This window comes from Amycolatopsis sp. NPDC114505 (assembly GCF_055633615.1).
On record NZ_JBVKDV010000005.1, the window covers coordinates 100,038 to 155,511 of the forward strand.

A 55,474-nucleotide genomic window follows, 5' to 3' on the forward strand; every position below is an offset into this window, starting at 1 on the left:
AGCCGCGTGACCGAGCCTCCGGGTCGAGCCGCGTGACCGAGCCTCCGGGTCGAGCCGCGTGACCGAGCCTCCGGGTCGAGCCGCGTGACCGAGCCTCCGGGTCGAGCCGCGTGACCGAGCCCCCAGCCCGAGCCTCCAGGCCGAGCCTCCAGGCCCGAGCCCCAGAACGCCCCCAAGCAGGGCCCGCCACCCTGGGGGCCACCCCTGTTCCAGCGTATCGCCGCACCCCGGCGAAAAGCCGAAAAACCGCAGCCCAGGCCCTGGTCTGTCCACATCAGGCCCGGGCTGTGGACAACTAGTGCCGAGCCTCCGCGTGGTCCCGCCGAGACCGGAGAAGCCCGGCCACCGACACCACCGCGATCCCGAGCCCGACGCCCGTGACGATCGAAGCCACCATGGTCGCCTCGCCCGTGACCAGGCCGAACGCCCCACCCAGGTACACCGGGATGCTCACCGCCACCGGCAGCCAGTTCCGCAGTGCGAACGCCCGGTCGGAGGCCAGCCACAGCACCAGCGTCACCGCCGCTCCGGTGATGACCGGGATCGCCCAGACCACCAGGCTCGTCACCGCGTCCATCCCGAGCGACTTGAACCACTCGAACGTCGCCTGGCCCATTCCGATGAACAGCACGACCAGCGCCACGCGGACGCCGGTGGCTCCCTGGCCCCGTCGGCTCGTCATGTTCCCTCCCGAGTTCGTCGTCACTCGTACCACGTTCGGGTGACGTCGGAGGTTGCCTCGGTGCGCCGGACGGTTCGCCACCGCGCGGCCGCGACCAGCAGGAAGATCACCAGTGGGACCGCCATGAAGACGAGCACGAACGTGTGACCCCGGGACGCCGACCCGGTGACCAGGCCGAACAGCCCGAGAACGGTGACCGGGGCGGCCGAGCCGAGCAGCGGGAGCTCCCGGAGGGCCGGCCGCTTCCCCGTCAACCGCCAGTACAGGAACCCGCCGGCCGGGGCGGTCAGGATGAGGGCCACCACCAGCACCACGGCCGTCCATTCGCCCACGCCGAGCGCGGTCAGCCAGTCGGCGCCGATCGGACCGAGCGTGAGGCTCGCCCACGTCGCGAGCGTCACCAAGGTGACCAGCCGGATCTCCGCGACCGTCTTCATGCGTCCCCCTCGAGAAGTCGTCGAGAGCACCACGCGCGAGCGGCCCGGACGGTTGCCATAAGCGCACCTGGTCGCCGATGTCAAGAAATCTCACCGGATTTCCCGAGATGCGGATGGCTATGCGCCCTAGTGGGTGACCGTGCGAACCTCGCCCCGATACCGACCCCGAAAGGCGATGCCGACGTGCGCACCCACCACAGAACCCGCTTCCTGGCCTCGGCGCTGGCCGCCCTGACCGCTGTGGGCGTGCTCGCGGGCTGTTCCCGCGCCGCGGAAAACACCGCCACCCCGGCCGCGAACGAGGGCAGCGCCGGCGAGGTGCGGCTCGGGTTCTTCCCGAACGTCACGCACGCGCCCGCGCTGATCGGCGTCAAAAAGGACTTCTTCAAGAAGGAGCTGGGCTCGACCAAGCTCACCACCCAGACGTTCAACGCGGGCCCCGAAGAGGTCAACGCGCTGCTGGGCAACTCCCTCGACATCGCCTTCATCGGCTCCGGCCCGGCGATCAACGCCTTCACCAAGTCCAAGGGCACCATCCAGCTGATCTCGGGCGCCGTCTCGGGCGGTGCGCAGCTGGTCGTCAAGCCGGACATCACCAGCGTCGACCAGCTCAAGGGCAAGACGATCGCCACGCCGCAGCTGGCCAACACCCAGGACGTCGCGCTCAAGAAGTTCCTGGCCGGCAAGCAGCTGACCGGCCAGGTCAAGATCACCAACCTGGACAACTCCAAGACGCTCGACGCCTTCAAGAAGGGCGAGCTCGACGGCGGCTGGCTGCCCGAGCCGTGGTCCTCGCGGCTGGTGCTCGACGCCGGCGCGAAGGTCCTGGTCGACGAGAAGACCCTGTGGCCGGGCGGCCGCTTCCCGACCACCGTCGTCATCGTGCGCAGCGAGTTCCTGCAGCAGCACCCGGACACCGTCAAGGCCGTCCTGAAGGGCCAGCTGGCCGCGATCGACTGGGCGAAGGCCAACCCGGCGGACGCGAAGACCGTCGTGAACGGCGCCCTCAAGGAGCTGGCCGGCAGCAGCCTGAGCCAGGGCGTCATCGACCGCGCGTTCTCCGGCATCGAGCTGACCACCGACCCGATCCCGGCCGAGTTCCCGCAGCTCGCGCAGGACTCGGTCACGGCGGGTGTGGTCAAGTCGGCGGTAGCGTTGAAGGGCTTCGCCGACTTCGGTCCGCTGAACGAGGTCCTCAAGGAGACGAACCAGCCCGCCGTGAACGCTCCCGAACTCGCCAAGTGATCTCGAGAGGCAGCCAGCGATGACCACGACCCTCCCGACCGGCCGGAGCAGCTTCACCGGCGCGACCGCGGTCCGGCTCGACGGCGTCCGCAAGACGTTCGGCCCGGCCGGGCGGGCGGTCGTCGCGCTCGACGGCGTCGACCTCACGGTCGCGCCCGGCGAGTTCGTCTGCCTGCTCGGCGCGTCCGGCTGCGGCAAGAGCACGCTGCTGAACCTGGTCGCGGGGCTCGACGCGCCGTCGGCGGGGGAGATCACGCTGAACACGTCGCGGCCCGCGGTCATGTTCCAGGAGGCCGCGCTGATGCCGTGGCTGACCGCGGCCCGCAACGTCGAGCTGCCGCTGCGCCTGGCCGGTTTCGGCCGTGCCGAGCGCCGCGAAAAGGCCGCCGAGCTGCTGGACCTGGTCCGGCTGACCGACGCGGGCGGCAAGCGGCCGCACGAGCTGTCCGGCGGGATGCGCCAGCGGGTCGCGCTGGCCCGCGCGCTGGCCGCGACCCTGCGCGTCGGCGGCGACCCGGAGCAGGCGCTGCTGCTGATGGACGAGCCGTTCGCCGCGCTCGACGCCATCACCCGCGACGTCCTGCAGGGCGAGCTGCTGCGCGTCTACCGCAGCACCGGCACGTCGGTGCTGTTCGTGACCCACGACGTGCGCGAGGCCGTCCGGCTCGGGCAGCGCGTCGTGCTGCTGTCGTCGCGGCCGGGCAAGGTCGTGCGCGAGTGGACGGACGTGCCGCTGGCCGACGCCGAGGAGCTCACCGAAGAGATCACCGCGCACCTGCGAGAGGTGATCAGCACCCATGCCGCAGCTTGACCAAGCCGGGGAGCCCGACCTCGACGCGGTCGGCGCCGGACTGGACTCGCTCGACGCCCCGGTCGGCGAGCGCCGCCCGAGCTTCTGGAAGCGGTTCGCCTGGGGTTTCCTGCCGCCGGCGGCCGCGCTCGTCCTCCTGATCGTCGTCTGGCAGGTCCTCTGGGCCGCGGCGTTCTGGTCGGAGGCGCAGCTGCCCGCGCCGCTCGCGGTGTGGGACGAGTTCTGGAGCCGCGTCGTCACCGGCGAGGTGTTCGGGTTCGTCTGGACGTCGGTCCACCGCGCCGCGCTCGGCTTTATCGCCGGCGTGCTCATCGGCACGCCGCTGGGCCTGGTCGTGGCGAAGGTCCGCGTGGTGCGCGCGGCGATCGGTCCGCTGCTGAGCGGGCTGCAGAGCCTGCCGTCGGTGGCCTGGGTGCCGGCCGCGATCCTCTGGTTCGGCATCAACGACGGCGCGATCTACTTCGTCGTGCTCCTGGGCTCGGTGCCGTCGATCGCGAACGGCCTGGTGTCCGGCATCGACCAGATCCCGCCGATCCTGCCGCGCGTCGGCCAGGTGATGGGCGCGAACCGGCTCTCCTCGGCCCGCCACATCCTGCTGCCGGCCGCGCTGCCGGGGTTCCTCGCCGGGCTCAAGCAGGGCTGGGCGTTCTCGTGGCGCTCGCTGATGGCGGCGGAGCTGATCGCGTTGTCGCCGCAGCTGGGTGTCGGGCTCGGCGCGTACCTCAACCAGGGCTCGTCGCTCAACAGCATCGAGACGGTGATCGCGGCGATCTTCCTGATCCTGCTGGTCGGCGTCGGGATCGAGCTGCTGGTGTTCCGCCCGCTGGAGCGCGCGGTGCTGCGGGCCCGCGGGCTGACCGCGTCGCTCTAGCCCTCGCCGATGTCGAAGCCGGGCTCCCGGCCTCGACGTACCCTTCGCAAGCGTCACTCGAGCGAAGGAGTTCCTGTGGTTGACGTGCTGTTGGAGGGGATCGCGTTCGGCGAGTCGCCGCGCTGGCACGACGGCCGGCTGTGGTTCGCCGACTGGGTGGCGCACGAAATCGTCGCGGTCACCCCGGCCGGACGCCGCGAGGTCGTGTTCCGCGCGGACTTCCCGACGATGCCGATGTGCTTCGACTTCCTCGACGGGCAGCCGCTGATCGTGTCCTCGTCGGACGGCCTCCTGCTGCGGCTCTCACCCGACGGCCTGACCACCCACGCCGACCTCGGCGGGAGCGGCTTCAACGAGATCGTCGTCGCGGGCGACGGCGGCTGCTACGTCAACGGCGGCGGGTTCGACCTGATGGCGGGCGAGGAGTACCGCCCGGGGTCGATCCGGCACGTCAGCCGGGCGGGCGTGGTCCGCGAAGTGGCGGACGGCATCGCCTTCGGCAACGGCATGGCCCTGACCCCGGACGGCGGGACGCTGATCGTCGCGGAGTCGTACGCGAACCGGCTGACGGCCTTTTCGGTGCTCCCGGACGGCGGGCTGACCGGCCGCCGGGTGTGGGCGGATCTCGGCAAAGGAGTCCCGGACGGCATCGCCCTCGACGCCTCGGGCGCGGTGTGGGTGTCCGACGTGCCGGGGCGCTCGTGCACCCGGGTCCGCGAGGGCGGGGAAGTCCTAGAGCTGCTGACGCTGGAACAGGGCTGTTTCGCGTGCGCGCTCAGCGAGGACACGCTCTACCTGGTGACGCAGGAGTGGCGCGGGCTGCAAGCAGTCGGGGAGGCGGAGCGGACCGGCCGGATCCTGACCCACCCGGTCCTCGCCGGCGCTCACTCCACCGCGACCTCGAGCGAAAGCTGCTGAAGCAGCTGCAGGACGTCGGGTCCGGGCTGGTCTTCTTCATAGGCTTCGACGACCTTGACGAACCCCAGCAGCAAACCACGCAGAACGGCCTCCTGACGGCGGGCCAGCTCGTCGACGGCCTGCTTGACGACGTCCTGGACCTCTTCGGCGTATTCCGGCGGCACGGCGGAGTCCGCGGTCAGCGTGAAGTCGAGGGCACCTTCGAGCAGTTCGGGATAGCCGCTCGAGCCGGGCTCGTCGCCTTCGCCCTGCAAGTTCAGGCGAAGCCGGTAGACCGACGCCAGCAGGCCGATTCCGGTCTGCACCAGGTCCGTGTCGTCCATGCCGAGAGCATGACACGCGATCCGCGGCCGCGCCGCTCGCCGGGACGACAGAAACCCCGGACGGAACCGCCCGGGGTTTCTGTGCGTGAGGCTCAGCGGCCGCGGCGGCCGCCCGCGCGAGTGCCGGACGAGAAGGCAGCCGCGCCGCCGGAGCCGCGGTTGCCCGCGGCCGAAGCGCCGGAACGGGCCGCGCCACCCGAGGCGGCCGGGGCACCGGAGCGTCGCGAACCACCCGAGGCGGCGGCACCGGAGCGTCGCGAACCGCCCGAAGCGGCACCCGACCTGCGGCTACCGGACTTCTCGGCGGCGGCCGAGCGGGCCTCCTGGCCGGCGGCGCGAGACCGCTGTCCGCCCCGGTTCTCCTTGGGCGTGGCGGGAGCGCCACGGCGACCGCGGCCACCGCCCGGCGCCGCGCCCGAAGCCGTGACCTTCTTCGGCCGGTTGTCCACCGGCGGGCGCTTCGGCGACGCCGTGAAGGAACGCTCACCCGGGGCCAGCTCCGCCAGCAGCGGGTGACCCGGGCCGAGCTGGGTCGTCGTCGGCTTGATGCCGGCCTTGCGCGTCAGGTCGCGCACGTCGCGGACCTGCGCGTCGGTCATCAGCGTCACGACCGTGCCCGACGCGCCCGCGCGCGCCGTGCGGCCCGAGCGGTGCAGGTACGCCTTGTGCTCGACCGGCGGGTCGGCGTGGATGACCAGGCGGACGTCGTCGACGTGGATGCCGCGGGCCGCGATGTCGGTCGCGACCAGCGTCTTCGCGGCGCCGGACGAGAACGCTTCGAGGTTGCGCGTGCGCGCGTTCTGGCCGAGGTTGCCGTGCAGCTCGACGGCCGGGACACCGGACGCCACGAGCTTGCGGGTCAGCGCCTTCGCGCGGCTCTTCGTCCGCGTGAAGACGAGCGTGCGGCCCGGCGCGGCGGTGAGGTCGACCAGCACCGGCAGCCGGTGGGTCTCCTCGAGGTGCAGGACGTGGTGCTCCATCGTCGACACCGGCGACTGCGCCGAGTCGACGCTGTGCGTGATCGGGTCGTTCATGAAGCGCTTGACCAGCACGTCGACGCCGTTGTCCAGGGTCGCGGAGAACAGCATCCGCTGCCCGCGCGAGGGCGTCTGGTCCATGATCCGCCGCACCTCGGGCAGGAAGCCCAGGTCGGCCATGTGGTCGGCCTCGTCGAGGACGGTGATCTCGATGGCGTCGAGCTTCACGTGCCCGGAGCGCATGTGGTCGGCGAGCCGGCCGGGGCAGGCGACGACGATGTCGATGCCGTCACGCAGCCGGGTGATCTGCGGGTTGGCCGAGACGCCGCCGAAGATGGTGGTCGTCTTCAGGCCCAGCGGCTTGGCCAGCGGCAGGATGGACGCCTCGATCTGCGTCGCGAGCTCACGGGTCGGCGCCAGGATGAGCGCGCGCGGACGGCCGGGCTTGCGCCGCGTCGGGCCCGCCGCGAGGCGGGCCAGCAGGGGCAGCACGAAGCCGTAGGTCTTGCCGGAGCCGGTCCGGCCGCGGCCGAGCACGTCGCGCCCGGCGAGGGTGTGCGGCAGGGTCGCCGCCTGGATGGGGAAGGGCGCGGTGACGCCCTGAGCGGCCAGCGAGTCCACGAGGGTGACGGGCAGGCCGAGTTCAGCGAAAGTCGTCATAAGTGCATGTGGGCGCAGGGGCGCCCTGGTCTCCGTTACCTGAGAAGGGTTGTCCTGCCCGGCGCAGACCGGTCAACGGCCGCGGCGCGTGGTAGTCGACAACAGCAGCGGGCCGAGGCAGAACTGAGCGGCCCGCATGATCAGTGTACCAATGAGGGTGACGTGGCCCCAGTGAGATTGCCCGCACCTAGGGGTCTTGCTAAGTTACCGGTCGGTAATCGAGGAGGAGCGTCCATGCTGCTGAACCCGCACGAGTACGACCCGAGCCACTTCGACGCGGAAACGCGCCGGTTGCTCCGGGCCACCATCGACTGGTTCGAGCAGCGCGGCAAGGCGAAGCTGGCCGAGGACTACCACGCCCGCACCTTCTACTCGGACTTCCTCGAGTTCGCGGGCAAGGAAGGCCTGTTCTCGACCTTCCTGACGCCGTCCGCGAACGCCGGTGGCAACCCGGACAAGCGCTGGGACACCGCCCGCGTCGCCGCGCTGTCGGAAATCCTCGGCTTCTACGGCCTGAACTACTGGTACCCGTGGCAGGTCACGATCCTCGGCCTCGGTCCGGTGTGGCAGAGCGGCAACTCCGCGGCGCGTGAGCGCGCGGCGGCGGCGCTGGACGCCGGCGGCGTCGGCGCCTTCGGACTGTCCGAAAAGGACCACGGCGCCGACATCTACTCGTCCGACCTGGTGCTGACCAAGGACGGCGACGGCTACCGCGCCACCGGCTCGAAGTACTACATCGGCAACGGCAACTGCGCGCGCACGGTGTCGGTCTTCGGCCGCATCGACGGCGTCGAGGGCGCGGACCAGTACGTCTTCTTCTACGCCGACTCCGAGCACCCGAACTATCACGTGGTCAAGAACGTGGTGCCGTCGCAGATGTACGTCGCCGAGTTCCGGCTCGAGGACTACCCGGTGACCGCCGACGACATCCTGCACGTCGGCGCCGAAGCCTTCAGCGCCGCGCTGAACACCGTCAACATCGGCAAGTTCAACCTCTGCTTCGGCGGCATCGGCATGGCGACGCACTCGCTGTACGAAGCCATCACGCACGCGCACAACCGCGTCCTTTACGGCAAGCCCGTCACGAACTTCCCGCACGTCCGCCGCGAGTTCGTCGAGGCGTACGCGCGGCTGACCGCGATGAAGCTGTTCTCCGACCGCGCCGTCGACTACTTCCGCAGCGCTCACGCCGAAGACCGCCGCTACCTGCTCTTCAACCCGATCACCAAGATGAAGGTGACCACCGAGGCGCAGAAGGTGATCGGCCTGGTCGCCGACGTCGTGGCGGCCAAGGGCTTCGAGGCGGACACCTACCTCGCGATGTCGAAGAACGACATCGACGGCCTGCCCAAGCTCGAAGGCACGGTGGCGGTGAACCTCGCGCTGATCGCGAAGTTCATGCCCGCGTACCTCTTCGCGCCGCAGGAGTACGCGCCGGTCGGCACCCGCACCGACGCCGCGGACGACGAGTTCCTCTTCCGCCAGGGCCCGGCGCGCGGCCTGTCGAAGGTCCGTTTCCACGACTGGAAGACCGCCTACGCCGGCGCCGCGCACATCCCGAACGTCGCGCTGTTCACCGAGCAGGCCGGGTACCTGGTCAAGCTGCTGACGGAGGCCACGCCGGACGAGGCCCAGCAGGCCGACCTCGACTTCGGGCTCGCGCTGACCGAGCTGTTCACGCTGATCGTGTACGGCCAGCTGGTCCTGGAGCAGGCCGAGATCACCGGCCTCGACACCGAGGTCGTCGACCAGATCTTCGCCGTGCTGGTGCAGGACTTCAGCGCCGCGGCCGTGGACCTGAACGGCAAGGCGAGTTCCACCGAGGCCCAGCAGGCGATCGCGCTGGCCGCGCTGCGCAAGCCGGTGGTGGACGCCGAGCGCTTCGAGAACGTCTGGACGAGGGTCCGCGAGCTTTCCGGGGTCTACGCTATGCACCCGTGATGGCCAGGAAGTACCAGCTCGGCGTGACGCGCAAGGCCGCGAACGTCGTCGTGACGGCGTTGCTGGAGCGCGGGATCCCGGTCAACGGGCGCACCGGCTACCTGCTGACCACGCGAGGACGCAAGAGCGGAGTGGACCGGACCACTCCGGTCAACGTCCTCGAGGTCGGCGGTGACCGCTGGCTCGTCTCGCCGTACGGGCAGGTCGGCTGGGTGCATAACCTGCGCGCCGACGCCACCGCCCGGCTGCGGCGCGGCCGCACGCGCGAGACGTGGTCCGTAGAAGAGGCCGACGCCGCGGCGGCCGGGCCGGTGCTGCGCGCGTACGTCCGCAAGATCCCCGTGACGGCGCCGTTCTTCGACGCGAAGCTCACCGACCCCGCCGAGGCCTTCGCCGCGGAAGCCGATCGACACCCGGTCTTCCGGTTGGCAAGATCGCGAGGGTGAACCGAGAGCGGGCGGCCGAGCTGATCTGGGACGCGTGGCAGACCGGGAAGCGCCTCGACGGCCTTCCCGACGACGCCCGCCCGCGCGACCTCGCCGAGGGCATGGCCGCGCAGGCGGCGCTCGCCGAGCTGGCCGGGCCGGTGTCCGGCTGGAAGATCGCCGCGACCACCGCGTACGCCCGGCAGTACCTCGACGTCCCCGGCCCGCTGCCGGGCGTGATGTTCGAGCGCTACCGCCACGCCGAGGGCGAGCCGGTGCCGGCCGACACGATGACCATGGGCGTCGCCGAGCCCGAGTTCGCGTTCCGGCTCAAGGCCGATCCGGGGCTGTCGCCGTCGCTGACCGCGGTTCTCGACGCCGTCGACACGATGTTCCTCGCGCTCGAGATGCCGGACAGCCGCTACACCGACCACCAGCACGCGGGCGGGCCGCAGCTGCTCGCCGACGTCGCGTGCGCGGGCCGGTTCGTCGAGGGGCGGGCGGTGCCGGGCTGGCGCGACCTCGACCTGCCGCGCAGCCCGGTGGTCCTCCACGCGGACGGCGAGGAGTTCTCCCGCGGCAGCGGAAGCCTGGTGCTGGGCGACCCGCGGCTGGCTCTGCACTGGCTGGCGATGGAGCTGCCCCGCCACGGCCTCGCGTTGCGCCCCGGCGACATCGTGACGACGGGGACGGCGACCCCGCCGTGCCCGATCCACGCGGGCGGCCACGTGGGGGCGGACTTCGGCCCGCTGGGCGGCGTCGAGGTGCGGTTCGCCGGGGTAGAGTAGTTCGTCGCGTTGGCGAGCGCGGCAGGCCACGGCACCCCGACCGGCTGACCCCCGCCGAGTGGCGGGTGGTCGACGCGGTCCGCCACGGCCTGACCAACGGCGAGATCGCCCGGCGGCGCGGCACCAGCCGGGACGCGGTCAAGTTCCACGTCGGCAACGCGGTCCGCAAGCTCGGCCTGTCCGGGCGGGCGGAGCTCCGAGCGTGGCGCGGCGCCCCGGCGGGCAGTGCGCTCACGGGCCGGGTTTCGGAGGAGGCACCGATGCTGGGACCGATCGGGCAGGTTTCGCGGACGGTGGCGGACCTCGACCGCGCGAAGGCGTTCTACGGCGAGGTACTGGGCCTCACGCATCTCTACACGTTCGGGGACTTGGCGTTCTTCGACTGCGACGGCACCCGCCTGTTCCTGACGGCGGGCGAGCCACGCGGAGCGGAGTCGGTGCTGTACTTCAGCGTCCCGGACATCAACGCGGCTTACGACACGCTGCGCTCGCGAGGTGTCGAGTTCGTGGGGGCACCGCACCTGATCTTCCGCCACGAGTCCGGGGTGGAGGAGTGGATGGCGTTCTTCACCGACCCGGACGGCTACACGACCGCGATCATGAGTCAGGTTCGTTAGAGTGATCGGGTGCTGACGTTCCGTGCCGGGTTCTTGGTGGTGGCCGGAGTGGTGACGGCGCTCGACGCGGGATTCTGGTGGTTCGCGCAGGCCCAGCACCAGACGAACGCCCGGACCGGCTTCCTGGTGGCGTTCGTGCTGCTGCTGGCGCTGCTCGCGGTGTCGGCGGGTCTGGTCCGGTGGGAGGTGGCGGCCCCGCTGGGAGCGGCTTCGACGTCGGGCTTGTTCTTCGTGGGCGCGGCGGCGATCTTCAGCGTGGGATTCGGGTTCCTGCTGGCGGCGGTGGTGGAGGCGGCGCTGGTCCGCAGGCTGGTCGTCGACGCGTCCCCGGAGGGCTGGCACGGCGGAAACTGGCTGATCAGCTCGGCGGCCGCGGTGGTCCCGGTGGTGCTGTTCGTGGTGGGCCTGGTCGCGATGCGCTAATCGCAGAGGACCCTTTGCAGAGGACTCTCTGCGGTGTAGCTTGGCTGTCATGACCGAGTCGTCACGACCGATCGACGCGCGGATGCTCCGGGCGCTGGCCCACCCGCTGCGGATGCGCATGCTCGACTTGCTGCAGGCGGACGGCCCCGCCACCGCGACCGGGCTCGGGAGGCGGGTCGGCGAAAGTTCCGGGACCACCAGCTGGCACCTCCGCCTGCTGGCCGAGGCCGGTCTGGTGGTGGAGGACACCGAGCGCGGGAACAAGCGCGAACGCTGGTGGCGCTCCGCCCAGGAGACAACCCGGATGCGGGCGGCCGACTTCATCGACGACCCGGACCTCGCCGGTCCGTTGGACATGTTCCTGCGGTCCGTGATCGAGCAGCGCTACCAGGCGGAGTCACGGTTCCTGAGCGAACTGCCGCGGTGGACGGAGCAGTGGTACGACAAGGCGGTTTTCGGCGACGCGAGGTTGTCCCTGACACCCGAGGAGACGGCCGCGATGAGCGCCGAGATCGACGAGGTGATCACCCGCTACCGCCGGGACGCGCGACCGGGCGACCACAACGTGATCGCGCACTGGTCGGCGTTCCCCTGGCAGGCACAACCGGAGGAATCCGACCCATCGAAGTCCGACTGAGGGGGACGAACGTGGTGCACTTCCTGATGGCGGAAGACCTGGTCCGCGAGCGAGAGACCGAGCTGAGACGGGTCGCGGCCAGGGTGACCGGCCAAGCCGAAACCCGGCGGCAACGCCTCGGCTGGCTCCTCGTCGAAGCGGGCCTGAGGCTGGTGGCGAGCCGGCGCCACTCTCGGGCTGGGTTCCGGTTAGGTCGCCGATCGAGGCTCACTTCACCCTTGGCGGAGCGGTACGGGCAGTTCGGGTGAGGCCGCGAACGATCGTCCTGCCACGGAACCAGGGGATCGCGGCAATCGACGCCGTCCCGCCGCAAGGGGTGATCGCCGTCGCCCGGATCGATGGTGCCGCCGCCGGGAGCGAGGACGAGCTGTTCGGCCAGTTCTCGGACGCGCTGCGCTTCCCGGCCTACTTCGGCTGGAACTGGGCCGGCGGATCCTCCTCGGAATCCTCGGGCGGGCCGCGCGGGAGTGGGCGAACCCGCTGGGCCGGCCGCGCAACGCCGGGATCCCGTTCCAGACGGTCCTCCTCGCCGCGGAAGCCGACGTCGAAACGCTGCGGGCCGAGCTGCGCGGCTAGAACGGGAAAAGGCCCTCCCGGACCGCGCTTCCGGGAGGGCCTTCTTCACCGCACGGTCACGGCAGGCCCGCGAGCCCGGCCGACACCGTGTTGGCGAACGCGTACCCGTTCGACGCGTCCCAGTTGATCGACCACGTCATCGCGCCGCGGATCGTCGGGTACGTCGTCGACGGCTTGAAGCTGCCGCATGAGGTTCCGCGGGCCAGGCAGTTCAGCGCCGACACCGTGTTCGCCGGGGCCTGGTACCCACCGCCCGCCGCCTGTGACGAGGCCGGGAGGCCGAGGCCCACCTGGTCCGCGCGCAGGCCGCCCTGGAGCTGGATGCAGGCCAGCGCCGTCAGGAAGTCGACCGTGCCCTGGGCGTACACGCTGCCGTTGCAGCCGAGCATCGTGCCGGAGTTGTAGTACTGCATGTTGACGACCGTCAGGATGTCCTTGATGCCCAGCGCCAGCTGGAAGTAGCCACCCTGCGTGGACTGCATGTCGATCGTCTGCGGCGCCATCGTGATGACCTTGCCGCCGCCGTTGTAGATGCTGCGCAGCGCCTGGCCCATGTACGTCGCGTTGATGCCGTTCTCGAGGTCGATGTCGACGCCGTCGAAGCCGTAGTTCGAGATCAGCGACTTGATGCTGTTCGCGAAGTTGTTCGCCGACGAAGAGTCGCTCACGCTGATCGTGCCGTTCTGGCCGCCGACCGAGATGATGACCCGCTGGCCGCGCGCCTGGACAGTCTTGATGTCGGCCTTGAACTGCGCGTCCGTGTAGCCGCCGAGCTGCGACGACAGGCCCGAGTCGAGCGTGAAGCTCACCGCGCCCGGCGTGCCCGTGGCGTCCGCGAACGACACCGCGATGATGTTGTACTTCGTCGGGACGTCGGCCAGCTTCAGCGCCTTGGCGCCGTTGTAGAAGTTCTGCCAGTAGCCGGTCAGGACGTGCTTCGGCAGGTCACCCTGGGTGGGCGGCGGCGTGGTCGTCGTCGGCGGGGTCGTGGTGGTGGGCGGGGTCGTCGGCGTGGTGGGGGTGGTCGGCGTCGTCGGCGGCGGGGTGCCCGGGCCGTCGAGGCTGACGTCGTCGGCGTAGTACGTCGGCTGGCCGTACCAGCCGTGCAGGTACACCGTCAGCGACGTGCTCGAGCCGGTCGTGAAGCTCAGCGACAGCTGCTGGTAGCCGCTGGTGCCCGGCGTCCACGTGCTGGACGTCGCCGAGCCGGAAACGCCCAGGTAGACGTAGCTGCCCTGGACCCACGCCGACAGCTTGTACGCCGTGTTCGCCGAGACGGTGAGCGTCTGCGAGCACTGCGCGTTGTCCGACGACGTCGGCGTCACGTTCAGGGCGCGGCTCCCGCTGTGGACCGGGCTGCTCACCGCGGTCGGCGGGGAGGTGCACGTCCAGCCCGAGGTGCCGGCTTCGAAGCCGGGGTTGGCCAGGATGTTCGCCGCCGAGGCGTTGCCGGCGAGGACGAATGTCACGCCGAGACTCAGCGCGACCACGGAAAGTAATGAAAGCAGGGCTAGACGAACCTTGGGGACCACGAGCGACCTCCACGAAGGCGGTGAGGCAGGTCACCACAAAATGGACTAGACCAATATGATTGTCAAGGAGCCCCATCCGAAAGTCGGGGCAGCGGAAACGGCAGAATGCGAGAATCGGAACCCCGAAGGCGAAGCAGGAGCGTGTAGCAGTGAGCGTGTCGGTCGAGCAGAAGATCGCCGAAGAACTGGGCGTGCGCGAAGGACAGGTCAAGTCCGCCGTCGACCTGCTCGACGGCGGCTCGACCGTGCCTTTCATCGCGCGGTACCGCAAGGAAGTCACCGGGATGCTCGACGACGCGCAGCTGCGCACGCTCGAGGAGCGGCTGCGCTACCTGCGGGAACTCGACGAGCGCCGCCTCGCGGTGCTCGAATCCATCCGGAGCCAGGGCAAGCTGGACGAGGCCCTCGAAGCCTCGATCCTCGCCGCGGACACCAAGTCGCGCCTGGAGGACATCTACCTCCCGTACAAGCCGAAGCGCCGCACGAAGGCCATGATCGCGCGTGAAGCGGGGCTCGAGCCGCTGGCCGACGGCCTGCTCAACGACCCGACCACGGACCCGCAGGCCGCGGCCGCGGTGTTCGTCGACGCGGACAAGGGCGTCGCGGACGCGCAGGCGGCCCTCGACGGCGCCCGCTCGATCCTCGTCGAGCGCTTCGCCGAGGACGCCGATCTCATCGGTGACCTGCGCGAGAAGATGTGGGGCCAGGGTCACCTGGTCGCCAAGGTCCGCTCGGGCAAGGAGGAGGAAGGCGCGAAGTTCTCCGACTACTTCGACTTCTCCGAGCCCTACACCAAGCTCCCCTCGCACCGGATCCTCGCGATGCTGCGCGGCGAGAAGGAGGAGGTCCTCGACCTCACGATGTCGCCGGACGAGCCCACCGACGAGCCGCAGGTCGGGCCGACCGACTACGAGGCGCGCATCGCCGCCAAGTTCGGCATCGCCCAGCAGGGGCGCCCGGGTGACAAGTGGCTCGGCGACACCGTGCGCTGGGCGTGGCGCACCAAGATCCTCCTGCACCTGGGCATCGACCTGCGGATGCGGCTGCGCCAGGCGGCCGAGGACGACGCCGTGCGCGTGTTCGCGGCCAACCTGCGCGACCTGCTGCTGGCCGCGCCGGCCGGCACCCGCGCCACGATGGGCCTCGACCCGGGCTTCCGCACCGGCGTCAAGGTGGCCGTCGTGGACGCGACCGGCAAGGTCGTCGACACCCACGTCATCTACCCGCACCAGCCGGCTAACAAGTGGGACCAGTCGATCGCGGAGCTGGCGGCGCTGTCGGCCCGGCACAAGGTCGACCTGATCTCGATCGGCAACGGCACGGCGTCGCGCGAGACCGACAAGCTCGCGCAGGAGCTGATCAAGAAGCACCCTGAGCTGAAGCTCACGAAGGCGATCGTGTCCGAGGCGGGCGCCTCGGTGTACTCGGCGTCGGCGTTCGCTTCGGCGGAGCTGCCGGACATGGACGTCTCGCTGCGCGGCGCGGTCTCGATCGCCCGCCGGCTGCAGGACCCGCTGGCCGAGCTGGTGAAGATCGACCCGAAGTCGATCGGCGTGGGGCAGTACCAGCACGACCTGTCCGAGGTGTCGCTGTCGCGTTCGCTCGACGCGGTGGTCGAGGACTGCGTGAACGCGGTCGGCGTCGACGTCAACACGGCGTCCGCGCCCCTGCTGACCCGCGTCTCGGGCATCACGACGGGGCTGGCGGAGAACATCGTTTCGCACCGTGACTCGAACGGGCCGTTCCGCTCCCGCACGGCGCTGAAGGAGGTCGCGCGGCTCGGCCCGAAGGCGTTCGAGCAGTGCGCGGGCTTCCTGCGCATCCCGGACGGCGACGACCCGCTCGACTCGTCGTCGGTGCACCCGGAGGCGTACCCGGTGGTCCGGCGGATCCTGACGAAGACGGGCACGGACCTGCGGTCGCTGATCGGCAACACGCGGACGCTGTCGTCGCTCAAGCCCGCCGAGTTCGTGGACGAGACGTTCGGTCTCCCGACGGTGACGGACATCCTGGCCGAGCTGGACAAGCCGGGCCGCGACCCGCGGCCGGCGTTCAAGACGGCTACTTTCGCCGAGGGTGTCGACAAGATCGGTGATCTGAAGCCGGGGATGCGGCTCGAGGGTGTCGTGACGAACGTGGCGGCGTTCGGGGCGTTCATCGACGTCGGAGTGCACCAGGACGGGCTGGCGCACGTTTCGGCGCTGTCGAAGAATTTCGTGAAGGATCCGCGCGAGGTCGTGAAGCCCGGGGACATCGTGAAGGTGAAGGTTCTCGAGGTCGATGTGCCGCGGAAGCGGATTTCGCTGACGCTGCGGCTGGATGACGAGCCGGGTGCACCCTCGTCGCGCGGCGGCGGTGGCGGTGGTCGTGACCGGGGTCAGGGCGGCGGCGGTGGCGGTCAGCAGCGCCGTGGTGGTTCGGGTGGCGGCGGTCAGCGCGGTGGTGGCGGTGGTCAGCGCGGCGGCTCCGGGTCCGGATCCGGGTCGAGCGGCTCCATGGCGGACGCGCTTCGGCGGGCCGGGTTCGGCAAGTAGGGCCTCGATTTGCCCACAGGCCGGCGGAGTTGTGGACAACTCCGCCGGCCTGTGGCCTTTCCACCGGTTTCGTCAGCGGGCGGCGATAGACTGGAGCCGGGCACGCCCCCCTGGGGTGTGGCGGGGGCGCGTCCGGTCGCGGCGAGGTCGGGGTTGGTGCCTGCCCGACAGCCGCCCGACCGGCTCTGCCCTCCGTGGGACGTCCGGGGAGCGGTAGGCCGACCCGTTGCCGGACAGGACGCGCTCGACGATCACGCCCGGATCGGCGAACGAGGCGACGGCTCGACGCAGCATTCAGGCGGACCGCCGCGAAGCGTCCGTCGGAGGTCTTGACGCAGTAGCCCTGGCCGGCCGCCAGATCAGGGGAGCCTCACCGTCGCGCTCCAGCCGATGTAGCCGAAGTCGCGACCGTTGAAGCTCAGGTCGTTTTTGCCGGTGAAGGAGCCGGTGGTGCCCCCTTGCGGATCCGACGCGGGGCTGTCGACATCTACCGCGATGCCCCTCGTGCCGCACGGTCCCCCCGGTCTGGGCCGCGGTGGGGGAGGCTCCCGGTGGCCGGCGGGGAAGTCTGTTGCTTCAGGCTGCTGATCTCCTGCTGGGCCTAGGTCAGCTGGTTGCCCCGGTCGGCTCCGCGAGGCCCGGGCGTCGTCGGGTGGGTGACGGTCACTTCCGGTCTCATCGGGAACCGGCTCCGGCCGGTTCACCTGCCCAGAGTCACCCGAAGCGAGCGAACTGCTACACCGGCGTGATCGGCAGCCGCAGGGCTCCCGGGGCCTCCGACGGCACCGCCGGGTTCGATGGCGCCACCGCCGCCACTCGCTGATACGGCGTACCCAACGTCGGCCGCGGGTCCGCCTCGCCGCGATTCGGCCAGAACGCCATCGCCCGCTCGGCCTGTGCCGTGATCGTCAACGACGGGTTCACCCCCAGGTTCGCCGAGATCGCCGACCCGTCCACCACGTGCAGCCCCGGGTACCCGTACAACCGCTGGTAAGGATCGACGACCCCCGTGTCGGCCGAGTCCCCGATCGCGCAGCCGCCGATGAAATGGCCCGTGATCGGGATGTTCGCCATGTCCGTCCACGCGCCCTGGGGCAGCCCGCCGATCTTCGCGGCCACCCGGCGCGTCACCTCGTGCCCCGCCGGGATCCAGGACGGCGAAGGCGCTCCGGAACCCTGGCGAGTTGTCATCCGGCGGCCGAACAGACCCCGCTTTGTGTACGTCGTCACGGAGTTGTCCAAAGTCTGCATCACCAGCAGCCCGATCATCCGCTCCGACCAGTGCCGCGGGTTGTGGATCCGCAGCAGCTGACCACGCTGCCGCCACAGCTCGCGCAACCCCAGCACCCAACGGCGGCGCCCGGGTGAACCGTCCACCAGGACCGTTGCCATCAGGCCCATCACGTTGCTGCCGCGCCCGTAGCGCACCGGCTCCACGTGCGTCACCTCGTCCGGGTGGATCGACGACGTGATCGCCACGCCGCGCGTGTAGTCCGTGTCCGGGCGCAGCGACCTCGCCGCCAGCACCGCCTCCGAGTTCGTCCGGGCCAGCAGACCCAGTCGTGGGGAAAGCGAAGGCAAAACACCGGTGTCGCGCATGCGGTGCAACAACCGCTGCGTCCCCAGTGCAGCCGCCGAGAACACCACCTGCGACGCCGTGAACGTCCGGCGGGACCGGCGGCCGGTGCGTCGCGTGTCCACCGCGTACCCGCCGGGGATCGGCCGGACCGACACCGCGGTCGTCAGCGGGTGCACCCGGGCGCCCGCCTGCTCGGCCAGGTACAGGTAGTTCTTGACCGTCGTGTTCTTCGCCCCGACCCGGCAGCCGGTCATGCATTCGCCGCACAACGTGCACGAGGAACGCAACGGGCCCGCGCCGCCGAAGAACGGGTCCACTCCGGACTGTCCGAAGTAGACGCCGACCGGTGTGCGGCGGTACGTGTGGCCGATACCCATGTCCTCGGCGACGTCCTGGAGCACGCGGTCCGCGGCCGTCGTCGCCGGGTTCTCGACCACGCCGAGCATCCGCTTCGCCTGGTCGTAGTACGGCGAAAGCTCGTCCTTCCAGTCGGTGATGTGCGCCCACTGGGGATCGGCGTAGAACTTGTCCGGCGGTTCGTACAACGTGTTCGCGTACACCAGCGAGCCGCCGCCGACGCCGGAGCCGCTCATCACGAACGTGTTCTTCAGCAGTGTCAGCCGCTGGATGCCGAAACACCCGAGCGCGGGCGCCCACAGGTACTTCCGCAGCCGCCACGACGTCTTCGCGAACTCGTCGTCGGCGAACCGGCGGCCGGTCTCCAGCACACCGACGCGGTAGCCCTTCTCGTTCAGCCGCAGCGCCGTGACGCTCCCGCCGAAGCCCGAACCGATCACCAGGACGTCGTAGTCCATCACGCCACCACCTGGTAGTCGCCCACGTCCAGCCGCCGGGTCCGGCGGTCGTACTCGGTGACCAGGCCCGGCCAGTTGGTCGTCACGCGGCCGTCGGCCTGCCGGTACCAGCTCGTGCACGCGCTCCACACGCTGTGACCCAGCCGCCGCTGCACCTCCCGGTCGTAGCGCTCCTCGACCTCCGGCTTGACGTCCACATAGGACACCCCGGGTCGAGCGAGCTGCTCGACCGCCTGGCGGATGTAGCGCGCCTGCCGTTCGATCATGTAGATGATGGACCCGGCGCCCAGGTTGGTGTTGGGACCGTAGACGCAGAACATGTTCGGGAACCCGGGCACGGTGATGCCCAGGTACGCCCGCGCGCCGCCGGCCCAGGCGTCCCGCAGTGACTTCCCGCCGAGGCCGAGCACCTTCAGCCGGCCGAGGAAGTCCGTCGCGGCGAACCCGGTGCCGTACACCAGGACGTCCGCCTCGAGCTCGGTCCCGTCTTCGACGCGCACGCCGCGGGGCGTGATCGACGAGATCCGCCGCGTCTCGACGTCGACGTTCGGCTGCGCCAGCGCGGGCAGGTACTCGTTGGTGAACAGGATCCGCTTGCAGCCCAGGGGATAGGCCGGCTTCAGCTTCGCGCGCAGCTCGGGGTCCTTGACGTGGCGACGCCGCAGCTGCGCCGTCCGCAGCTCGAACACCTTCGCCAGCAGGGGGTGCTTCGTCATCGCGTACGTCGCGTATTCGGCGAGCAGGAAGATCCGCAGCCGGCCGAGCAGCTGCGTGGGCGGCAGGTGCTCGAACAGCCAGTGCTGCCACCGCCGGTAGGTCGGGTCGGACTTCGCCATGACGTACGGCGGCGTGCGCTGGAAGACCGTGACGTGCTTCGCCCGCTTGCGCAGCTCGGGCACGAACTGGACGGCGCTGGCCCCGGTCCCGATGACGGCGACGCGCTTGCCGGCCAGGTCGGCGTCGTGGTCCCAGCGCGCCGAGTGGAAGGCGTCGCCGCCGAAGCTCTCCCGCCCCGGGATGTCCGGCAGCACCGGCCGCGACAGCTGGCCGACGGCGGGGACGAAAACGTTTGCCTCGTACGTTTCACCGCTGCGCGTCTCGACGCTCCAGACGCCGCGCGCCTCGTCGAACGCGGCCCCGGTGACCTCGGTTCGGTAGCGGATGTGCGGCTCGAGCCCGTACTTGGCGATGACGTTCCGCAGGTAGCCCAGGATGTCCGGCTGGTGCGAGAACCGCTTCGGCCAGCGCGGGTTCGGCTCGAACGAGAACGAGTAGAGCGGCGACGGGATGTCGCACGCGGCGCCGGGGTAGGTGTTGTCCCGCCAGACGCCGCCGGGCCCCTCCGCGCTCTCGAGGATCGTGAAGTCCGTGAACCCGGCGCGCTTCAGCTCGATCGCCGTACCGATGCCGCCGAAGCCGGTGCCCACGATCAGCACCGACGGCCCCTTCGCCGAACTACTCATGCGAAAAAGCTACGCAGCCGAGGCCTGTGACAACAGGCCACGAACGGTCACCCGATCGAGAATTCCGGCCAGCTCTCACTCTGGTGGGTTGATGCGCACCTCCTGACCCTCCGCGGCCGGCTCCGCCCAGGTCAGCAGCCGCTCGGCCGCGCTCTCCAACGCCGCGAGGTCGCGCTTCGGCAGCTTCTCGAACAGCGACAGCTCCAGCACCGCGGCCTTGCGCTCCCAAAAGCCCCGGACGTACCCGCCGACCAGTAGCGTGCCCTTGACCAGGCCGTTCTGGGTGATGACGCGCTTGCAGCAGTCGTCGGAGATCACCCGGGTGCGGTCCGCGTACGACAGGATCGTCTGGTCGAACGGACCCAGCAGCCGGGGCGGCGCCGGGACGTCTTCGTCCGGCACAGTCAGCTCCGGCAGGTCCAGCAGCTCGCGCCCGTCCTCGTCGCGGTACCGCCGGAGGTCCATCGAAGCCGCCACCTCGCCCAGCCGGGTGATGCCCGCCCACGTCTGGACATCGGCCACCGTCGCCGGGCCGAACGCGCGCAGGTAGCGCGAGATCAGCGAAGCGGGCGAAGGCGGAGGTAGCGACGCGCCCACCCACTGGTCGAGACACGCGTACGTCGTCTGCCCGGCCTTGCCCCAGATCGCCCGCGGCGGAGTCTGGACCAGCGGCAACCGCCCCCGGGCCAGGTGCGTCAGGGAGGCCGCGGGGACGTCCCAGCGCCGCGCCAGCTCGGCACCCAGCGCTGTGCTGGACAACGCCGAAGCGGCCAGTAGCTCACGCGCCGCCGAGGCGACGACGTCGTGATCCAGGCCGGCCAGCGCCTTCGCGTGCAGCGTGTTCGTCTTGAGATCGCGGTCGTACAGCACCTGGACCACCGGCCGCCACGCCAGCGCGTCCGCCGCCGTCACCAGGTGGACCGTGCCGCGCATCAGCGCGATCCGGACCACCTGCCTGCTCTCCAGCAGCGAGGCCAGGTCCGCGGGCCGGAAGCCGTGCAGCCGCGCCCACAGCGCGTAGTACGGCGGGAACGGCGCCTGCGCCTGGAGGCCCGCGAGGTGCTCGACGGCGTCGAGCGCGGACATCTTCGCGCGGCGAAGCAGCAGCTGGCGCTCCAGCGTCGCCCGGTTCAGTGCCTGTCGGCTCACCGTCGTGGTCACCGGGCCACCCTAGCGAGCGGCACCGACAGTTCCGGGTCCATAATCCGGCCATGGCCGAGCTCGCCGCGCCCGCCGTCGGGGACTGGGACTTCCCGCGCGGCACCGCGAGCATCGAGCTGATGACCCGGTTCGCCGCCGACCGCGGCCTGCCCGCCGAAAAGCTGCTCGCCGCGACGACGCTCTCGCCGGAGCTCCTCGCCGACCCGTCGGTGCAGGTCGACGCGCGTCAGGAGCTGGCCGTCGTCCGCGCGCTGGCCGAGCTGGACGGCTCGGACGCGACGGCCATGGAGCTCGGGCGCCGCTACCGCGTCACCACCTTCGGCATCTTCGGGTTCGCCTGCATCAGCAGCCCGACGCTGCGGGACGCGATCCTGTTCTCCCTGCGCTACTTCGACCTCAGCTTCGCCTTCTGCATCCCGCACGTCGAGCTGGAGCGCGACCGCCTGACGCTGGAGCTGGACGACAGCCGCGTCCCCGCCGACGTCGCCCGGTTCCTCGTGCTGCGCGACCTGGCGGCGATCTTCTCGGTGATGCGCGACCTGCTGCCGGAGATCGCGCTGGACGACCTCTGCTTCCGCCACGAAGCGTCCACAGTGGACGGATACGGGACGACGTTCGGCGTGCTGCCGCGGTTCGGCGCCGACGCCTGCCGCGCGACGCTCGACGCCGCGCTGCTGATGCTGCCGCTGCCGCAGGCCAACGAGCAGACCGTCGCCCTGTGCGCCGCGCAGTGCGAAGCGCTGGTCGCGCGCAAACGCCGGCGTTCGGGCATCTCCCAGCAGGTCCGGGAGCGGCTGGTCCGGCTCGGCGGCGTCGACGCGGGGATGGACGAGATCGCCCGCCAGCTGACGCTCAGCACGCGCACGCTGCGGCGGCGGCTGACCGAGTCCGGCACCAGCTACCGCGCGCTGGTCGACGAAGTCCGCCAGACGCTGGCCGAGGAGCTGCTCGACACCGGCGTCCTGTCGGTCGAGGACGTCGCGTACCGGCTCGGGTACGCGGAGGCGTCGAGCTTCATCTACGCGTTCAAGCGCTGGACCGGGATGACGCCGGCGGCGTTCGCCCGGCGCTTCCGGGCCGCTCGGCAAGCACCGCCGGGTAGGTGAGCTTCAGCAGGTTGAGGATCGAATCGGTGAGAAAGGTGCGCAGGGCGGCGCGGTCGAGCGTGCCGCGGATCAGCCATTCGCGCGACGCGGCCCGCAGCAGGCCGCCGAACGACCGGATCATCGCGCGCAGCTCCTCCCGGCCGTCGGTGACGTCGGTCATCAGCGCGGCTTCCAGCACCCGGTCGGCGGCGATCTCGTCGGCCTCGAGCATGATCCGCTCGATCTCGGGGTCGCGGCCCGCGGACTCGGGGCCGATCACCGTCAGCCAGGCGTCGCGGTTGCGGTCCACGACGTCGATCCACCGTTCGACGCCGATCGCCAGCCGCTCCTCCATCGTGGTGTCCGGCAGCGCTTCGGTGACCGGCGCCGGCACGATCATCAGCTGGCGCACCACTTCCAGGTACAGCTCGCGCTTGCCGCCGAAGTAGTGGTTGATGAGCGGGCGCGCCACCCCGGCCGCCTCGGCGATGTCCGAAGTGGACACCGAGGCGTAGCTGCCCGCGCCGAACAGGTGCCGGGCGGCGGCGAGGATCTCCGCACGCCGTTCGGCCGGTTCGAGGCGGCGTCGCCGCGGCCGGGTCCCACTGGTCACCCGCTCAGCCTCGCGGGGGAGCGGCACGCTGTCAACAAGTAGTTGACCTGTCGTCAAAAGAGTGACTCCGGTGGCGGGCAACGGGTGTTTCGCGCCAACCTTTGTCGTTACGCAACCGGAACAACCGGCCGGTAACTTCCCGGCGCCCGGATGCGACGAGACGGCAGGGACCCGCGACCGGGGGCAGGAGCAGATGAGCGAAGAAGACGCGCCGATCCGGCCGGCCGGACGCTGGGTGAGCGTCCGCCTGCAGCATCGTCACGTCAGTTTCGACGACGGCTTCGAAGCGGACGAGCCGCTCCCCGACGGCGACTGCGCGGACGAGGAGTCGTTGTCGTACTCGGGAATCGTGATCACGGGCTACGACGAGGGGTCGAAGGTTTCCGAGCGCTGGATCCCGCTGGGCGTCGACCCGTCCGAAGCGGACGACGAGCAGCTGATCGAGCAGCTGCGCGAAGCCCTTCTCTGGCAAGCGGGGCGGCCGCCCCAGGTCGCCGAGGACTGACGCTACGACGTGGTGCGCAGGCCCTCGAAAGCCACCTTGCACACCGCGTCCGCCACCTCCGTCGCCGACGATCCGCGGCGCGGCTTGTACCACTCGATCAGCGAGTTCACCATGCCGAAGATCAGCCGCGCCGTCACCGCCGGGTCGACGTCGGGGCGGATGTCGCCCTCGGCTTCCGCCTGCTTCACCAGGTCCGTCACCAGCAGGTCGAACTCGCGCCGGCGGGTCAACGCCGCGCGCTCCACCTTCGTGTTGCCGCGCACCCTCAGCAGCAGCGTCACGAACGGCAGCCGGTCGGCCAGCACCAGCACGCTGCCGCGCACCAGGTGCTCCAGCCGGTCGATCGCGCGGCCGTCGAGGCGGTCCGTCGAGGCCGCCACCTCGAACAGTCCGTCCAGCGCCCGGTCGACCGCCAGCCGCAGCAGTTCCTCCTTGCTGGGCACGTGGTGGTAGATCGCCGACTTCGTGATGCCGAGCTTGCGGGACAGGTCCTCCATGCTCGTGCCGTCGTAGCCGCGCTCGTTGAAGAGCTTCACCGCCACCTGCAGCAGTGATTCGAGGTCGTAGCCGGGCCGCCCGCGCCGGGGCGCCGTCACGGCTTCTCCCGCTGGTCGACGATGCGCCGCATCTTGCCCATCGACCGCTCCAGCGTGTCCGGGTCGACGACGTCCACCGACACCGTCACCCCGACGCCGTCCTTCACGCCCGAGATCAGCGCGGCGGCGGCCTGCTCCCGCGAAGCAGCCGAAGCGTCGTGACGCGCCTCGACCAGCACCGTCAGGTGGTCGAGGCGCCCGCGCGTCGACCGGACGAGCTGGAAGTGCGGGCTCAGCGATTCCGTGCGCAGCACGATTTCCTCGATCTGCGTGGGGAAGACGTTGACGCCGCGGAGGATGATCAGATCGTCCGTGCGGCCGGTGACCTTGTCCATCCGGCGGAACGCCGGGCGCGCGGTCCCCGGCGACAGCGCCGTGAGGTCGCGGGTGCGGTAGCGGATGATCGGCAGCGCCTGCTTCGTCAGGGACGTGAACAGCAGCTCACCGGTTTCCCCGCTGCCCAGGACCTCTTCGGAGTACGGGTCGATCACCTCGGGGAAGAAGTGGTCCTCCCAGATGTGCAGGCCGTCCTTCGTCTCGACGCACTCCTGCGCGACGCCCGGGCCCATCACCTCGGACAGCCCGTAGATGTCGACGGCGTCGATCGCGAACCGCTCTTCGATCTCGGTGCGCATCTGCTCGGTCCACGGCTCGGCGCCGAAGATGCCCACCTTGAGCGAGCTGGCCCGCGGGTCGACGCCCTGGCGCTCGAACTCGTCGAGCAGCGTCAGCATGTACGACGGCGTGACCATGATGATCTCGGGCTGGAAGTCGGTGATGAGCTGCACCTGGCGGGCCGTCATGCCGCCCGACGCGGGGATCACCGTGCAGCCCAGCTTTTCGGCGCCGTAGTGCGCGCCGAGACCGCCGGTGAACAGGCCGTAGCCGTACGCGTTGTGCAGCTTGTGGCCCGGACGGCCGCCGGCGGCGTGGATCGACCGGGCCATCACCGTCGCCCAGGTGTCGATGTCCTGCTCGGTGTAGCCGACGACGGTGGCCTTGCCGGTGGTGCCGCTGGAGGCGTGGATGCGCCGCACCTGGTCCTGCGGCACGGCGAACATCCCGAACGGGTAGTTCTCCCGCAGGTCCTGCTTCGTCGTGAACGGGAACTTCGCCAGGTCGGCGAGCTCCTTGCAGTCGTCGGGGTGGACGCCGGCCGCGTCGAACTTCTTCGTGTACGCGGGCACGTTCGCGTAGGCGTGCCTGAGCGTCCACTGCAGACGCTCCAGCTGCAGGGCGGCCAGCTCGTCCGCGCCGATGTTCGCCTCGATCATGGTCAGTCCCGTTTCGCGGAGAGGACGCGGCTGCGGCCGCGGAATTCGGCGACGACCTCGGGCCCGCCGGGGGTCTCCCGGTGCACGGTGACGTCGTAGATGCCGTTGCGGCCGTAGCGGGTGCGCTCGGTGGCCGTGGCGACGAGGTGGTCCCCGAGCCGGCCGGCCGCGACGAACGAGATTTCGGCGCCGGCGGCGACCGTCACCGGCCCGTGGGTGTTGCAGGCGCAGGCGAAGGCGGTGTCGGCGAGCAGGAAGACGTAGCCGCCGTGCGCGATGTCGTGGCCGTTGACCATCGCGCCGGTGATCGTCATCGTCGCGACGGCCCGCCCGTCACCCGCTTCGACCAGCTCGATGCCCAGCGCGCGTGAGGCCTCGTCAGCGGCGAACATCGTGTGGGCGGCGTTGGTCATGGACCCTCCGTGCCTGACTTACCGAATGGACGGTCACCTGGCGGTGTCGCTCAGTAAAGGCAGTGGCCGGGGCCGTGTCAAGCGTCCGCCCCTTCCGATCCCGGGGCGCAGCGGCTACCATGCAATTACTGAACGTCCGGTAGGTAATTCGGTGGAGGTCGGGACCTGATGGCAGTGCTGCGCAGCTACGTCTCCGGGGAGTGGCACACGGCGGACGACGGCGTCCCGTTGCACGACGCGGCCACGGGCGAGGAGGTCGCCCGGATCTCGTCGGCGGGCGTCGACTTCGCGGGCGCGCTGGAGTACGGCCGCCGGGTCGGCGGCCCGGCTCTGCGGGAGCTGACGTTCCACCAGCGTGCGGCCCTGCTGAAGGCGCTGGCCTCGCACCTGCGTGAGCACCGCGAGGAGCTGTACGCACTCTCCGCGCGCACCGGCGCGACGCTGGGTGACTCGAAGTTCGACATCGACGGCGGCATCGGCGTCCTGTTCAGCTACGGCTCGAAGGGCAAGCGCGAGCTGCCGAACGACACCGTCTACGTCGAGGGCGCCGTCGAGCCGCTGAGCAAGGGCGGCACGTTCGTCGCCCAGCACATCGCGACGCCGCTGCGGGGCGTCGCCGTCCAGATCAACGCGTTCAACTTCCCGGTCTGGGGTCCGCTGGAGAAGTTCGCGCCCGCGTTCCTCGCCGGGGTGCCGAGCCTGGTCAAGCCGGCCAGCTCGACGGCGTACCTGACCGCGCGGCTGGTCGAGCTGATCATCGAGTCCGGGATCCTGCCGGAGGGCTCGCTGCAGTTCGTCGCCGGCAGCGTCGGCGACCTCCTCGACCACGTGACCGCGCAGGACCTGGTGTCGTTCACCGGCTCGGCGTCGACCGCCCAGAAGCTGCGGGCGCACCCGGCGATCATCCGCAACGCCGTCCGGTTCAACGCCGAGGCCGACTCGCTGAACTGCTCGATCCTCGGCCCGGACGCCGTCAAGGGCACCACCGAGTTCGACCTGTTCGTCAAGCAGCTGACCAGCGAGATGACGGTCAAGGCGGGCCAGAAGTGCACCGCCATCCGCCGCGCGTTCGTCCCGGCTTCGCTGCTCGACGACGTCGCCGAAGCTGCTTCGGCGCGCCTCGCGAAGGTCACCGTCGGCAACCCGACCGCCGAGGGCGTCCGGATGGGCGCGCTGGCCAGCCTGGAGCAGCGCGAGGAGGTCCGGCGGTCGCTCAAGGCGCTGCTGGACGCCGGCAGCGTCGTGTTCGGCGACCCCGAGCAGGTCGACGTGGTCGACGCCGACGCCGAGCGCGGCGCGTTCATCTCCCCGGTGCTGCTCAAGGCCGACCCGGAGCGCTCGGAGCCGCACGAGGTCGAGGCGTTCGGCCCGGTCTCGACGCTGATGCCCTACACGTCCACCGAGCAGGTCGTCGACTTCGCGGCGCGCGGCGGCGGCAGCCTGGCCGGGTCCGTGGTCTCCGCGGACAAGGAGTTCGTGCGCGACGTCGTCCTCGGCGCGGCGCCGTTCCACGGCCGTCTGCTGGTGCTGGACGCCGACGACGCGAAGGAGTCCACCGGGCACGGTTCGCCGATGCCGCAGCTGGTCCACGGCGGCCCCGGCCGCGCGGGCGGCGGCGAGGAGATGGGCGGCATCCGCGGCGTGCTGCACCACATGCAGCGCACCGCCGTCCAGGGCTCGCCCGCCGTGCTCAGCGCCGTGACCGGCCGCTGGGTGACCGGCGCGCCGCGCACCGAGGGCGACGTCCACCCGTTCCGGAAGTCCCTGGCGGAGCTGAAGATCGGCGACTCGGTGGTCGCCGGGCCGCGCACGGTCAGCCAGGAGGACGTCGACCACTTCGCCGAGTTCACCGGCGACACGTTCTACGCCCACACCGACCCCGAGGCCGCGGCCGCGAACCCGCTGTTCGGCGGGATCGTCGCGCACGGCTACCTGGTCGTCTCGTTCGCCGCGGGTCTGTTCGTCTCGCCCGAGCCGGGCCCGGTGCTGGCCAACTACGGCCTCGAAAACCTGCGGTTCCTCACCCCGGTCAAGGTCGGCGACTCGCTGACCGTGACGCTCACCGCCAAGCAGATCACCCCGCGGATCGACCAGGAGTACGGCGAGGTCCGCTGGGACGCCGACGTCACCAACGCCGACGGCGAGTCCGTCGCGAAGTACGACGTCCTGACCCTCGTGTCGAAGGAGCAGCCGTGACCGCTGTCGCTTCCCTTGAGGAGCAGTTCGAGGCCGTCATCGAGCGTGACCAGCGCATCGAGCCGCGCGACTGGGTGCCCGAGGGCTACCGCAAGACGATGATCCGGCAGATCGCGCAGCACGCGCACTCGGAGATCATCGGCATGCAGCCGGAGGGCAACTGGATCACGCGGGCGCCGTCGTTGCGGCGCAAGGCGATCCTGCTCGCCAAGGTGCAGGACGAAGCCGGCCACGGTCTCTACCTGTACTCGGCGGCGGCGACGCTGGGCGCCGACCGCGCGGATCTGACCGACAAGCTGATCACCGGCAAGCAGAAGTACTCGTCGATCTTCAACTACCCGACGCTGACCTTCGCCGACGTCGGCGTGATCGGCTGGCTGGTCGACGGCGCGGCGATCTGCAACCAGGTCCCGCTGTGCCGCTCGTCCTACGGGCCGTACGCGCGGGCGATGATCCGGATCTGCAAGGAAGAGTCCTTCCACCAGCGGCAGGGCTACGAGCTGCTGATGACGATGATGCGCGGGACCCAGCAGCAGCGGGACATGGTCCAGGAGGCCGTCAACCGCTGGTGGTGGCCGTCACTGATGATGTTCGGCCCGCCGGACGCCGACTCGCCGAACACCGCGCAGTCGATGGCGTGGAAGGTCAAGCGCCACACCAACGACGAGCTGCGGCAGCGCTTCGTCGACATGTCGGTGCCGCAGGCGGCCGCGCTCGGCGTCACGTTCCCGGATCCTTCGCTGAAGTGGAACGCCGAACGCGAGCACTACGACTTCGGTGCCGTGGACTGGGACGAGTTCAAGAACGTGTTGAAGGGCAACGGCCCGTGCAACGCGTCGCGCATCGCCCACCGGCGCCGCGCGCACGACGACGGCGCGTGGGTCCGGGAAGCCGCGGTGGCGCACGCCGAGAAGAAGGGTTCGCGATGAAGCACGACTGGCCGTTGTACGAGGTGTTCGTCCGGGGCAAGCGCGGGCTGAACCACGTGCACGTCGGCTCGCTGCACGCGGCCGACGACGAGATGGCGCTGCACCACGCGCGTGACCTCTACACGCGGCGCAACGAAGGCGTGTCGATCTGGGTCGTGCGCGCGTCGGACATCACGGCGTCGTCGCCGGACGAGAAGGACCCGTTCTTCGCGCCGAGCGGCGACAAGGTGTACCGGCACCCGACGTTCTACGACATCCCCGAGGAGGTGCCGCACATATGAGTTTCGACAACGTCTACGAGTCGCTGACCGAGGAGAACGACGCCCGCTGGGCGTTCGGCACCGGCTTCGAGGACCCGCTGTCCGGTGTGGACACCTCGGTTCCGTCCGGTGTGGACGGTGCTCAGCTCGCGGCGTACTGCCTGATGCTGGGCGACGACGCGCTGATCTTCTCCCACCGGCTCCAGGAGTGGTGCACCAACGCGCCCGAGCTGGAGGACGAGGTCGCGATCGCGAACATCGGCCTCGACCTGCTCGGCCAGGCGCGGCTGCTGCTGGCGCGCGCCGGCAAGGCCGACGGCTCGTCGCGCACGGAGGACTCGTTCGCCTTCGACCGCGTGGAAAACGAGTTCCGCAACGTCCGGCTCGCGGAGCTGGGCGGCGGCCACTTCGGGCACCTGATCGCGCGGCTGTTCGTGTTTTCGACGTGGCGGCTGGCTTTGCTGCAGCGACTGGTGACGTCGGTGGACCCGGTGCTGGCCGCGATCGCGGACAAGGGCGTCAAGGAGGTGACCTACCACCGCGACTACGCGGCGCAGTGGCTGGTCCGCCTCGGCGACGGGACCGAGCTGTCGCACGAGCGGATGCAGGAGGGACTCGACGCCGTCTGGCCGTACGTGGGGGAGCTGTTCCGCACGCATGCCTGGGAACTCGTCGATGCCGCCTCGCTGCGGCCGGAGTTCGATGCGGTGCTGGACCAGGCCCTTTCGGCGGCAACGTTGGTGCGGCCGTCTTCGGGCGAGCTCGCCGGCGTGTCCGGACGGACGGGCCGCGACGGCGTCCACACCGAGCAGATGGGGTTCCTGCTGGCGGAGCTGCAGAGCGTGGCCCGGGCGATGCCGGGCGCGCAATGGTGACCGCCGAGGCCGTCGCGGCCACGGTCACCGACCCCGAGCTGCCGATGCTGACGCTGGCGGACCTGGGCGTGCTGCGCTCGGTGTCCGAGTCGGAAGGACGCGTCGTCGTCGCGATCACGCCGACGTACACGGGCTGCCCGGCGATGGACACGATGCGCGACGACTTGGAACACGCGCTGGTGTCGGCGGGCTTCGCCGACGTCGAGATCCGGACGCAGCTGTCTCCGGCGTGGACGTCGGACTGGATTTCGGCTGCGGGGCGTCGGAAGCTGGCGTCGGCTGGGATCGCCCCGCCGGGCGCGGCCCCGCGGCGGACGGGCCCGATCCCGCTGACGTTGTCGGCGCCGGTCTCGCGGGTCGTGTGCCCGCTGTGCGGGTCTTCGGACACCGAAGAGCAGTCCCGCTTCGGCGCGACGGCCTGCAAGGCGCTGCGGCGCTGCCGGTCGTGCGCCGAGCCGTTCGAGCACGTCAAGGAGATCTGAGGTGGCTTTTCACCCCTTGAAGGTCGCGGGTATCGCGCGTCTGTGCGACGACGCGGTCGCGGTGACGTTCGACGTGCCGGATTCTCTTGCGACGGAGTACGACTTCAAACCGGGCCAGTCGCTGACCCTGCGGCGTTCGATCGAGGGCCGCGACGAGCGCCGGTCGTACTCGATCTGCGCGGCGGCGGGTACGGCACCCCGGGTGGGCGTCCGCCTGGTCCCGGACGGCCTGTTCTCGTCGTGGCTGGTGAACGAGGTCCGCGCGGGCGACACGATCGAAGTGGCCACGCCGACCGGGTCGTTCACCCCGGATCTGGCGGCGGGCGGCCACCACGTCCTGATCGCGGCGGGTTCGGGCATCACGCCGGTGCTGTCGATCGTGTCGTCGCTGCTGGCGACCCCGGACGCGACGGCGACGGTGCTCTACGGAAACCGCCGCACGGACACGGTGATGTTCGCGGACGAGCTGGCGGACCTGAAGGACCGCGCGCCGTCCCGCCTGGAGCTGATCCACGTGCTGTCGCGCGAGCCGCGCGAGGCGGAGCTGTTCACGGGCCGCCTGGACGTCCCGAAGCTGCGTTCGCTGTTTTCCTCGCTGATCCCGGTGTACTCCGTGGACCATTGGTGGCTGTGCGGCCCGTTCGAGATGGTGACGGGCGCGCAGGAGCTGCTGGCTTCCCTGGACGTCCCGGCTTCGCGGGTCCACCAGGAGCTGTTCTACGTGGACACCCCACCGGACCCGGTCGCCCACCTGGACCCGGCGGTGGCGGGGGAGTCCTCGGAGGTTTCGGTGGTCCTGGACGGCCGTTCGTCGACGATGACGTTGCCGCGGTCGTCGTCGGTGCTGGACGGGGCCCAGAAGTTCCGGCCGGACCTGCCGTTCGCCTGCAAGGGCGGCGTGTGCGGCACGTGCCGGGCCCGGGTGACGGAGGGGAAGGTCGATCTCCGGCGGAACTTCGCGCTGGAGAAGGCGGAGGTCGACGCGGGCTTCGTGCTGACGTGCCAGTCGTACCCGGTCTCGGAGACGATCACGGTCGACTTCGACGCCTGAACCGGTTGTCCACAGGAGCGACCACTTGTGGACAGCCGGGCCGGCAAACGGCTTTGCCGCGGGTTCTGCGAGTCGCCGCCGATAGAATGGGCCAGGGGACGCCCCCTGGGAGTGGCGGGGGCGCGGTCAGCGGCCTCGACGGCGGCGCCGGCGTGGTTCTTCCGGCTCGGTGAGGCCCAGCATCTCCGCCGCCAGCTGCTGAGAGCTCGCGAACATCCCGCTCGGTGCCTCGCTCGCCCGCCTCAGCGCCGCCGGGCGGAGGCGGTTGTAGCCCCGGACCGTCACCGGCCTGCGCTGCCGCAGTTCGTATGCCTTCTCCTCCGCAAGCTCCGAAGCCAGCTCGCGGTCCACCAGGATCGTGCCCGGGCGGGCCACCGAGGTCAGGCGGGCCGCCAGGTTGACCACCGAGCCGTACACGTCGCCGAAGCGCGACAGGATCCGGCCCGACGCCATGCCCGCGCGGACCGCCGGCAGGCTCTCGTCCGCCGATGTGCGCTCCGTCAGTGCCAGGGCGATCTCCGCCGCGTCGACCGCCGCGTCCGCCACGAACAGGACCTCGTCGCCGATCATCTTCACCACGCGGCCGTGGTGCTCGGCGATCGTCTCCGTCGCCAGCAGCTCGAACGCGTCGAGGACCCGGCTGAGCTCTTCCTCGTCGATCTGGCGCGTCAGGCGCGTGTAGCCGACCATGTCGACGAACCCGACCACCTGGGTGCGCGCCTCCAGGCTCTCGTCCGGCGCCGCGAACGCCCGGCCGGCGTACGCCGCCAGGTGCCGGCGCCAGACGAAGTTCTGCACCCGCTCGAGCTCCGGCAGCAGCCGGTCGACCAGCCGGGCCACCTGACGCTCGCTGCGTCCCAGCTCCGGCTGCTCCTTGATCAGCTGCCAGAGCATGTCGACCTGCCACTCGGCCAACCGCGACAGGTGCTGGCCGAGCGCGCGCGTCACCGACACCTCGATGCTCGGGTCGATCAGCCCCGACTGGACCAGCTGGTCCGCCGTCCGCATCGCCTCGACGTCCGCGTCGGTGAAGACGACCTCGTCGTCGGGCACCGTCGCGAACCCCAGCGCGCGCCAAAGCCGGCGTGACCGCTCTTCGGGCACGCCGGCTTTTTCGGCCACTTCGAGCCGCGTGTACTTCCGCCTGCCGCCGAGCAGGACGCGTTCGAGCCGCTGCTGGAGCTCTTCGCTCGAATCGGTCACGAGCTCAGGTCGTGTGGACGATCAGCACGTCCACGCCGGACTTGCGCGCCACCTCCGACGGCACCGAGCCCAGGATCCGGCCGGCGATCGTGTTCAGCCCGCGGTTGCCGACCACCAGCAGGTCGGCCTCGCGTTCGTGCACGACCTTGCGCAGCGAGTCGACGGGGTCGCCCTTCACCGCGAGCGTGTCGATCTTCTCGGCCCCGGCGCGCACCGCGCGGTCGCGCGCCGACTGCAGCGTGTCCTCGGCCGGCGCCGACCCGACGACCTGGTACGCCTCGTCGCCGAGGACGTCCTGGGCCTTGTCGACGTCGGTCTTGCTGGCCGGGTAGAACGCACACGCGATGACGAGCGTGGCGCCCGCGTCGCCGGCCACCGCCGCCGCGCGGTCCACCGCGGCGAACGAGGACTCCGAGCCGTCCGTGCCCACCACCACGGTCCGATATGCCGCACCCATGCGCAAAACCTCCACGTGATCCCGCGTGAGCAGGGACGATAGCCGAGCGTGCCGGCTCGTCCGCGCCGTGTCGGGTGGAAGGTTACTCGCCAGTCGCTTTCCGCGCTCCGCTTGGCCGCGGAGTGGGTTTCGGAGCCGGCTTCGGGGTCGCCTTGGGGGCCTGCTGCGGCTTCGGGACGTCGGACGCCTTGATCCGGATGGTCTCCTCGACGTCACCCACCGGCGTCGTCTTCCCGGTGTCGGCGTCCGCCTTCAGGTCTTCGGCCTTCAGGTCCGCGGTGACGTCCGCGGGCACCTTGACGTCGTCGCCGAGGACGGTGTGGGCCTCGGCCAGCACCGCGCGCGCGGCGCGGACCTGCTCGGCCAGCCCGCCGCGCACCTTGCGCAGGCTGTCGACGCGCTCGTTGGCCTGGGTGATCCGCCGGTTCGACTCCTCGGTCGCCGTCGTCACGCGGCGCCGCGCCTCGTCGGCGGCCTCCGCGAGCCGGGCGTTCGCCTCGTTGATCGAGTCCTGACGGCGCTTGTTCGCGTCCGCGACCGACTCCCGCTGCCGGCGGTCGATCTCGGCCTTGGCGGTCGTCTCCTCGTCGAGGATCTTCGCGCGGATGTCGGCGGCGTCCTGCGTCGCTTCCTGGACGCGGCGCGCGGCCTCGGCCTTGCTCGCCGCCTCCTGCTCGGCCAGCACGCGCATCGCCTCGGTGCGGCGCGCGGCCATCGCGATCTCGAAGTCTTCTTCGACCTTCGTGCGACGGTCCGACGACTCGGTGTCGAGCTTCGTACGCTCGGCCTCGGCCTTGTCGGTGATCTCCTTGGCCTGCGCGCGGGCGTCCTCGAGCACCTTGCGGTGCTCCGCCTCCATCTCCTTGCGCCGCAGGTCGAGCTCGGTGAGCAGCTGCTCGTAGCGGGCACGCATGGCGCTCGCGTCCGTCTCGGCCTTGGCGCGGATGTGCCCGGCCTCGGCTTCGGCGCGGGCGCGCGTGTCGGCGGATTCGTCCTGCGCGAGGCGCAGCATCCGCTGAAGACGTTCGGAGAGGCCTTCGACGCTCGTCGGCGGCTGGGCGAGCCGGTCGACCTGCCCGCGCAGGTCCGCGATCTCCCCGCGCGCGATCTCCAGCTGCCGCGCCAGGTCGCCGGACTGCGCGATGGCCGCGTCCCGGTCGGCGGTGAGCATCTTGAGGTCGCCGTCCAGCCGCTCGAGGTGCTCGTCGACCTGCGCTCGGCTGTACCCGCGCTTCGCCACGTCGAAGCCGGCTCCCAGCGGCACAAGCTCCCGTTCATCGCCAAGGCTCATGCGCCTACCGTAGTCGCAGCCGGGTCACGGAAGGGTGAGCACCCGTGCGGTGCGCCGAACGTGCCCTGTGATGCGGCGAAGGGATCTTGCCGGATCCGGGCCCATCCCGGTGGATTCCGACGCCGGGAGCGGGAACCGCCCCCGGCGTCGTGGATCAGGCGCCGTCGATCGTGCGCTGTCGATCAGGCGCCGTGCATCAGGCGCCGCGGAACGCGTTGATCCCCTCGATGTGCTTCGCGCGCTTCTCCTCGTCGCGGACGCCGAGGCCTTCCTGCGGGGCGAGCGCGAGCACGCCGACCTTGCCTTGGTGGGCGTTGCGGTGGACGTCCAGCGCGGCCTGCCCGGTCTCTTCGAGCGGGTACGTCTTCGACAGCGTCGGGTGGATCAGGCCCTTCGAGATCAGCCGGTTCGCCTCCCAGGACTCGCGGTAGTTCGCGAAGTGGGAGCCGATGATCCGCTTCAGGTTCATCCACAGGTAGCGGTTGTCGTACTGGTGCATGTACCCGGAGGTCGACGCGCACGTGACGATCGTCCCGCCCTTGCGCGCGGCGTAGACGGACGCGCCGAACGTCTCCCGGCCCGGGTGCTCGAACACGATGTCCGGGTCGTCGCCGCCGGTCAGCTCGCGGATCTTCGCACCGAAGCGCTGCCACTCCTTCGGGTCCTGTTCGGTTTCGCTCTTCCAGAACCGGTAGGCCTCGGCGCTGCGGTCGATGATCAGCTCGGCGCCGAGCTTGCGGCAGATCGCCGCCTTCTCCGGGCTGGAGACGACGCACACCGGGATGGCGCCGCCGTTCAGCGCGTACTGCGTCGCGTAGGAGCCGAGGCCGCCCGAGGCGCCCCAGATCAGGACGACGTCGCCCTGCTTCATGTCCGCGCCGTTGCGCGAGACCAGCTGACGGTAGGCGGTGGAGTTGACCAGCCCGGGGGAGGCGGCCTCCTCCCAGGTCAGGTGGTCCGGCTTCGGCATCAGCTGGTTGGCCTTGACCAGCGCGATCTCGGCGAGGCCGCCGAAGTTCGTCTCGAAGCCCCAGATCCGCTGCTCGGTGTCGAGCATCGTGTCGTTGTGCCCGTCCGGGCTCTCGAGCTCGACGTTCAGGCAGTGCGCGACCACCTCGTCGCCCGGCTTCCAGTTGTGCACGCCGACACCGGTGCGCAGCACGACGCCGGACAGGTCGGACCCGACGACGTGGTAGGGCAGATCGTGCCGCTTGGCCAGCGGCGAGAGCTTCCCGTACTTCTTCAGGAACTTGAACGTGGGGATCGGTTCGAAGATCGACGTCCACACGGTGTTGTAGTTGATGGCGCTCGCCATCACGGCGACCAGCGCCTCGCCCGGGCCCAGCTCGGGCACGGGGACGTCGTCGAGGTGCAGCGACTTGCGCGGGTCCTTGTCCCGGCTCTCGAGGCCCTCGAACATGTCGACCTCGTCGGCCCGCACGGTCACCCCGCGGTAGCTCTCGGGCACGGGCAGGGAGCCGACCGCGGCGGACTCGCCGTTCAGGATGGCTTGCTGGATCTCGCCGAGCTGCGTCATCGGTTCCTCCGCGGAGATGGGGGTCAACGGCGTTGGCGGCAGAAATTACTCGCCGGTAACTCGCGCACACAACTGTACGAGACGGACAGCACGATTACACGTCGAACTGTGACCGACCAGTCTTGACCGGCTGGCCAGTCAAGCGGATCATCGGCCGTGGGAACACCCACCCGACCAGCAGTTTCACCGACGGAGGTGAGCACGAATGAGTGAAGTCTCTACGCGCGCATGGACCCGGCCCCACGATTGGGCCGAGGTCGTCATCGGGGTCGTCGCCGCTCTTTCACCCCTTTGGCTGAGCATGGACACGACCGCGATGTGGACGATGGTCGTCCTGGGCGCCTTGATCGCACTCGACGGACTGGTCTCCCTGGCCATGCCCGGCATGGTCTACGGCGAGGGCATCCAGATCGCACTCGGCGTGCTGCTCTTCATCGCGCCGTGGGTGATGGGGTACACCGAGTTCAACGGCGCGTCCTGGACGTCCTGGATCGCCGGGGTGCTGACGGTCATCGCCGGCGCGGCAGCGATGCCGGTCGCGAGCGCCGCGCACCGCACGGCAGGCCAGCACTGAGCGACCAGGAGGCACCCGCATGACCGAGGATTCGGCGAAGGAGCGCATTCTCCGCGCCGCCGAGGCGCTCTTCGCCGAGTCCGGCTTCGACGCCACCCCGACCTCTCGCATCGCCGAGCGGGCCGGGGTGCCGAAGGGGCTGGTGCACTACTACTTCCGGCACAAGGCGGACCTGCTCACCGCGCTCGTCGAGCGGCTGCCCGACGAGCGCATCGAGCCGGCCGTGGTCGTCGTCCCCGGCGACCTCGTGGGCAGCCTGCGCCGGCTCGTCCGCGAGCTCGACCACCGCTTCAGCCGGTCGCTCGGGCTCTCGCACCTGCTGTGGCGCGAGGCCGACACCCACCACGTCGTCCGCGACGCCCTCCACGAGCGCTTCCAGGTGCTCGTGCGCCAGGTCCGCGCGGTGATCCTGGCGGCGACGGGCGGCGGCGTCCCGGCGGCCGACATCGACCGCGCGTCGGGCCTGCTGGCCCGCGCGGTCAGCCACCGGCACGCCACGGCCCGCCACTCGGACGACGACCTGCCCGCCGAGTTCGACGGCGAACTGACGTTCATCGCCGACGCCCTCGTGTCGAAGACCTCGCCGGCTTAGCCCCTTTCTTGGCACGGACGTGCGGCTCCGGCGCGCGGAAGTCGTTACGCCGGAACGGGTCGGTGGTGCTCAGTGCGCGGCGCCGTCCTTGGCCGGCTCGACCAGCTCCACCAGGACGCCGCCCGCGTCCTTCGGGTGGATGAAGTTCACCCGGCTGTTCGACGTGCCGCGCTTGGCCGCGTCGTACAGCAGGCGCAGGCCCTGCTCGCGCAGTGCCGCCGACGCCGCGTCCACATCGGACACGCGGTACGCCAGCTGCTGCAACCCCGGGCCGCTCCTGGCCAGGAACTTGCCGATCGCCGAGTCGTCGCGCAGCGGGGCGAGCAGCTGGATCTGCGTCTCCGTGCCCGCCGTACCGGGCGCGCGCAGCATCGCCTCCCGCACTCCCTGCTCCTCGTTCACCTCCTCGTGCGCCACTTCCAGGCCGAAGTGCGTGCGGTGGAACTCGATGGCCGCGTCCAGGTCCGGGACCGCGATGCCGACGTGGTCGATGGCCGTCACGAACGGCCGCAGGGCGTCATCCATGGGGGCAGGATAGGGGGCGCCCGCCCGGCGTTCTCCCAGAATCGTCGCGTGCCCCGCCTCACACTGGCTCCATCAAGAAGCCCGCCCTCCGGGTATGGTCGGAAAAACTGCCCATGCGCCGAAGCTTGGAGGACGCCGTGTCCGGTTCCGTGATCCTGGGTGCCGCCCGTACACCGATCGGGCGCCTGCTCGGATCCCTCAAGGACTTCACGGGGGCACAGCTGGGCGGGGTCGCGATCAAGGCGGCCCTCGAACGCGCCGGGGTCTCGCCGGACGCGGTGCAGTACACGATCATGGGCCAGGTGCTGACGGCCGGCGCCGGCCAGATCCCGGCCCGCCAGGCCGCGGTCGCCGCGGGCATCCCGATGAGCGTGCCCGCCCTGACGATCAACAAGGTCTGCCTTTCGGGCCTCGACGCCATCGCGCTCGCCGACCAGCTGATCCGCGCCGGCGAGTTCGACATCGTCGTCGCCGGCGGCCAGGAGTCGATGACCCAGGCGCCGCACCTGCTGCCCAAGTCCCGCTCCGGCTTCAAGTACGGCGACACCACGCTCGTCGACCACATGGCCTACGACGGCCTCTTCTGCGCCTTCGACCAGGTGGCCATGGGCTCCTCGACGGAGAAGTACAACTCTCGCTACGGCCTCACCCGCGAGCAGCAGGACGCGTTCTCCGCCCGCTCGCACCAGCGCGCGGCCGAGGCGATCAAGAACGGCTGGTTCGCCGACGAGATCGCGCCGGTCTCCATCCCGCAGCGCAAGGGCGACCCGGTGGTCTTCGACACCGACGAAGGCGTCCGCGCCGACACCACCGCCGAAGGCCTCGCCAAGCTGCGCCCCGCCTTCGCCTCCGACGGCACCATCACCGCGGGCTCGGCCTCGCAGATCTCCGACGGCGCCGCCGCGGTCGTCGTGGCCAGCAAGGCGAAGGCCGAGGAGCTCGGTCTCACGGCGATCGCCGAGATCGGTGCGCACGGCGTCGTCGCCGGGCCGGACGCCAGCCTGCACGAGCAGCCGTCGAACGCGATCCTCGCCGCGCTGGCGAAGGCGAACCTCGGCGCCGACGCGCTCGACCTCGTCGAGATCAACGAGGCCTTCGCCGCGGTCGGGCTCGTCTCGACCGAGAAGCTCGGCCTCGACCCGGAGAAGGTCAACGTCAACGGCGGGGCCATCGCGCTCGGCCACCCGATCGGCGCCTCCGGGGCCCGGCTGGCCGTGCACCTGATCCACGAGCTGCGCCGCCGCGGTGGCGGGCTCGGCGCGGCCGCGCTGTGCGGTGGCGGCGGCCAGGGCGATGCCCTCCTGCTGCGGGTGCCGTCGGCGTAAGTGGCCGGTGCACTCGACCTCGACGACCTGGTCGGCCGCGCGCGGGACGGGCAGCCCCGTGCCGTCGCGCGGCTGCTGTCGCTCGTCGAGGACGCCCATCCCCGCGTCGCCGAGATCGCCCGGGCGCTGACCCCGCACACCGGGCGGGCCAGGGTCGTCGGGCTCACCGGACCACCGGGTGTCGGCAAGTCGACTTCGACGTCGGCCCTGCTCACCGCGTTGCGCGCGGCGGGCAAGCGGGTCGGGGTGCTCGCGATCGACCCGTCTTCGCCGTTTTCGGGCGGGGCGCTGCTCGGCGACCGGATCCGGATGACCGAGCACGCCACCGATCCCGGCGTGTTCATCCGTTCGATGGCCACGCGCGGGCACCTCGGCGGGCTGTCGTGGGCGACCCCGCAGGCGGTGCGCGTGCTCGACGCCGCCGGCTTCGACGTGGTGCTGATCGAGACGGTCGGCGTCGGACAGTCCGAAGTGGACGTCGTGAAGCTGGCCGACACCACGGTGGTGCTGCTCGCGCCGGGCATGGGCGACGGCATCCAGGCCGCGAAGGCCGGGGTGCTGGAGATCGCCGACGTCTTCGTCGTGAACAAGGCCGACCGCGAGGGCGCGGACGCGACGGTGCACGACCTCAAGCAGATGATCTCGCTGGCGCGCCGGGAGATCCGGGGCGCGAGCTGGCGCCAGCCGATCGTGCGGACGGTCGCGGCGAAGGGCGAGGGCATCGACGAAGTCGTGGCGGCGCTGGCCGCGCACCACGCCTGGCTGGTGGAGCACGACGAGCTGGCCCGGCGCCGGGTGGCGCGAGCCCGCGACGAGGTCGAGGCCATCGCCGTGCGCCGATTGCGGGCCGAGCTCGCGGACCTGCGGGGCGGGGGACGGCTGGCCGGGGTGGCTGAGCGCGTCGTCGCACGGGAGATCGATCCGTTCGCCGCCGCGGATGAGCTGATCGCGGACCTGCGGGAGTAGCGCGGCCCGGACCGCCGACGCGAGCCGCGTGAGCAGAAACCGTGCCACGGCAACGGGTCTTCGCCGGAATGTCATGACGCTCTCCCCTCGGGTGCGGCGGGTTTGCCGCGTGATGACCATCGTGCGCCGGGGGTCCGACAGTTTCGGGGGTTCCGGCGTCGAGGTTCACCCGACCGCGTGACGCGAGCGACTTTCGCCGGTTCTTGTTGTCGGTGCCGGGCCCTAGACTGCGGGGCGCTCCGGAACCGGGCGATCACTGGGAGGGCGTGCAGGATGAAGAAGACACTCGTCACGGCGCTGACGGTCGGCGCGTTGTTCGTGGCCGGCAACGGCGTCGCCACCGCGGCCGACGCGCCGCCGCCGAAGACGACGCACGGGCCTTGCCAGTACACCGAAACCCCCGACGAACCGGCTTCGCGGCCGGTGCCGCTGCCGCCCGACCCTCGGCACACGCCGAGCCACGGCAAGGTCGACGTCGCCGTCCCGACCAGCCAGGGCGCGCTGCCGCTGCGGCTCGACCGCGCGAAGGCGCCGTGCACCGTGCAGAGCTTCCTGCACCTGGCGAACCACCGGTTCTACGACCACACGGTGTGCCACCGGCTGACGTCCTACCCGACGTTGAAGGTCCTGCAGTGCGGCGACCCGAGCGCGACCGGCGAGGGCGGGCCGGGCTACAAGTACAAGGACGAGCTGCCGGTGGACCTGCCGCCGTCGCCGACCGACCCGACCGGCGCGCGCAAGGTCTACGCGCGCGGGTTGCTGGCGATGGCCAACGCGGGGCCGGACACGAACGGCTCGCAGTTCTTCGTCGTGTACGGCGATTCCGCGCTGCGGCCGAACTACACGGTGTTCGGCACGGTCGGGGCACAGGGGCTGAAGACTCTGGATCGAGTGGCCGCGGGCGGGATCGTGCCGACCGCGGACGACCCGGCGCCGGTCGACGGGACGCCCGCGCTGCGGACGGAACTGCTCCGCGTCCGGCCTGACTGCTGGTTCTGACGGTGAAGGCGGGCCACTCCCGGTTCGGGGGTGGCCCGCTCCGGGCATCTCGCGTGATTGAGGGGGCATCACGTGTGTCTGGGAAGGCATCACGCGTGATTGGAGGGGCATCACACGTTATTGGGTGGGTCTGGGGCGGGTTAGGACGTGATTTCCCAGAGGGCTTCTATCAGGGTCTGGGTTGCGCCGGCGAAGGCGTGTTTTGGGGTTGCCGCGTAGCCGACTATCAGGCCGCCGGGGCCGTTGGGGGTCATCCAGTAGTCCGTCAGGCCCTCTAAGCCGAGTGCGCGGCGGCTGCAGGCCGCCATGGCCGTCGCCTCGGACGGGCCGTCGGGCGGGAGCATCAGGAGCAAGTGCAGGCCCGCCGCGATGCCTTGGGGGCGGACCGAATCCGGGAGGGCAGCCATGAGACGCGCGCGGCGGGAACGGTACTCCGCCCGGCTGCGGCGGATGTGCTGGTCGTACGCGCCCGAGTCGATCAGCTCGGCCAGCGCCAGCTGTTTCAGCGTCGCCGGCCGGGAGCCGCTGCCGGCCATCGCCGCGCGGACCGGCTCCACCAGCGTCCGCGGCAGCACCAGCCACGCCAGCCGCAGGGCCGGCGCGAGGGTCTTGCTCGCCGTCCCCGCGTAGATCACGCGCTCCGGTGCCAGCGCCTGCAGCGCCCCGACCTGCTGGCGGTCGAAGCGGAACTCGCCGTCGTAGTCGTCCTCCAGCACGAACGCCCCCGAGCGGGCCAGCTCGGCGCGGCGGTGCGGCGCCAGCGTGACGCCGGTGGGGTACTGGTGCGCCGCCGTCACGACCACCGCCGGACTGTCCAAAGCGGACACGTCGAGGCCGTGCTCGTCCACCGGGACGCCGACGATCCGCTGGCCCTGCGCCGCCGCGATCGAGCGGTACATGTCCAACGAAGGGTTCTCGAACGCCATTTCGCCGACGCCGAGCGAGGAAAGGGTCCGGGACACGACGGCGATGGCGTGCGAATACCCGTGGCACACCACGATCCGCTCCGGGTCCGCGACCACGCCGCGGGCGCGGGCGAGGTAGCCGGCCAGGGTGTCCCGCAGTTCGGGCGCGCCCAGCTCCGACTCGTAGCCGAACGCCGACGCCGGGGTCCGCAGCAGGGCACGGCGGGTCGCGGTGATCCACGCCTGGCGGGGGAACGCCGTCAGGTCCGGGCGTCCAGGCCGCAGGTCCCAGCGCGGCGCCGGCTCGCGGGGCGCCGGCCGCGGCGCGGACTGGGGCAGCGAGCCCGCCGTCGCCACGCGGGTCGGCGCGCCCTGGGCCGTGCGCAGGTACCCCTCGGCGGCCAGGTCGGCGTACACCCGCGTGACCGTGCCGCGGGCGATACCCAGGTCGTGGGCCAGGGAACGGGTCGACGGCACCGCCGCGTCCGCCTGCCAGCGGCCCTCGCGGATGGCCGCGCGGATCGCGTCCGCGAGGCCGCCGCGGCCGGTCGAAGGGTCCCAGCCGAGGTGGACGTCGAGCCCGGAACTGGACCACGAATCCGTCATGTGACTGGACCATACCCGTGGACCAGTTCGGACTAGCGTGGATGGCATGACGAAGCGAATCGGACTCGGGCGCGCGCCCGAGATCTACCAGGCGATGGCGAACCTGCAGGCCGAGGTCGAGAAGGCCGCCGCGAACGCGGGCGTCGACCCGAAGCTCCTCGAACTGGTGAAGATGCGGGCCTCCCAGCTCAACGGCTGCGCGTACTGCCTCGACATGCACAGCCGTGACGCCCTCGAGCTGGGTGAGTCCGCCCGCCGGCTGTTCGTACTCGCAGGCTGGCGCGAGACCGACCTGTTCACCGAAGAGGAAGAGGCCGCCCTCGTCCTCACCGAGGCGATGACCAAGCTCTCGGCGACCCAGAGCGTGCCCGACGACGTCTACGAGCAGGCGACGAAGGTGCTCACCGAAGACCAGTACCGCGCGATCGCGTGGGAGATCATCGCGATCAACAGCTGGAACCGCATGGCCGTCACCTCCCACAGCCCGCTCCCGAAGCGCGACGCGTGAGCGCCGCCGGGCTCAAGGCGCTGCACGTTCCCGGCAAGCCGCTGGTGCTGCCGAACGCGTGGGACGCCGACACCGCGAGGCTCGTCGAGGCCGCCGGGTTCCCGGTCGTGGCGACCAGCTCGGTCGCCGTGGCGTCCGTGCTCGGCTTCCCCGACGGCGAGAAAGCCCCGGCCGACGAGATGTTCGCGGCGGCCAAACGCATCGCGACCGCCGTGCGCATCCCGGTGACCGTCGACGCCGAGTCGGGCTACGGCCTGTCCGGTGCCGAGCTGGCGGGACGGCTGCTCGACGCCGGCGCCGTCGGCTGCAACTTCGAGGACACCGACCACGCCACCGGCGACGTGCGGCCGGTCGCCGAGCAGGCGGAGCGGATCGCCGCCCTGCGTGAGGCGGCGGGTGACGGCCTGGTGATCAACGCCCGCGTCGACTCGTTCCGCGGCGTCGATCCGAAGGACCACCTGGCCGACGGCATCGCCCGGGCGAAGGCCTACTTCGAGGCGGGCGCCGACTGCGTCTACCCGATCCACCTGCGCACGCCCGAGGTGCTCGCGGCGTTCGTGCAGGGGGCCGGCGGCGCCGTCAACGCGCCCGCGTGGCCGGGCAGCCCGGGCCTGGACGGTCTCGCCGAACTGGGCGTGGCGCGGATCTCGCTCGGCGGCGGGCTCTGGCAGTACGCCCGCAAGCACCTCGAAGCGACTCTCGCGAGCGTCGCCGAGGGGAAGCTGCCTTACTGACCGTGGAATGGCCGAAGGCCGCCGCGAGGATTACTCACGACGGCCTTCGGTGTCTTCGGGGGGTTAGTGCGCGACGGCCTTCTCGGCGCCCGCACCGGTCAGGGAGCGGACCTCCATCTCGGCGTACTTCTTCTCGTCGTGCTCCTTGGACAGGATCGTGCCCAGCCAGCCCAGGATGAACGCGGCCGGGATCGAGACCAGGCCCGGGTTGCTCAGCGGGAACCAGGCGAAGTCCGCGGTCTTGATCATCGACGTGCTCTTGCCGGACACCGCCGGCGAGAACACGATCAGCACGATCGTGATGGCCAGTCCGCCGTAGATCGACCACAGCGCGCCCTGGGTGTTGAAGCGCTTCCAGAACAGCGAGTAGAGGATCGTCGGCAGGTTCGCCGACGCCGCCACCGCGAACGCGAGTGCCACGAGGAACGCGACGTTCTGCCCGTTGGCCAGGATGCCGCCGCCGATCGCGAGCGCGCCGATCACCACCGCGGTGATCCGGGCGACCTTGACCTCCGAGTTCGGCGACGTCTTGCCCCGCTTGATGACGTTCGCGTAGACGTCGTGCGCGAAGGACGCGGACGCCGTGATCGTCAGGCCGGCGACCACCGCGAGGATCGTGGCGAACGCGACCGCGGAGATCAGGCCCAGCAGCACCGGCCCGCCCAGTTCGAGCGCGAGCAGCGGCGCCGCGGAGTTGACCCCGCCGGGTGCCTTCTTGATCGTGTCCGGCCCGACCAGCGCACCGGCGCCGTAGCCGAGCACCAGCGTGAACAGGTAGAACACGCCGATCAGCACGATCGCCCAGACCACCGAGCGACGCGCGTCGCGGGCGGTCGGCACCGTGTAGAAGCGCATCAGGACGTGCGGAAGACCGGCCGTGCCCAGCACCAGCGCGATGCCGAGGGAGAAGAAGTCCAGCTTGGACGTTCCGGTGGCGCCGTACTGCTTGCCCGGGCCGAGCAGCGTCTCCCCGGCCTTGCCCGCCTTGTCGACGGCGGCCTGCAGCAGGCTGGAGAAGTTGAAGTTGTACTTGCCCAGCACCCACAGCGTGATCACGAGCGCGCCGACGATCAGCAGCGCGGCCTTGATGATCTGCACCCAGGTGGTGCCCTTCATGCCGCCGATGAGGACGTAGGCGATCATGATGATGCCGACCACGGCGATCACGATGGCCTGCGCGCCACCGCCTTCGACGCCGAGCAGCAGCGCGACGAGACCGCCGGCACCGGCCATCTGGGCCAGCAGGTAGAAGAAGGACACGATCAGCGTCGACGTCGCGGCCGCGGCCCGCACCGGGCGCTGCTTCATCCGGAACGCCAGCACGTCGCCCATCGTGAACTTGCCGGTGTTGCGCAGCAGTTCCGCGACCAGCAGCAGCGCGACGAGCCACGCGACCAGGAAGCCGATGGAGTAGAGGAAGCCGTCGTAGCCGTTGATGGCGATCGCGCCGGCGATGCCGAGGAACGACGCCGCCGACAGGTAGTCACCCGAGATCGCGATGCCGTTCTGGGGACCGGTGAAGGCGCGGCCGGCCGCGTAGTAGTCGGACGCGGTCTTGGTGTTGCGGCTGGCCCGGAACACGATCACCAGCGTGATGACCACGAACGCGGCGAAGATCAGGATGTTGAGGAGCGGGTTGCTGCCTTCCACTCCCGCGGCGATGTTCGTCATGCCTGCTCCTTCTGGGCGTCGCCTTCGATGTCCTCGCGGATCTTCTCCGCGACCGGGTCGAGCTTCCGGTTCGCGTACCGGACGTAGAGGCCGGTGATGACGAACGTCGAGACGAACTGGAGCAGGCCGAAGATCAGGCCGACGTTGATGTTGCCGAAGACCTTCGTGCTCATGAAGCCGTGCGCGTAGTCCGCGAGGAGCACGTACAGCAGGTACCAGACGAGGAACACCGCCGTCATCGGGAAGACGAACCGGCGCAGGCGGCTGCGCAGCTCACGGAACTCGGTACTTTCGTGCGCGCGTTCCCAGATGGTTTCTGACGTGTCCGGGGGCCCGCCGCCAGTGTCGGTCGTGCTCATCGCTGCTCCCTGCGACGTTGCGGAAAGTGACCTGCGACACCGTAGGGAGTTGTGAGTCTCGTGTGAAGATTCAGCGGTTCAACAGCCGGGCGAGACGACGAACGGTTGACGAACGGTCGCGCGGTCCGGCCGAACGGGGTTCGTCCAGATGCAGGCGCAGCATCGCGGCCGTCGACCAGGTGGGTGGCCTGCCCCTCAGGGAGACCAACGCCATTACGCCGAACGCCAGCGGTACCGACCAGGGTGCCGGTTGCTGCACCAAGATCGCCACCCAGCCGCGCAGCGGCGGCCCGGCGAGGGCGTACAGGATCGAGCCGGACGACGCGACGAGGCCGGTCAGCACGCCGGCGATCCCGCCGGCCGCGGTCAGCCGCGGCCACCAGATGCCGAGCACGAGCAGCGGGCAGAACGTCGACGCGGCCACGGTGAAGCCCCACGTGACGAGCACCCCGGCGTCGAGCTCGGCCGAACGCAGCGCCAGCAGCACCATCACGCCGGCGACGCCGAACACGGCGATCCGCAGCCGGCGCAGCCCGCCGGGGACGAGGTCGTGCGCGATCGCGCCGGACATCACCAGAAGCAGCCCGAGCGACGTCGCCAGGAAAGCCGCGAAGGCGCCCGCGGTCAGCAACGCCGTGAAGAGGCCGCCGGCCCAGCCACTGTCCACTTGGTACGGCAGCGCGACGACCACGGTGTCCGTGGCGCCGGAGAGGTAGAGCCCCGGCACGAGGACGCGGCCGAGAACGCCGTAGACGCCGGGGAAGAGGTAGAAGATCCCCAGCAGGGCCACGGTGATCGCGGCGGTGCGGCGCGCGGCGCGGCCGTCGGGGCTGGTGTGGAAGCGCATGAGCACGTGCGGCAGGCCCATCGTGCCGAGCATCGTCGCGATGAGCACCGCCCACGTCCCGAGCAGTGGGTAGCCCTGGTCGCCGAGGTCGAGCAGCGGGCGCTGCCAGTCGTGCCCGCCGAGCGGGGCGCCGCCGCGCACCGCGGGGACCGCCGTGCCTTCGCCGAACACGACCTCGTCCTGGCTGTGTGCGGTGAATTCGCCAGGGAGCAGGGTTTCCGCGACGCCGTTGCGCCGCACGGCGGTCGGCTCGCGGATCTCCATGGTGACGTCGACCTCGAACTTCACCGGTGTCTCGCGGGCGAAGTGGGTGAACTCGACGGGGTTCAGCGCGTCGGTCCGGTTGACCGCGCCGGCCTGCAGCACCAGCCAGATCGCCGGGATCAGGAACAGCAGCAGCTTCAGCACGAACTGGAACGCCTGCACGTACGTCGCCGCGCGCATCCCGCCCAGCGCGAGGGTGACGCTGACCGCGGCGCCGGCCAGCACCACGCCGACCCAGTACGGCGTGCCGCCGACCGCGGTGAGCACCAGCCCGGCGGTGCGGAACTGCGGGACGACGTAGATGGTGCCGATCACCAGGACGACGACCGCGGCCAGGCGGCGCAGCGCGGGGGAGTTGAGCCGGGCTTCGGCGAAGTCGGGGACGGTCAGCGCGCCCGAGCGCCGCATCGGCGCGGCGACCAGCACGAGCATCGCGATGTAGCCGGCGGTGAAGCCGACCGGGTACCAGAGCGCCCCGATGCCGTCCTTGACGACGAGCCCGGCGACGCCCAGAAATGAGGCCGCGGACAGGTATTCGCCCGAGACGGCGGCCGAGTTCACCAGCGGCGAGATCCGCCGGGAGGCGACGAGGAAGTCCGACGTCGTGCGCATGGCGGCGACCCCGCGGACGCCGATGAGCAGCGTCACGAGCACGACCGGCGCGACGGCGAGTGCGACGCCCACTAGCCGTCGTCCTCGAGGCGCTCGGCGCGGCGCAGCTGCCAGCGGGCCAGCAGGGCCATCGCCGGGTAGGGGAGGACCGCGATCATCAGCCAGGACACCGGGATTCCGAGCAGGCGCAGGGTGTCCAGGCCCGGGAAGATCGCGAAGAGGCCGGGCAGGCCGAGGAGGAGGGCGAACATGAGGACGAGCGCGGGGACGCCCCGGCGGCGCTGAGCGCGGTAGAGGGCGGTGGCGCGCTGGGTGTCGCCGACGGGGAGGCGGGTCTGCCGCCAGCGGTGCCGCGAGCGGCGGCGGGCGTGGGCGAGACGGGTCTGCGGGCTGGTGACGGCGACCCGGCGGATCTTGCTCATCGCGGGCCTGCCTGGCGGTGGGTGGCTTCGGGCTGGGCGCTCATCGCGGGCCCGCCGCGGAGTGGCTGCCTTCGGCGCGGGCGCTCATCGCTGGCCCGGCCCGAGCTGGCCGCGCTGGGCGGCTTCGAGCAACCTGTCCCGCAGGTCGCGCGCGTGGCGGCGGCTGACCGGGACGTCTCCCGCCTCGGTGTGCGCCAGCAGGCCGCCCGCCGAGTCGCTCCGCAGCTCCAGCACCGCCCCGACGGACAGCAGGAACCCGCGGTGCACCCGGCTGAACCCCGTTCCCTCCCAGTACTCCTCGAGCCGGGAGATCGGCATCCGCACCAGGTGGACGCCGGAGCGCGAGTGCAGCCGGACGTAGTCGCCGTGGGCCTCCACGAACAGCACGTCGTCGCGGCGGACGTACCTCGTGCGGCCGCCGGACTCGACCGGGAGTGCCGCCATCGCGTCCGGGGTCGAGCGCGATGACGGCGTCGCCATGCGCGTCACCTTCGCCAGCGCCGCGGAAAGCCGTTCCGCGCGGACCGGTTTCAGCAGGTAATCGACGGCGCCGATGCCGTACGCCGTCACCGCGTGGCCGTCGTGGGCCGTGACGAACACGATCACCGGCGGCTCGCTCAGCTTCGCCAGCAGCCCGGCCAGCTCGAGCCCGTCGAGGCCCGGCATCGAGATGTCGAGGAACACCGCGTCGAACCTGTCGGCCTGAAGCAGCCTCAACGCCTTCAGCGCGTCGGCCGCACCCACGACTTCGCCGACTTCGGGCGCTTCGCGCAGCATGCGGCACAACTCGTCCAGGGCCGGCGGCAGATCGTCGACGGCGAGCACGCGGAGCCCGGTCACGGCAGCACCCCCGGCTGGAACCGCGGCACCCGGACGACCACCCGGGTGCCCGCGCCGACCTCGGTTTCGACGGTCAGCCCGTACCAGGCGCCGTAGACGTCGCGCAGTCGTCTGTCCACATTGGCCAGTCCGAGACCGGCGGGGTCGTCCTCGCCGGTGCGCCCCGCCAGGATGTCCGCCGCGCGCTTCGGGTCCATGCCGACCCCGTCGTCCTCGACGAAGATCACGCAGTCGTTCCCTTCCGCCTGGCCGTGCACCTGGACCAGCCCGGTGCCCGACCGGGGCTCGATGCCGTGCCGGATCGCGTTCTCCACCAGCGGCTCCAGCACGAGGTAGGGCACCGCGACGGCGAGGATCTCCGGCGCGACCCGCACCTGGACGCGCAGCCGCTCGCCGAGCACCGCCCGCTGCAGCGCCAGGTACGTCTCGATCGCGCGGAACTCCTCGGCGACCACCGTGTACTCGCCGTGGCGCGCGAGGCTGTAGCGCGTGTAGTCGGCGAAGTCCAGCATCAGGTCGCGGGCGCGGTCGGGGTCCGAGCGCACCAGCGACGCGATGACGGTCAGCGCGTTGTAGACGAAGTGCGGGGACATCTCGGCCCGCAGCGCCCGCAGTTCGGCCTGTGCCGCCTGTTCCGCCGACGCCTCGAGCCGGCCGCGCTCGAGGGCTTGGACGACGAGGTCGGCGGCCTGGCCGGCGACGGCGTCCCGGACGTCGCCGACGACCAGCAGCGCCCCGGCCAGTTCGTCGCGGACGTGCAGCGGCAGCACGAGGACGTCGGGTGCTGAGCCGGGTTCCTCGGTGTGGAGGACGCCGTCGAGCACCGTCGCGACGACCGCGTCCGGCCCCGGCCGCCCCGACCAGAGCAGCGAGCCGGACAGGTCGGTGAGGCCGAGCCCGGGGAAGCCGAAGAGCCGCCGCAGGCTGTGGGCGGCGCGGCGGGCGCGGGTGCCGGACAGGCCGTCGCGCAGGTCGTCGGTGATCCGGCGGGCGGCGGCGAGCACCGGCAGCGGGTCGGCACGGGAGGCCGGACGCAGGTGCACGGTCATCGGGCCTCCCCTCGGCGGCGGTGTCCAGGGGACCAGATCCTACGGCTACGCGGGCCCGTCACGGTCGGCCAGCACCTGGGCGTGGCGGCGGTGACGGCGCCAGGTCCGGTAGTCGTCGAGCGCCGTGCCGCGGCCGCGCAGGAGGGCGTTCGCCGGGTACGGCCGGTCCGGCAGCGAGATCCAGCCGGTCGTGCGGGTCTCCTTGACCGCCACCGGCACCGGCCGGAACGTCGCCGGGTCGAGCGCCTCGCTGTGCCGGACGACCTCGTCGAAGAACCAGCCCGACGTGATCAGCGCCAGCACCCCGCGCGAGGACTTGAGCGCCTCCTTCAGCGGTGGGGCCTCCAGCAGCCGGAACGTCTGGTTGATCGCCGGCGCCGTGACGCCGAAGTCGTCGTAGGCGACCTCGCCCGCGTGCAGGGCCATGCGCAGCCGGATCCGGGCCTCGGCGTGGTGGGTCAGGTTGTGGCGGTGCAGCGCCACGGCGAGCGCGTTGGGCAGGTACTCGACGAAGGGCCCTTTGGGGATCTCCGCCGGGGCGAGGACGAAGACGCCGTCCCCGCAGTCCTCTCTCCGGCAGTTCAGCCACGGGAGGCCGGCGTCCTCGAAGGCCCGGAACAGCGCGCGGTACAGCCCTTTGCGCAACGCCAGGCGGTGTGGCGTCGTCCTGCGCTGGTCGCCGTAGCCCTCGACGTCCACGGCGAGGATCGTCCGATGTTCCGCCGGCCGCTCGTAGTTCATCGCACCCTCCCCGCGATCATGCATGTGCCGATGCATGTGCAGATGAGTGTGACGTGGAACACTCGGGGAAGGGAACCGGCTGTGCGGTGAACGGTGCCTGGGCCGCGGTGACCGGCAGTGAGCGATCGGCGTTCGTGAAATCGCCTGGTGAGCGGATTGACAAGCATCACCGGGGAAGCTGACGGACAGAACGTGAAAGCGGCGGAGCCGTGCCGGGTCGCGGCACGGCCCCGCCGCCGATCAGGGGGTCAGCAGGACTGCTTGTAGAAGTACTGCGAGTTGGCGTCCATGTCCGCCTTGGTGATCGAGTGCAGCTCCGCGGTCAGGTTCCGCGTCACCGGCTTGCCCTCGATGGCCGCCACGGCCTGCTGGACGCCCTGGGTGCCGATCGAGGCCGGGTCCTGGGCGATCAACGCCTGGTACTGGCCGTTCTTGAGGCCTTCGACCTCGGACGGGCTGGCGTCGAAGCCGATCAGGTTGACCGCGCCGACCTTGCCCGCGTTGCGCAGGCCGGTCGCCGCACCCTCACCGGTGTTGAGGTTGGTCGCGAAGACGCCGATCAGGTCCGGGGTCGACGACAGCGCCGCCGTCACCTTGGCCGCGGCCTGCTCGGGCTCGTTCTGGGTGAACTGCACGCCGATCGACTTCAGGGCCGGGGTGTTCTTCAGCTCGTCCTCGAAGCCCTTCACGCGGGCCGCCGTGGTGGAGGTGCCGGCGATCGTGTCGAGCACCAGCACCGAGCCGCTCTTGCCGTTCGCGAGCTTGGCCATCGTCTGCGCCGCGAGCTTGCCGCCCGCGGCGTTGTCGGAGGAGACCGACGACGCGGCCACGCTCGTGTCCTTCAGCGAGGTGTCGACCTCGACGATCTTCGTGCCGCGCGCCTTGACCTGCTGGATCGGCGCGAGCATCGCCGTGTCGTCGGTCGGGGCGATGAGCAGCGCCGCCGGCGGGTTCGAGCCGAGGGCGTTGACCAGCTGGGTCTGCAGCGGCGCGTCGAACTTCTGCGGCGCCTGCGTGGTCAGCTCGTAGCCGAGCTTCTTCGCCTCGGCCTGCGCGCCGCACTGCAGCGAGATGTAGAACGGCTCGGCCTGCACACCCGGGATCAGCGCCAGCTTCTTGCCGCCGACCGGCTGGGCGGCGTCACCCGACCCGGTCTGCCCGACCGTGCCGGACCCGCACGCGGTGAGCAGCGCGGCGGCCGAGGCCAGCGCGCCGACGGCCACGAAAGTCTTGGTGAGCTTCATAAGCACCTCTTTGTACTCGGGGGAACTCAGCTTTGTACTCGGGGGAACTCAGCGGGAGTTGCGGCGGCTGCGGCGCCGCTGGTCGAACCAGACCGCGGCGATCAGGACCCAGCTGACGATGAACATCTGCCAGAAGTCCTGGACGTGGATGATGTTGAAGCCCTTGCGCAGCACCGCGGGGATGAACACCCCGATCACCGTGCCCAGGATCGTGCCGACGCCGCCGAACAGGCTGGTCCCGCCCATCACGACCGCGGCGATGGCGTTGAGGTTGTCGGTGGTGTGCCCGGAGATGGTGGTCGAGTTGTAGTAGGCCAGCGAGAGGAACCCGGCGATCCCGGCCAGGAGACCCGTCAGCGTGTACACCTTCAGCAGGTGGGCGGTGACGCCGATGCCGACTCGCCGCGCGCCCTCGGCGTTGGAGCCCACCGCGAAGGTGTAGCGGCCGAACTTCGTCGTCCGCAGCAGCCAGGCCCCGATGACGGTGATCACGATCGCCACGATCACCAGGTTCGGCACCACGCCGAAGGAGGTGCCGTAGCCCAGCGTCTTCGTGAGCTCGGCCGGCACCGTGCGCAGGTCCGAACCGCCGTTGAGCAGGTAGGCGGTGGCCAGGGAAGCCCCCATGGTGCCGAGCGTGACGATCAGCGGCGGGAGCTTGGCCAGCGCGACCAGCGCGCCGTTGATCAGGCCCCAGATCGTGCCGGTGACCACGGCGACGACGAGGCCGACGACGATGACGCCCCAGCCCGCGTCGGACGCGTCGCCACCGGACAGCGCTTCCATCGTCTTGCCGCCGACCATCCCCGAGAGGATCAGCACCGAGCCGACCGAGAGGTCGATGCCCGAGGTGATGATCACGAACGTCATGCCGACGGAAAGGATGAGCAGGACCGAGGACTCGATGAACAGCGTCTGGAAGGTGAACAGCGTCGGGAACGTGTCCGGCGCGATCACGCTGAAGAGCACGACCAAGGCCAGCAGGACCAGCCCGATCCAGAACGTGTTGGCCTCCACCAGGCGCTTGCCCAGCGGCCGCTTGCCGAAACCCGCTTCGGGTGTTTCCTGGATGTCCTGGGTGGGTGCGCTCACGCGGCCTCCTCCTGCACGAGTGCCCCGGTCATCGCGGCGACGAGGTCCTCGAGCTTCGTGTCCGGCCCGGTGAACCGGGCGACGCGCTTGCCGAGCCGCAGCACCTCGACGCGGTCGGCGACCGACAGCACCTCGGGCATGTTGTGGCTGATCAGCACGACGGCGATGCCCTTGTCGCGCACCTTCTTGATGACGTCGAGCACGCGCTCGCGCTGCACGACCCCGAGCGCGGCGGTCGGCTCGTCCATGAACACGACCTTCGACGCCCACACGACCGAACGCGCGACCGCGACGCTCTGCCGCTGCCCGCCGGACAGCGAGCCGATCGGGACGTCGGTGCTCTGCAGCGTCACGCCGAGGCGCTGGAACTCCTCGACGGCCTGGCGCCGCATCTCGGCCTTGTCGATCATGCCGAGCTTGCCGAGGATGCCCTTGCGGTGGATTTCGCGGCCCAGGAACAGGTTCGCCGCCGGATCCAGCTCGGGAGCGACGGCCAGGTCCTGGTAGACGGTCTCGATGCCCAGCCGCCGCGCCGTGGTCGGCGAGTCGAAGTGCGCTTCCTTGCCGTCGAGGAGGATCGTTCCCGACGTCGGCTGTTCCGCGCCCGAGAGGCACTTGACCAAAGTGGACTTGCCGGCGCCGTTGTCGCCGATCAACGCCGTCACTTCGCCGGCGCGAGCCTGGAAAGCCGCCCCGCGCAAGGCTTCGACCGACCCGTAGTGCTTCGTCAGGTCGACCGCTTCCAGCAGGATTTCGCTCATCCGTGCCTCTCCTCCGGTGCCGGCGGCCGGCAGCGGATCACCGTCGCCGTGCCCGACAGCTCGGTCTGGCCGGCGTCGAACGGCACGACGTAGGTGTCGCCCTTCGTCAGCGCGTGCTCGCCGCCGTGCTCGGTGCGCAGGGTGCCTTCCCCGTCGAGGACGACGAGCACCGCGAACGACGGGTCCAATGACAACGTTGTCGTCTTGTCCGTACGCAGTTGCTCGGCTCGGAAGAACCGCTCCGATCCGCCGGCCAGCAGGTCGACGGTGGACGCGCTGTCGCCCGCGGTGCGCTTGATGATCGTGTCCAGCCGCCCGGCGTCCCAGCCGGAAGTGTCGAGCGCCTCGATGGCGGTGTCGAACCCGATTCCGAGGTGGCCCTTCTCCGGCGACGCGAGAAAGTCACGCCACTCGATGGTGAGCGAGAAGTCCGTCGGCTGCTGCAGCTCGACGACGAACACGCCCTCGCCGATCGCGTGCGGCAGCCCGGCCGGGATGTAGACGGTGTCGCCGGCGGTCACCGGGACGCTGTTCAGCGCGCCCAGCATCGACGGCACGTCCTGCTCGCGCGTCCACTCGGACACCGTCGCCTTGGACAGCGTCTCCTTGAAGCCGGGGTAGACGCGCGGGTCGTCGCCGTAGGTGCCGACCACGATCCACGCCTCGGTCTTGCCGAAGTGCGAGTCGAAGTGCTGCTTCGCGAAGGCGTCGTCGGGGTGGAAGTGGACGGGCAGCCGCTGGCCCGCGTCGAGCAGCTTGACCAGCAGCCCGGTCGACGTCCCGAGCGCCTCGACGTGCTTGGCGCCGAGCCAGCCGGCCGGGTTCGCGACGACGGCGTCGCGCAGCCAGTCGCCGCCGGGGAGCCGGGTCAGTCCGTTGGTGTCCTGGCCGAACATGGTGCTCACCGAGGCGACCCAGTCCTCCGGGCCGAACTTCTTTTCCGGCGACGCTCCGCGCAGTGCCGCGATGGCGTCGCCGCCGCGGTAGAACTGCGGCGGCTGGTTGGCGGGGAGCCGGATGGGTTCGAGGGTCACGGGGCGACCTCACCGGAGCCGCGGGCGACGAGATGCACAGGCAGGACGACCTTTCTGGGCGGGGACTGATCTCCTTGGACACGGGCGAAGAGCAGCTCGGCCGCGGCGTGGCCGAGCGCGCTCACGTCGTGCGCGACGACGGTGACCGGCGGGTCGAGCAGATCCGCCAGCTCGAAGTCGTCGAAGCCGACCATCGCCGGGCGCTGCTCGGCGTGGGCCAGCGCGCGCAGCACGTGCACGGCGACCCGGTTGTTGCCCGCGATCACCGCGGTGGCCGCGTCCGGGCCGTGCAGCAGGCGCTTCACGGCGTCGCCGATGTAGTCCTGGGTCGGCGTCCGCATGGAGACCAGGGACTCGTCGTAGGAGATCCCGTTGCGGACACAGCCTTCGCGGAACCCGCGCAGGCGCTCGGCCGCGGTGAAGATGTCCGGGCTGTCGCCGAGGAACGCGATCCGCCGGTGGCCGTGCTTCGCCAGGTGGGTGACGGCTTCGATGGTGCCGCCGAGGTTGTCGACCAGCACCGTGTCGGCGACGATGTCGCCCGCCGGGCGGTCGATGAACACCACCGGCGTGCCCGCGCGCATCTCCGGCACGAGATAGCCGTGCTGCAGGCCGGCCGGGA

The 55,474-nt window shown here is 70.9% G+C and carries 57 protein-coding genes (1 of these 57 running past the window's edge); 27 read left to right on the plus strand and 30 right to left on the minus strand.

All coding sequences use genetic code 11. The annotated features are described in order from the left end of the window. Positions 1–295: 295 nt before the first annotated feature. Both ACZ7OU_RS43300 and ACZ7OU_RS43305 read right to left on the minus strand, forming a co-directional pair. On the minus strand, positions 296–682 hold the full coding sequence (locus ACZ7OU_RS43300; protein WP_470245347.1) for a hypothetical protein: 387 nt from the start codon (positions 680–682) through the stop codon (positions 296–298). A 20-nt stretch (positions 683–702) separates the two neighbouring features. Further along, entirely contained in the window at positions 703–1,119 is a 417-nt protein-coding gene (locus ACZ7OU_RS43305; protein ID WP_470259743.1) for a hypothetical protein, read from the minus strand. Positions 1,120–1,302: 183 nt separating this feature from the next. Between ACZ7OU_RS43305 and ACZ7OU_RS43310 the strand changes: the two genes are divergently transcribed. The 4 genes from ACZ7OU_RS43310 (at position 1,303) to ACZ7OU_RS43325 (ending at position 4,964) form a co-directional block, all read left to right on the plus strand. Next, positions 1,303–2,364, plus strand: a complete 1,062-nt coding sequence (locus ACZ7OU_RS43310; RefSeq protein WP_470259744.1) for an ABC transporter substrate-binding protein — start codon at positions 1,303–1,305, stop codon at positions 2,362–2,364. 19 nt (positions 2,365–2,383) lie between these two features. After that, a complete protein-coding gene (locus tag ACZ7OU_RS43315) occupies positions 2,384–3,175 on the plus strand; it encodes an ABC transporter ATP-binding protein (RefSeq protein ID WP_470245344.1) in 792 nt (263 codons plus the stop codon). Then, complete coding sequence (locus tag ACZ7OU_RS43320; RefSeq protein ID WP_470259745.1) at positions 3,162–4,046, plus strand: ABC transporter permease; 885 nt, start codon at positions 3,162–3,164, stop codon at positions 4,044–4,046. The genes ACZ7OU_RS43315 and ACZ7OU_RS43320 overlap by 14 nt, the downstream gene beginning before the upstream one ends. A gap of 75 nt (positions 4,047–4,121) precedes the next feature. Continuing rightward, positions 4,122–4,964 carry an SMP-30/gluconolactonase/LRE family protein gene (locus tag ACZ7OU_RS43325; RefSeq protein ID WP_470259746.1) on the plus strand — a complete coding sequence of 281 codons (843 nt, stop codon included), beginning with the start codon at positions 4,122–4,124 and terminating at the stop codon, positions 4,962–4,964. On the opposite strand, the gene ACZ7OU_RS43330 is transcribed toward ACZ7OU_RS43325, so the two are convergent. Then, the gene (locus ACZ7OU_RS43330) at positions 4,931–5,287 is read right to left on the minus strand and encodes a hypothetical protein (protein ID WP_470245341.1); all 357 of its coding nucleotides are present in this window, start codon (positions 5,285–5,287) and stop codon (positions 4,931–4,933) included. The two genes, ACZ7OU_RS43325 and ACZ7OU_RS43330, sit on opposite strands and share 34 nt — an antisense overlap. Positions 5,288–5,379: 92 nt before the next feature. Beyond that, the gene (locus ACZ7OU_RS43335) at positions 5,380–6,924 is read right to left on the minus strand and encodes a DEAD/DEAH box helicase (protein ID WP_470259747.1); all 1,545 of its coding nucleotides are present in this window, start codon (positions 6,922–6,924) and stop codon (positions 5,380–5,382) included. A gap of 234 nt (positions 6,925–7,158) precedes the next feature. Here ACZ7OU_RS43335 and ACZ7OU_RS43340 point away from each other — a divergent pair, with 234 nt between their 5' ends. From ACZ7OU_RS43340 to ACZ7OU_RS43370, 7 genes are all read left to right on the plus strand, one after another. Further along, positions 7,159–8,865: an acyl-CoA dehydrogenase gene (locus ACZ7OU_RS43340; protein WP_470259748.1), complete on the plus strand. Its 1,707-nt coding sequence runs from the start codon at positions 7,159–7,161 to the stop codon at positions 8,863–8,865. After that, positions 8,865–9,311 (plus strand): nitroreductase family deazaflavin-dependent oxidoreductase, encoded by a 447-nt coding sequence (locus tag ACZ7OU_RS43345; RefSeq protein WP_470245338.1) that lies wholly within the window; start codon positions 8,865–8,867, stop codon positions 9,309–9,311. The genes ACZ7OU_RS43340 and ACZ7OU_RS43345 overlap by 1 nt, the downstream gene beginning before the upstream one ends. Continuing rightward, positions 9,308–10,078 carry a 2-keto-4-pentenoate hydratase gene (locus ACZ7OU_RS43350; RefSeq protein ID WP_470259749.1) on the plus strand — a complete coding sequence of 257 codons (771 nt, stop codon included), beginning with the start codon at positions 9,308–9,310 and terminating at the stop codon, positions 10,076–10,078. The genes ACZ7OU_RS43345 and ACZ7OU_RS43350 overlap by 4 nt, the downstream gene beginning before the upstream one ends. After that, positions 9,994–10,695, plus strand: coding sequence for a VOC family protein (locus ACZ7OU_RS43355; protein ID WP_470259750.1), 702 nt, complete (start codon positions 9,994–9,996; stop codon positions 10,693–10,695). Before ACZ7OU_RS43350 ends, ACZ7OU_RS43355 begins: the two co-directional genes overlap by 85 nt. A gap of 9 nt (positions 10,696–10,704) precedes the next feature. Then, positions 10,705–11,118, plus strand: coding sequence for a hypothetical protein (locus ACZ7OU_RS43360; protein ID WP_470259751.1), 414 nt, complete (start codon positions 10,705–10,707; stop codon positions 11,116–11,118). A gap of 49 nt (positions 11,119–11,167) precedes the next feature. Beyond that, a complete protein-coding gene (locus ACZ7OU_RS43365) occupies positions 11,168–11,755 on the plus strand; it encodes an ArsR/SmtB family transcription factor (RefSeq protein WP_470259752.1) in 588 nt (195 codons plus the stop codon). A 316-nt stretch (positions 11,756–12,071) separates the two neighbouring features. Next, entirely contained in the window at positions 12,072–12,458 is a 387-nt protein-coding gene (locus ACZ7OU_RS43370; protein ID WP_470260158.1) for a barstar family protein, read from the plus strand. Here the strand turns inward: ACZ7OU_RS43370 and ACZ7OU_RS43375 are convergent. After that, on the minus strand, positions 12,388–13,863 hold the full coding sequence (locus ACZ7OU_RS43375) for a chitinase (protein WP_470245331.1): 1,476 nt from the start codon (positions 13,861–13,863) through the stop codon (positions 12,388–12,390). The two genes, ACZ7OU_RS43370 and ACZ7OU_RS43375, sit on opposite strands and share 71 nt — an antisense overlap. A gap of 149 nt (positions 13,864–14,012) precedes the next feature. On the opposite strand from ACZ7OU_RS43375, the gene ACZ7OU_RS43380 reads away from it, so the two are divergent. Beyond that, positions 14,013–16,397: a Tex family protein gene (locus ACZ7OU_RS43380; RefSeq protein WP_470259753.1), complete on the plus strand. Its 2,385-nt coding sequence runs from the start codon at positions 14,013–14,015 to the stop codon at positions 16,395–16,397. A 735-nt stretch (positions 16,398–17,132) separates the two neighbouring features. Here the strand turns inward: ACZ7OU_RS43380 and ACZ7OU_RS43385 are convergent. The 3 genes from ACZ7OU_RS43385 to ACZ7OU_RS43395 form a co-directional block, all read right to left on the minus strand. Next, complete coding sequence (locus ACZ7OU_RS43385; RefSeq protein ID WP_470259754.1) at positions 17,133–18,791, minus strand: GMC oxidoreductase; 1,659 nt, start codon at positions 18,789–18,791, stop codon at positions 17,133–17,135. Then, complete coding sequence (locus tag ACZ7OU_RS43390) at positions 18,791–20,254, minus strand: flavin-containing monooxygenase (RefSeq protein WP_470259755.1); 1,464 nt, start codon at positions 20,252–20,254, stop codon at positions 18,791–18,793. Before ACZ7OU_RS43390 ends, ACZ7OU_RS43385 begins: the two co-directional genes overlap by 1 nt. A gap of 75 nt (positions 20,255–20,329) precedes the next feature. Then, positions 20,330–21,415, minus strand: coding sequence for a winged helix DNA-binding domain-containing protein (locus ACZ7OU_RS43395; RefSeq protein WP_470259756.1), 1,086 nt, complete (start codon positions 21,413–21,415; stop codon positions 20,330–20,332). A gap of 50 nt (positions 21,416–21,465) precedes the next feature. Between ACZ7OU_RS43395 and ACZ7OU_RS43400 the strand changes: the two genes are divergently transcribed. Then, the gene (locus tag ACZ7OU_RS43400) at positions 21,466–22,521 is read left to right on the plus strand and encodes an AraC family transcriptional regulator (RefSeq protein ID WP_470259757.1); all 1,056 of its coding nucleotides are present in this window, start codon (positions 21,466–21,468) and stop codon (positions 22,519–22,521) included. On the opposite strand, the gene ACZ7OU_RS43405 is transcribed toward ACZ7OU_RS43400, so the two are convergent. Beyond that, positions 22,442–23,113, minus strand: a complete 672-nt coding sequence (locus tag ACZ7OU_RS43405; protein ID WP_470259758.1) for a TetR/AcrR family transcriptional regulator — start codon at positions 23,111–23,113, stop codon at positions 22,442–22,444. The genes ACZ7OU_RS43400 and ACZ7OU_RS43405 overlap by 80 nt on opposite strands. 193 nt (positions 23,114–23,306) lie before the next feature. Between ACZ7OU_RS43405 and ACZ7OU_RS43410 the strand changes: the two genes are divergently transcribed. Further along, positions 23,307–23,618, plus strand: coding sequence for a hypothetical protein (locus ACZ7OU_RS43410; protein ID WP_470245324.1), 312 nt, complete (start codon positions 23,307–23,309; stop codon positions 23,616–23,618). 2 nt (positions 23,619–23,620) lie between these two features. Here ACZ7OU_RS43410 and ACZ7OU_RS43415 read toward each other — a convergent pair whose 3' ends face one another. From ACZ7OU_RS43415 to paaI, 3 genes are read right to left on the minus strand one after another with little or no spacing between them, the layout of a single operon-like run. Beyond that, positions 23,621–24,214 carry a TetR/AcrR family transcriptional regulator gene (locus ACZ7OU_RS43415; protein ID WP_470245323.1) on the minus strand — a complete coding sequence of 198 codons (594 nt, stop codon included), beginning with the start codon at positions 24,212–24,214 and terminating at the stop codon, positions 23,621–23,623. Continuing rightward, positions 24,211–25,488 carry a phenylacetate--CoA ligase PaaK gene (paaK, locus tag ACZ7OU_RS43420; RefSeq protein ID WP_470259759.1) on the minus strand — a complete coding sequence of 426 codons (1,278 nt, stop codon included), beginning with the start codon at positions 25,486–25,488 and terminating at the stop codon, positions 24,211–24,213. Before paaK ends, ACZ7OU_RS43415 begins: the two co-directional genes overlap by 4 nt. Positions 25,489–25,490: 2 nt before the next feature. After that, positions 25,491–25,901 (minus strand): hydroxyphenylacetyl-CoA thioesterase PaaI, encoded by a 411-nt coding sequence (gene paaI / locus ACZ7OU_RS43425; RefSeq protein WP_470259760.1) that lies wholly within the window; start codon positions 25,899–25,901, stop codon positions 25,491–25,493. A gap of 168 nt (positions 25,902–26,069) precedes the next feature. On the opposite strand from paaI, the gene paaZ reads away from it, so the two are divergent. Genes paaZ through paaE form a run of 6 tightly spaced genes read left to right on the plus strand, consistent with a single transcriptional unit; the run spans position 26,070 to position 31,694 of the window. After that, the gene (gene paaZ, locus ACZ7OU_RS43430; RefSeq protein ID WP_470259761.1) at positions 26,070–28,097 is read left to right on the plus strand and encodes a phenylacetic acid degradation bifunctional protein PaaZ; all 2,028 of its coding nucleotides are present in this window, start codon (positions 26,070–26,072) and stop codon (positions 28,095–28,097) included. Continuing rightward, entirely contained in the window at positions 28,094–29,026 is a 933-nt protein-coding gene (gene paaA, locus ACZ7OU_RS43435; protein ID WP_470259762.1) for a 1,2-phenylacetyl-CoA epoxidase subunit PaaA, read from the plus strand. The genes paaZ and paaA overlap by 4 nt, the downstream gene beginning before the upstream one ends. After that, positions 29,023–29,307 carry a 1,2-phenylacetyl-CoA epoxidase subunit PaaB gene (paaB, locus tag ACZ7OU_RS43440; protein ID WP_323332469.1) on the plus strand — a complete coding sequence of 95 codons (285 nt, stop codon included), beginning with the start codon at positions 29,023–29,025 and terminating at the stop codon, positions 29,305–29,307. The genes paaA and paaB overlap by 4 nt, the downstream gene beginning before the upstream one ends. Next, a complete protein-coding gene (paaC, locus tag ACZ7OU_RS43445; protein ID WP_470259763.1) occupies positions 29,304–30,161 on the plus strand; it encodes a 1,2-phenylacetyl-CoA epoxidase subunit PaaC in 858 nt (285 codons plus the stop codon). Before paaB ends, paaC begins: the two co-directional genes overlap by 4 nt. Beyond that, positions 30,155–30,643 (plus strand): 1,2-phenylacetyl-CoA epoxidase subunit PaaD, encoded by a 489-nt coding sequence (gene paaD / locus ACZ7OU_RS43450; RefSeq protein WP_470259764.1) that lies wholly within the window; start codon positions 30,155–30,157, stop codon positions 30,641–30,643. Before paaC ends, paaD begins: the two co-directional genes overlap by 7 nt. Position 30,644: 1 nt before the next feature. After that, positions 30,645–31,694 carry a 1,2-phenylacetyl-CoA epoxidase subunit PaaE gene (paaE, locus tag ACZ7OU_RS43455; RefSeq protein ID WP_470259765.1) on the plus strand — a complete coding sequence of 350 codons (1,050 nt, stop codon included), beginning with the start codon at positions 30,645–30,647 and terminating at the stop codon, positions 31,692–31,694. A 126-nt stretch (positions 31,695–31,820) separates the two neighbouring features. On the opposite strand, the gene ACZ7OU_RS43460 is transcribed toward paaE, so the two are convergent. The 4 genes from ACZ7OU_RS43460 to ccrA all read right to left on the minus strand — a co-directional run bounded on the left by ACZ7OU_RS43460 (position 31,821) and on the right by ccrA (position 36,182). After that, the gene (locus tag ACZ7OU_RS43460; RefSeq protein WP_470259766.1) at positions 31,821–32,897 is read right to left on the minus strand and encodes an adenylate/guanylate cyclase domain-containing protein; all 1,077 of its coding nucleotides are present in this window, start codon (positions 32,895–32,897) and stop codon (positions 31,821–31,823) included. A gap of 4 nt (positions 32,898–32,901) precedes the next feature. Continuing rightward, positions 32,902–33,354 carry a universal stress protein gene (locus ACZ7OU_RS43465; RefSeq protein ID WP_470245313.1) on the minus strand — a complete coding sequence of 151 codons (453 nt, stop codon included), beginning with the start codon at positions 33,352–33,354 and terminating at the stop codon, positions 32,902–32,904. 82 nt (positions 33,355–33,436) lie between these two features. Next, positions 33,437–34,618, minus strand: coding sequence for a chromosome segregation protein (locus tag ACZ7OU_RS43470; RefSeq protein WP_470260159.1), 1,182 nt, complete (start codon positions 34,616–34,618; stop codon positions 33,437–33,439). A 223-nt stretch (positions 34,619–34,841) separates the two neighbouring features. After that, a complete protein-coding gene (gene ccrA / locus ACZ7OU_RS43475; protein ID WP_470259767.1) occupies positions 34,842–36,182 on the minus strand; it encodes a crotonyl-CoA carboxylase/reductase in 1,341 nt (446 codons plus the stop codon). Positions 36,183–36,387: 205 nt separating this feature from the next. Here ccrA and ACZ7OU_RS43480 point away from each other — a divergent pair, with 205 nt between their 5' ends. Continuing rightward, positions 36,388–36,756: an SPW repeat domain-containing protein gene (locus tag ACZ7OU_RS43480; RefSeq protein WP_470245311.1), complete on the plus strand. Its 369-nt coding sequence runs from the start codon at positions 36,388–36,390 to the stop codon at positions 36,754–36,756. 19 nt (positions 36,757–36,775) lie between these two features. Beyond that, the gene (locus tag ACZ7OU_RS43485) at positions 36,776–37,348 is read left to right on the plus strand and encodes a TetR/AcrR family transcriptional regulator (protein ID WP_470245310.1); all 573 of its coding nucleotides are present in this window, start codon (positions 36,776–36,778) and stop codon (positions 37,346–37,348) included. 69 nt (positions 37,349–37,417) lie between these two features. Here ACZ7OU_RS43485 and mce read toward each other — a convergent pair whose 3' ends face one another. After that, complete coding sequence (gene mce / locus ACZ7OU_RS43490) at positions 37,418–37,873, minus strand: methylmalonyl-CoA epimerase (protein WP_470245309.1); 456 nt, start codon at positions 37,871–37,873, stop codon at positions 37,418–37,420. Positions 37,874–38,010: 137 nt separating this feature from the next. On the opposite strand from mce, the gene ACZ7OU_RS43495 reads away from it, so the two are divergent. The 3 genes from ACZ7OU_RS43495 to ACZ7OU_RS43505 all read left to right on the plus strand — a co-directional run bounded on the left by ACZ7OU_RS43495 (position 38,011) and on the right by ACZ7OU_RS43505 (position 41,163). Beyond that, a complete protein-coding gene (locus tag ACZ7OU_RS43495) occupies positions 38,011–39,198 on the plus strand; it encodes an acetyl-CoA C-acetyltransferase (RefSeq protein WP_470245308.1) in 1,188 nt (395 codons plus the stop codon). After that, positions 39,199–40,164, plus strand: a complete 966-nt coding sequence (meaB, locus tag ACZ7OU_RS43500; protein ID WP_470259768.1) for a methylmalonyl Co-A mutase-associated GTPase MeaB — start codon at positions 39,199–39,201, stop codon at positions 40,162–40,164. Positions 40,165–40,437: 273 nt separating this feature from the next. Continuing rightward, entirely contained in the window at positions 40,438–41,163 is a 726-nt protein-coding gene (locus ACZ7OU_RS43505; protein ID WP_470259769.1) for a peptidylprolyl isomerase, read from the plus strand. Positions 41,164–41,303: 140 nt separating this feature from the next. Here the strand turns inward: ACZ7OU_RS43505 and pdxR are convergent, their stop codons facing one another. Beyond that, positions 41,304–42,674 carry a MocR-like pyridoxine biosynthesis transcription factor PdxR gene (pdxR, locus tag ACZ7OU_RS43510; RefSeq protein ID WP_470259770.1) on the minus strand — a complete coding sequence of 457 codons (1,371 nt, stop codon included), beginning with the start codon at positions 42,672–42,674 and terminating at the stop codon, positions 41,304–41,306. 46 nt (positions 42,675–42,720) lie between these two features. Here pdxR and ACZ7OU_RS43515 point away from each other — a divergent pair, with 46 nt between their 5' ends. Next, positions 42,721–43,182, plus strand: a complete 462-nt coding sequence (locus ACZ7OU_RS43515; protein ID WP_470245304.1) for a carboxymuconolactone decarboxylase family protein — start codon at positions 42,721–42,723, stop codon at positions 43,180–43,182. After that, complete coding sequence (locus ACZ7OU_RS43520; protein WP_470259771.1) at positions 43,179–43,916, plus strand: isocitrate lyase/PEP mutase family protein; 738 nt, start codon at positions 43,179–43,181, stop codon at positions 43,914–43,916. Before ACZ7OU_RS43515 ends, ACZ7OU_RS43520 begins: the two co-directional genes overlap by 4 nt. A 63-nt stretch (positions 43,917–43,979) precedes the next feature. On the opposite strand, the gene ACZ7OU_RS43525 is transcribed toward ACZ7OU_RS43520, so the two are convergent. The 12 genes from ACZ7OU_RS43525 to ACZ7OU_RS43580 all read right to left on the minus strand — a co-directional run. Further along, positions 43,980–45,587 carry a solute symporter family protein gene (locus ACZ7OU_RS43525; RefSeq protein WP_470259772.1) on the minus strand — a complete coding sequence of 536 codons (1,608 nt, stop codon included), beginning with the start codon at positions 45,585–45,587 and terminating at the stop codon, positions 43,980–43,982. Then, positions 45,584–45,946: a DUF485 domain-containing protein gene (locus ACZ7OU_RS43530; protein ID WP_470259773.1), complete on the minus strand. Its 363-nt coding sequence runs from the start codon at positions 45,944–45,946 to the stop codon at positions 45,584–45,586. Before ACZ7OU_RS43530 ends, ACZ7OU_RS43525 begins: the two co-directional genes overlap by 4 nt. Positions 45,947–46,016: 70 nt before the next feature. After that, entirely contained in the window at positions 46,017–47,741 is a 1,725-nt protein-coding gene (locus ACZ7OU_RS43535) for a sodium/solute symporter (RefSeq protein ID WP_470259774.1), read from the minus strand. After that, complete coding sequence (locus tag ACZ7OU_RS43540) at positions 47,741–48,091, minus strand: hypothetical protein (protein WP_470245299.1); 351 nt, start codon at positions 48,089–48,091, stop codon at positions 47,741–47,743. Before ACZ7OU_RS43540 ends, ACZ7OU_RS43535 begins: the two co-directional genes overlap by 1 nt. 84 nt (positions 48,092–48,175) lie before the next feature. After that, positions 48,176–48,931 carry a LytR/AlgR family response regulator transcription factor gene (locus tag ACZ7OU_RS43545; RefSeq protein ID WP_470245298.1) on the minus strand — a complete coding sequence of 252 codons (756 nt, stop codon included), beginning with the start codon at positions 48,929–48,931 and terminating at the stop codon, positions 48,176–48,178. Continuing rightward, positions 48,928–49,980, minus strand: a complete 1,053-nt coding sequence (locus ACZ7OU_RS43550) for a sensor histidine kinase (protein ID WP_470245297.1) — start codon at positions 49,978–49,980, stop codon at positions 48,928–48,930. The genes ACZ7OU_RS43545 and ACZ7OU_RS43550 overlap by 4 nt, the downstream gene beginning before the upstream one ends. A 45-nt stretch (positions 49,981–50,025) precedes the next feature. After that, on the minus strand, positions 50,026–50,721 hold the full coding sequence (locus ACZ7OU_RS43555) for a hypothetical protein (protein WP_470245296.1): 696 nt from the start codon (positions 50,719–50,721) through the stop codon (positions 50,026–50,028). A 248-nt stretch (positions 50,722–50,969) separates the two neighbouring features. Next, a complete protein-coding gene (locus tag ACZ7OU_RS43560) occupies positions 50,970–51,965 on the minus strand; it encodes an ABC transporter substrate-binding protein (protein WP_470259775.1) in 996 nt (331 codons plus the stop codon). Positions 51,966–52,013: 48 nt separating this feature from the next. Continuing rightward, positions 52,014–53,057, minus strand: a complete 1,044-nt coding sequence (locus ACZ7OU_RS43565) for an ABC transporter permease (RefSeq protein WP_470245294.1) — start codon at positions 53,055–53,057, stop codon at positions 52,014–52,016. After that, positions 53,054–53,818 (minus strand): ATP-binding cassette domain-containing protein, encoded by a 765-nt coding sequence (locus tag ACZ7OU_RS43570; protein WP_470259776.1) that lies wholly within the window; start codon positions 53,816–53,818, stop codon positions 53,054–53,056. Before ACZ7OU_RS43570 ends, ACZ7OU_RS43565 begins: the two co-directional genes overlap by 4 nt. Next, positions 53,815–54,852 (minus strand): class I mannose-6-phosphate isomerase, encoded by a 1,038-nt coding sequence (locus ACZ7OU_RS43575; protein ID WP_470259777.1) that lies wholly within the window; start codon positions 54,850–54,852, stop codon positions 53,815–53,817. The genes ACZ7OU_RS43570 and ACZ7OU_RS43575 overlap by 4 nt, the downstream gene beginning before the upstream one ends. Beyond that, positions 54,849–55,474: the 3' portion of a LacI family DNA-binding transcriptional regulator gene (locus ACZ7OU_RS43580; protein WP_285484432.1), read on the minus strand. Its footprint extends 358 nt past the window's final position; 626 of the gene's 984 nt are visible here — the last part of the coding sequence; the start codon falls outside the window, past its right edge — the gene reads right to left on this strand; it ends in the stop codon at positions 54,849–54,851. Before ACZ7OU_RS43580 ends, ACZ7OU_RS43575 begins: the two co-directional genes overlap by 4 nt.

Bases quoted from the DNA above. Each gene is read 5' to 3' on its own strand.
- ACZ7OU_RS43390 (WP_470259755.1), bottom strand. From the start codon at position 20,254: ATGAGTAGTTCGGCGAAGGGGCCGTCGGTGCTGATCGTGGGCACCGGC.
- ACZ7OU_RS43300 (WP_470245347.1), bottom strand. From the start codon at position 682: ATGACGAGCCGACGGGGCCAGGGAGCCACCGGCGTCCGCGTGGCGCTG.
- ACZ7OU_RS43315 (WP_470245344.1), top strand. From the start codon at position 2,384: ATGACCACGACCCTCCCGACCGGCCGGAGCAGCTTCACCGGCGCGACC.
- paaZ (WP_470259761.1), top strand. From the start codon at position 26,070: ATGGCAGTGCTGCGCAGCTACGTCTCCGGGGAGTGGCACACGGCGGAC.
- ACZ7OU_RS43530 (WP_470259773.1), bottom strand. From the start codon at position 45,946: ATGAGCACGACCGACACTGGCGGCGGGCCCCCGGACACGTCAGAAACC.
- pdxR (WP_470259770.1), bottom strand. From the start codon at position 42,674: ATGACGGATTCGTGGTCCAGTTCCGGGCTCGACGTCCACCTCGGCTGG.
- ACZ7OU_RS43550 (WP_470245297.1), bottom strand. From the start codon at position 49,980: ATGACCGTGCACCTGCGTCCGGCCTCCCGTGCCGACCCGCTGCCGGTG.
- paaB (WP_323332469.1), top strand. From the start codon at position 29,023: ATGAAGCACGACTGGCCGTTGTACGAGGTGTTCGTCCGGGGCAAGCGC.
- ACZ7OU_RS43365 (WP_470259752.1), top strand. From the start codon at position 11,168: ATGACCGAGTCGTCACGACCGATCGACGCGCGGATGCTCCGGGCGCTG.
- ACZ7OU_RS43560 (WP_470259775.1), bottom strand. From the start codon at position 51,965: ATGAAGCTCACCAAGACTTTCGTGGCCGTCGGCGCGCTGGCCTCGGCC.
- ACZ7OU_RS43345 (WP_470245338.1), top strand. From the start codon at position 8,865: ATGGCCAGGAAGTACCAGCTCGGCGTGACGCGCAAGGCCGCGAACGTC.
- ACZ7OU_RS43525 (WP_470259772.1), bottom strand. From the start codon at position 45,587: ATGACGAACATCGCCGCGGGAGTGGAAGGCAGCAACCCGCTCCTCAAC.
- ACZ7OU_RS43505 (WP_470259769.1), top strand. From the start codon at position 40,438: ATGAAGAAGACACTCGTCACGGCGCTGACGGTCGGCGCGTTGTTCGTG.
- ACZ7OU_RS43305 (WP_470259743.1), bottom strand. From the start codon at position 1,119: ATGAAGACGGTCGCGGAGATCCGGCTGGTCACCTTGGTGACGCTCGCG.
- paaD (WP_470259764.1), top strand. From the start codon at position 30,155: ATGGTGACCGCCGAGGCCGTCGCGGCCACGGTCACCGACCCCGAGCTG.
- paaC (WP_470259763.1), top strand. From the start codon at position 29,304: ATGAGTTTCGACAACGTCTACGAGTCGCTGACCGAGGAGAACGACGCC.
- ACZ7OU_RS43480 (WP_470245311.1), top strand. From the start codon at position 36,388: ATGAGTGAAGTCTCTACGCGCGCATGGACCCGGCCCCACGATTGGGCC.
- ACZ7OU_RS43330 (WP_470245341.1), bottom strand. From the start codon at position 5,287: ATGGACGACACGGACCTGGTGCAGACCGGAATCGGCCTGCTGGCGTCG.
- ACZ7OU_RS43320 (WP_470259745.1), top strand. From the start codon at position 3,162: ATGCCGCAGCTTGACCAAGCCGGGGAGCCCGACCTCGACGCGGTCGGC.
- paaI (WP_470259760.1), bottom strand. From the start codon at position 25,901: ATGACCAACGCCGCCCACACGATGTTCGCCGCTGACGAGGCCTCACGC.
- paaK (WP_470259759.1), bottom strand. From the start codon at position 25,488: ATGATCGAGGCGAACATCGGCGCGGACGAGCTGGCCGCCCTGCAGCTG.
- ACZ7OU_RS43465 (WP_470245313.1), bottom strand. From the start codon at position 33,354: ATGGGTGCGGCATATCGGACCGTGGTGGTGGGCACGGACGGCTCGGAG.
- ACZ7OU_RS43335 (WP_470259747.1), bottom strand. From the start codon at position 6,924: ATGACGACTTTCGCTGAACTCGGCCTGCCCGTCACCCTCGTGGACTCG.
- ACZ7OU_RS43385 (WP_470259754.1), bottom strand. From the start codon at position 18,791: ATGGACTACGACGTCCTGGTGATCGGTTCGGGCTTCGGCGGGAGCGTC.
- ACZ7OU_RS43340 (WP_470259748.1), top strand. From the start codon at position 7,159: ATGCTGCTGAACCCGCACGAGTACGACCCGAGCCACTTCGACGCGGAA.
- ACZ7OU_RS43540 (WP_470245299.1), bottom strand. From the start codon at position 48,091: ATGAGCAAGATCCGCCGGGTCGCCGTCACCAGCCCGCAGACCCGTCTC.
- ACZ7OU_RS43400 (WP_470259757.1), top strand. From the start codon at position 21,466: ATGGCCGAGCTCGCCGCGCCCGCCGTCGGGGACTGGGACTTCCCGCGC.
- ACZ7OU_RS43555 (WP_470245296.1), bottom strand. From the start codon at position 50,721: ATGAACTACGAGCGGCCGGCGGAACATCGGACGATCCTCGCCGTGGAC.
- ACZ7OU_RS43515 (WP_470245304.1), top strand. From the start codon at position 42,721: ATGACGAAGCGAATCGGACTCGGGCGCGCGCCCGAGATCTACCAGGCG.
- ACZ7OU_RS43485 (WP_470245310.1), top strand. From the start codon at position 36,776: ATGACCGAGGATTCGGCGAAGGAGCGCATTCTCCGCGCCGCCGAGGCG.
- ACZ7OU_RS43570 (WP_470259776.1), bottom strand. From the start codon at position 53,818: ATGAGCGAAATCCTGCTGGAAGCGGTCGACCTGACGAAGCACTACGGG.
- ccrA (WP_470259767.1), bottom strand. From the start codon at position 36,182: ATGACGCAGCTCGGCGAGATCCAGCAAGCCATCCTGAACGGCGAGTCC.
- mce (WP_470245309.1), bottom strand. From the start codon at position 37,873: ATGGATGACGCCCTGCGGCCGTTCGTGACGGCCATCGACCACGTCGGC.
- ACZ7OU_RS43410 (WP_470245324.1), top strand. From the start codon at position 23,307: ATGAGCGAAGAAGACGCGCCGATCCGGCCGGCCGGACGCTGGGTGAGC.